Source organism: Sphingomonas sp. (assembly GCF_026460985.1).
GTDB lineage: Bacteria > Pseudomonadota > Alphaproteobacteria > Sphingomonadales > Sphingomonadaceae > Sphingomonas.
This window is the reverse complement of record NZ_JAPKNM010000082.1, coordinates 1-57671: the sequence shown is the minus strand read 5'-3', so window position 1 is coordinate 57671 and position 57671 is coordinate 1. Positions and strand designations below refer to the sequence as shown.

Genomic DNA, 57671 nt, shown 5'->3' with positions numbered 1-57671 from the left:
GTCGACGTGGTTTCCTTCTACGAACGCGAGGTCCGAAGTCCCAGCGCGAGGCTGAAGCTTCCTTCGGTCATCGCGCTCAAGCAATATGTGAAACCGTCCCAATTCCCTGCCTTCACGCGCTTCAACCTGTTCCTCCGCGACAAGTTCTCCTGCCAATATTGCGGGACCCAGCGCGACCTCACCTTCGACCATGTCATCCCCCGCGCCCAGGGCGGGCGCACCACCTGGGAGAATGTCGCGACCGCCTGCGCGCCGTGCAACCTGCGCAAGGGCGGGCGTACGCCGAAACAGGCGAGCATGCCGCTCCATATCGAGCCGATCCGCCCGACCAGCTGGCAGCTCCAGGAGCACGGCCGGCGCTTCCCGCCCAACTATCTCCACCAGACCTGGCGCGACTGGCTCTATTGGGACATCGAGCTGGAGGCTTGATTCACCGTTCTCCCCTCCCTGCAAGGGAGGGGTCGGGGGTGGGTGCCGACGCGCCAGCGTCGGCCCTCCACCGCAGCCGGAAGAGCTCGCTTCGCTCGCACCCACCCCCAGCCCCTCCCTGCAGGGAGGGGAGAAGAAGTGTTGCCCCGCGCACTGTATTATAATAACAATACACCGTGGTGTGGTACTTTTCCCAATGGCCTGAGGCCGATAAGAGGCCCTGATGGCCCGCGAACCCGGCTCCGGCGACGTCCGCTTTCCGCTACGGCGACCGGCTGAAACCGGCGACGACTCGTCTTCGCAGCCCGTGCGCGCATGGCGGCCCAGGCCGACCACCGCGCCGCCGCCGCTCGCGACGGTCGATGTCCCGATCCCCGCGGCGCCCAAACCCCAATTCGTCCAGGACCCGTTCTGGCGCGGCACCCCGCCGCCGCCTCCCCCGCCCCCACCGCCCGAAGGCGGGCCGCCGGCCGGCGAAGGCGATGCGGCGAACCTTCCCGCCATCCGCAAGCGCTTCCGCTTCCGGTGGCGCTGGGTGAGCTGGGGTCTCGCCGGATTCATCCTCCTGTTCGTGCTCGCGGTCGCCTGGCTCGCGCTGACCGCGCCGCTCTCGAAATCGCTCCAGCCGCCGGCGCCGCCGTCGATCACCCTGCTCTCGGCCGAGGGCAAGCCGATCGCGCGCCGTGGCGCCGACATCGCCGCGCCGGTCGACGTGGCGAAGCTGCCCAAGCATGTCGGCGAGGCGTTCATCGCGATCGAGGACCGGCGCTTCTTCGGGCATATGGGCGTCGATCCGCGCGGCATCCTGCGCGCCTTCCTCCACAATGCAACCAGCAGCGGCAGCTCGCAGGGCGGCAGCACGATCACCCAGCAGCTCGCCAAGAATGCCTTCCTCACCTCCGACCGGACGGTCACCCGGAAGCTCCGCGAAGTGATGATCGCCTTCTGGCTCGAGGCGTGGCTGTCGAAGGACGAGATCCTCTCGCGCTACCTCTCGAACGTCTATTTCGGCGACAATGTCTATGGCCTGCGCGCCGCCGCGCAGCATTATTTCAGCGTCGAGCCCGAGAAATTGACGCTGAGCCAGGCGACTTTGCTCGCCGGTCTCGTCAAGGCGCCGAGCCGGCTCGCGCCGACGGGCAACCTCAAGGGCGCGCGCGAGCGGCAGAAGCTCGTGATCGGCGCGATGGTGGCGAGCGGCGCGCTGACCGAGGCCGAGGCGGCGCGAGTGCGGCCTGCGGTGCTCCGGGTCAGCAAGGAAAAGGAGCTGCCCAACGGCACCTATTTCGCCGACTGGGTGCTGCCCGAGGCGCGCGACCGCGCCGGCGGCGTCGCGACCGAGCAGACGGTGAAGACCACGCTGGAGATGAACATCCAGCAGGCCGCCGAACGCGCGGTGCGCGGGGCGGGGCTCCGCAAGACGCAGATCGCGCTGGTGGCGATGCGTCCCGACGGACGCGTCGTCGCGATGGTCGGCGGCAAGAACTATCGGGAAAGCCCGTTCAACCGCGCCACCCAGGCGCGGCGCCAGCCGGGATCGACCTTCAAGCTGTTCGTCTATCTGGCCGCGCTCCGCTCGGGGATGACGCCCGACACCATGGTCGACGATTCGCCGGTGACGATCGGCGACTGGTCGCCGACCAACAGCGACGGACGCTATGCCGGCAAGATCACGCTGCGCCAGGCCTTCGCCAAGTCGAGCAACGTCGTCGCGGCGCGGCTGACCAACGAGATCGGCGTCGGCCGGGTGATCCGCGCGGCGCGCGACCTCGGCATCTCGACTCCGATCGCCAACGAAGCCTCGATCGCCTTGGGCACGTCGAACGTGTCGTTGCTCGAGCTGACCGCAGCCTATGCCGCGGTGGCGAACGGGAGCTACCCGGTGCGCCCGCGCGGGCTCGACGATGCCGAGAGCGCCGACGACTGGCTCGCCGCGCGGCTGGGCTCGGCGACGCGCTTCCGCGGCAGCGAGCTCGACGATCTGCGCTCGATGCTGGGCACGGTGGTGAGCGCGGGGACCGGGCGCAGCGCGGCGCTGTCGATCCCCGCCTTCGGCAAGACCGGGACGACGCAGGATGCGCGCGACGCCTGGTTCATCGGCTATGCCGGCGATCTGGTCGCCGCGGTGTGGATCGGCAACGACGACAATTCGCCGATCCCGGGCCTGTCGGGCGGCGGCATCCCCGCGCGCGTCTGGCGCGACTTCATGGTCCGGGCGCTGGGCGTCTCGCTGCCGCCCGCCCCGGTGGTGGAAGACGAATTCGACAACGAGATGACGCTCGAGGACGTGTTCAACAGCGTCGGCGAGTTCGTCGAGGGATCGGGGATCGAGACCGACGTGGTCGGCCCGCGCGACCGGCCGACGCCGCAGGACGAGGAACTCCCACCCGAGGACGAGCAAGGACCGCCCCCGCGCAACTCCGACGGGCGACGCGACGAGGAATAGGGGGAATTGACCTGCGGCGCGGGGGCCGCGATGGCAGGGCCATGCGCTTCTTCTCGGACAATGCCGCCCCGGTCTGCAGCCAAGTGCTCGATGCGCTCGCCCGCGCGAACACGATCGACACCGCTTATGACGGCGATCGCTGGTCGCGGCAGCTCGACGGCGCCTTCTCGGACCTGTTCGGGACCGAGGTGCGCGCGCTCTGGGTGCCTTCGGGGACCGCGGCCAACGCGCTGGCGCTGGCGGCATTGTGCCCGCCGCACGGCAGCGTGGTCTGCCACCGCGACGCGCATATCCAGAACGACGAATGCGGCGCGCCCGAATTCTACACGCACGGCGCCAAGCTGCTGCTGGCGGAAGGGCCGGGCGCCAAGCTGACTCCCGCGAGCGCCGCGGCGGTCATCGACCGCGTCCAGGACGGCGTGCACTGGGTCCAGCCGCACGCCATCTCGATCACCAACGCGACCGAATATGGGCTGGTCTATTCGCCGGACGAAGTCGCGGCGATCTCCGCGGTCGCCAAGACCCGCGGGCTGGGTCTGCATATGGACGGCGCGCGCTTTGCAAATGCCGTGGCACATCTCGGCTGCGACCCCGGCGAAGTGACTTGGCGCGCGGGCGTCGACGTGCTGAGCTTCGGCTTCGTCAAGAACGGGGGCATGAGCGCCGAGGCGCTGATCTTCTTCCGGACCGAGCTCGCCGACGCGACGCTCTATCGGCGGAAACGCGCGGGGCTGCTGCTGTCCAAGGGGCGCTATCTGGCGGCGCAACTGCTCGCGATGCTCGAGGACGATCTGTGGCTCGCTCATGCGCGCGCGGCCAATGCGGGCGCGCGGCTGCTCGCGCAGGCGGCGGGCGACCGGCTGGTCCATCCGGTGGAGGCGAACGAGGTGTTCCTCAAGGTCTCGCCCGAGGAGGCGGCGAAGCTGCGCGGGCTGGGCTTCGATTTCTACGACTGGGCCCCGGGCGAGGTGCGGCTGGTGACCTCGTGGGACCAGAGCGAGGAAGCGATCCGCCCGTTGGCGGAAGCGATCGCGGCGTTGTGAGGCGCTTCACTTCCTATAAGGCGCCCATCATCGAGCCCCCCGTCGAACCGGTTCCGCCGCGCTCGGCGCGGCTCGACGTGATCCTGGCCTTCCTCGTCGTCACGCTGATCTGGGGATCGACCTGGATCGTGATCCGCGACCAGCTCTCGGTGGTGCCGCCGAGCTGGTCGGTGACCTATCGCTTCACCCTGGCGGGGCTGCTGATCCTCGGCTGGGCGGCGCTGCGGCGCGATTCGCTTCGGCTCGATGCGCGCGGCTGGGCCTTTGCGGTGGCGCTCGGCTTCGCGCAGTTCACGCTCAACTTCAACTTCGTCTACCGCGCCGAGCAGCATATCACCTCGGGCGTGGTGGCGATCGTCTTCGCGCTGCTGCTGGTGCCCAATGCGATCCTCGCGCGCATCTTCCTCGGCCAGAGGATGGGGCGGCAGCTGCTGATCGGATCGGCGGTGGCGATGGCGGGCGTGGCGTTGCTCTTCGTCCACGAGGCGCGACTGAGCGATGCAGGCCCCGAGCAGGCGCTGATCGGCATCGGCATCGCCTTGCTCGGCGTGCTCTCGGCCTCGGTCGCCAATGTGATGCAGGCGACGAAGACGGCCAAGGCCTATCCGATGGCGACGATGCTCGGCTGGGCGATGCTGGCCGGCGCGGGGATCGACGCGGCCTTCGCCTGGGCGACGGTCGGCCCGCCGGTGATCGAGCCGCGGTGGAGCTATGTCGCGGGCACGCTCTATCTCGGCGTGTTCGGATCGGCGCTGGCCTTCACCATCTATTTCCAGCTGATCCGCGCGATCGGCCCGGCCAAGGCGGCCTATTCCAGCGTACTGATCCCGGTGATCGCGATGCTGCTCTCGACCCTGTTCGAAGGCTATCGCTGGTCGGTGCTCGCGGCGGCGGGCGCGGTGCTGGTGGTCGCGGGGCTGGTGCTCGCGCTCAAGGCGCGCAGGCCCAACCGATAGTCGGAGTATAGCAGCCGCCAGCCGAGCACGCGCTTCGCCTTGCCGTTCGCGACGCGGCGGTTCTCCGAATAGAAGGCGCGGGCCTGCGGGCTGAGGTGCGCCTCGGCGAGGGGGACCAGCGGCGGCGGCGCGATGCCGAGCAGCCGGCAGGCATAAGCGACGACGTCGCTCTGCGGCGCGGGAAGGTCGTCGGCGAGGTTGTACGCCCCCGGCGGCGCGGCGAAGGCGGCGACCACGCCAGCGACGATGTCGTCGAGATGGATGCGGCTGAACACCTGGCCCGGCACCTGGATCCGCGCCGCCTCCCCGCGCGCGGCACGGTCGAGCGGCGAGCGGCCGGGGCCGTAGATGCCGGGCAGGCGGAACACACGCGCGCCGAGCGCCAGCCACGCGGCATCCGACTCGGCACGCGCGGTGCGGCGACCAGTGCCGGTGGGCGCGGTCTCGTCGACCCAGGCGCCTCCGGTGTCGCCATAGACGCCGGTCGAGGAGAGATAGCCGAGCCACGCACCGGTCGCAGCGAGCTGCGGGCGGAAAGCCGTCAGGATCGGATCGGCCGCGTCCGGCGCGACGGTCGAGACGATGTGCGTGGCGTGGGCGATCTCGAAGGCGATGCGGTCGGTATCGGCGAAGGCGATGCTGTCGTCGCGCCCCTCACGCGTGACGGCGGCGATCCGCCAGCCGCCGGGCGCCAGGGCCTTCGCCAGCGCGCTGCCGGTATAGCCCAGGCCGAAGATCAGCAGGCGCATGGGCGCTCCTCAGCGCGCCCCATAGCCGCCGAACTGGACGCCGAAGAAGTCACCCTTGTTCCAGCTCGGTCGCGCATCGGCGTCGGCGACCGCGCGCGCTGCGGCATAGTTGACGCGGGTGAACTTCGCCGCCGCCGCCCAGTCGATCGGCAGCGACATGTCGTCCGAGGGCTTGTGGTAATGGTTGGCGAGGAAATCTTCCTGCGCCGCCGCGCCGGGGCCGCCCGGGCCGCTGTCGATCGAGACCGCGGGGATGCCCGCCTGGACGAAGCTGTAATGGTCCGAGCGGACGAAGAACATCTCCTCGGGCGCGGGATCGGGGACGACCTTGAGGCCCTCGGTCGCCGCCGCCGCGGCATAGACTGCGCCGAGGCTCGAGCGCTCGCCGCCGAGCACCACCAGGTCCTGCATCGCGAAGGTGAGGATCGGCATGTCGAGATTGATGTCCGCGACGAGGCCGGCCTTGGGCACGCCCGGATGCGCGGCGAAATAGCCCGAGCCGACCAGCCCCTTCTCCTCGGCGGTGAGCGCGACGAACAGGATCGAGCGGCGCGGCGCCTTGCCCGACGCCCGGAAGGCGCGCGCGACCTCGAGCATCGTCGCGACCCCGACTGCATTGTCCATCGCGCCGTTATAGATGCTGTCGCCCTTCTCGGGCTCGCCCACGCCGACATGGTCCAGATGCGCCGAGAGCACGACATATTGGTCGCGGAGCGCCGGATCCGAGCCCGGGATCAGCCCGACGACATTGCTGCTGTGCGCGGCGCGGACATTCGTCTTCGCGGCGACCTTCAATGTGCCGACCAATGGGCCCGTGGGCATGCGCGTGCCGCGGCGCTCGGCGGCGAGCACGTCGCGCCAGCGGATCCGCGAGCCGGCGAACAGTTTCTCGGCGCCCGCCTGCCCGACAGTGCCGACCACCGGCGCGTCCGGCGCGATCATGTGCGCCTTGCCGTCGGGCGCGATCCAGGTCGTGCGCTCGTAATCGTAATAAGGCGCCATCGCCTCGATCGGGAATTCGGCGCGGCGTTCGAGCGATTCGAGGATGATCACCGCCCTGGCGCCGCGCGCCTCGGCGAGCCGCGCCTTCTGGTCGTCGTCGCCCAGATGCGCGGCGACTTCGTCGGGCAGCCCGGCCGGGACGCCGGCATAGATCGCGACGATCTTTCCGCGCACGTCGAGCCCGCGATAATCGTCGCGCTTGCCCTCGGGATAGACGATCCCATAGCCTGCGAAGACCACCGGCCCCTCGGCGACGAAATCGGGCGCGGCGGGCACGCCCTGGTTGAGGAAGTCGATGCCGAACTGGAGCGGGATCGCCGCGCCGCCGCGCGTGAGCGTCCATTTCGCCTTCTCGGCCGGCCGGTAGGTCGCGAGCCCGACGGGCTGGAACCAGCTGCCGCCGGCGCCGGGCTTCAGCCCCGCGGCGAGCATCTGCGCGGCGACATATTCGGCGGCGATGTCGTAGTCGCGCGTTCCCGCCTCGCGACCGCGGAGCGCATCGGAAGCGAGGAAGCGCACGTCCGCCTCGAGCACCGCCTGTTCGGGAGGAAGTTGCTGTGCGTGGACGGGAACGGCGCTGAGAAACACGAGGAGCGCGGCTGCGCCGCGCACCCACCCCCGGCCCCTCCCTTGCAGGAAGGGGAGCAAGAAGAGGCGGGTAAACTTGCTCACTTCGCGCCCGGGCCGCCGTACAGCATTCCGAAGAAATCGCCCTTGTTCCACAAGGGACGCTGGTCGCCATCCGCCAGCGCGCGGGCAATGGCATAATTGAGCTTCACGAAGCGCACGCCCTGGGTGAAATCGACCAAGGCCACTTCGTCCGACGGCTGGTGATAATGCTTCTCGCCGAATTCCTCGACTGCCGCCTTGCCCGGACCGGCGGGGCCGGGTTCGAGCGACACGGCGGGAATGCCGGCGCGGACGAAGCTGTAATGGTCCGAACGCACGAAGCTCGCTTGCTCGGGCGCGGGATCGGGGGTGAGCGCCAGCCCTTCGGCCTTCGCCACCGCCGCCACCGTCGGGCCGATGCTGGTGCGATCGGCGCCGTACGCCACCAGATCCTCGAACTTGTAGGTGAGCACCGGCATGTCGAGATTGACGTCCGCGACGATGCTGCCCGTGGGCACAGTCGGGTTGGCGGCAAAATAGTCCGAGCCGACCAGCCCCTTCTCCTCCGCGGTGACCGCGACGAACAGGATCGAGCGGCGCGGGCGCTTGCCCGATGCGGTGAAGGCCTTCGCCACTTCGAGCATCGACGCAGTGCCAACGGCGTTGTCCATCGCGCCATTGTAGATCGTGTCGCCCCTCGCATCGGGCTTGCCGACACCGACATGATCGAGATGCGCCGAGATCACGACATATTGGCCCTTGAGCGCTGGATCCGAACCTTCGAGCAGGCCGACCACGTTGTTGGCGGAAAGCGTCTTGATCTCGGTGTTGGCCGTCCCTTGGGCGGTCACGCCCAGCGCGCCGGTGGGGAGCTTCTTGCCCGCCTTGTCGGCGGCGAGGACATCGGCCCATTTGATCTTCGAGCCGGCGAACAGTTTCTCGGCGCCGACCATCCCGACATAGGCAAAGGCAGGCGCGCTCGGCCCGTCGCTGTGCGCGCGGCCGTCGGAATCGGCCCAGGTCATGCCGGGGCTGTTCCAATACCCCACGCTCGCCTCGAACGGGAAGATCGCGTGGCGGGTATTGCCTTCGATCAGGATCACGCCGATCGCGCCATGCGCCGCGGCATTCTTCGCCTGCTCCTCGGGCTGGCTCAGATGCGCGCGGACCTCACTCGGCAGCGATTGGGGGGCATCGCGCAGGATCGCGACGATCTTCCCCTTCGCGTCGAGGCCCTTGTAATCGTCATAGCCGGTGGCGCGATCGGTCACGCCATAGCCGGCGAACACGACGTCCCCGGTCAGCGCGACCTTGGCCTCGCGCGCGTTCGAGCGGGCGACATAGTCCTTGCCCCATTCGAGCGGCGTCGCCGTCGTGCCGCGCGTGAGCGTCAGCGTCCCGTGATCTGCGCCCTTGAACGAGACGAGCGGCACCGGCTGGAGCCACGCGCCGTTCGGCCCGCCGGGCGTGAGCCCCGCCGCGAGCATCTGCGCCGCGACATATTGCTCGGCGATCGCCAGCTCGGGCGAACCCGTGTCGCGCCCGCGCATTGCATCCGAGGCGAGAAAGGCGACATGCGCCTTGAGCGCCGCCTCGGCGGGCGCGAGATCCTGGGCAATGACCGGCGTGGCGAAGAGCAGCGGGAGAAGGATCAGGGACTTGCGCATCGACTTGCCTTCATTCCCCTCCCTGCAAGGGAGGGGCCAGGGGTGGGTTGCGGTGAGCGGGCTCGATGCCCGGTCATCGCATTGAGGAGGCGGAGAAGCGCGGCTCACGCCGCGCACCCCCCGGCCCCTCCCTTGCGGGAGGGGAGTAAAGTTACTTCTGCATCGGTCCGCCAAAGGCCGTGCCGAAAAAGTCGCCCTTCTTCCACATCGGTTTCTGGTCGGCATCGGCGATCTCGCGGGCGATGCGATAATTGACGTCGACGAAGCGCACGCCCGATTCCCAATCGATCGCCGGCTGCTGGACGAGATCGTCGGAAGGCTGGTGATAATGGGTGCTCAGGAACGCATCGGTCGCCGCCTTGCCCGGGCCCTTCTCGCCCGGCCACAGGAACACCGAGGGAATGCCCTGCTGGACGAAGCGATAATGGTCCGAGCGGACGAAGAACGCCTCGTCCGGACGCGGATCGCCGCCCACGCCCACGCCGATCTGCGCGGCGGCGCGCGCCACCGTCTCGCCCAGGGTCGAATGCGCGGCGCCGAACGGCGTCACGTCCTCGAACTTGTAGTTGATGATCGGCATGTCGAGATTGACGTCGGCGACGATGTCCGCCTTGGGCACCGTCGGGTTGTGCGCGAAATAGTCGGAACCGACCAGCCCCTTCTCCTCGGCGGTCACCGCGAGGAACAGCACCGAACGCCGCGGCGGCTTGCCCGAGGCCTTGAAGCGGCGCGCCTCCTCGATCAGCGAGGCAATCCCCACGGCGTTATCCATCGCGCCGTTGTAGATCGTGTCGCCCTTCGCATTGGGCTTGCCGACGCCGACATGATCGAGGTGCGCCGAGAGCACCACCACTTCCTTGCCGAGCGCCGGATCGCTGCCCGGCAGGATGCCGGCGACATTGTAGCTGGTGATCGGCGTGGTCGCGGTCTTGAGCGTGACGCTGAGCCTGGCGGGAAGCGGCATCGCCTTGAAGGTGGCGCCTTCCTTCTTCGCGGCCTCGGCGATCGTCGCCCAGGGGGTCTTCGCGCCTTCGAACAGCTTGGCGGCGCCGGCCTGGCTGAGCATGCCGAGCCCGGGCGCGGACGGCGTCGGGATATGGCCGGTGCCGTCGGCATTGGCCCAGGTGACGCGGGCGCGATCGTAATTGGCGGCGATCATCTTGAACGGAAAGTTGCCGCGGCCGGCGAGCGGCGATTCGAGCGTGACATAGCCCACCGCGCCCTTCTTCATCGCGATCTCGGCCTTGGTCGAGGCGCTGGAGAAATGCGCGCGCTCCTCGGCCGGGAAGCTGGAGGGAGCGCCGCCGAAGAAGGCGACGATCTTGCCCTTGACGTCGACGCCCTTGTAGTCGTCGCGACCCAGCCCGACGATGCCCTGGCCGACGAACACCACCGGCGCGGTGACGCTGTATTCGAGCTTGTGGGGGTTGGCCGACGGCACATAGTCCTCGCCGAAGACCAGGCTCACCGGCTGGCCGCCCTTCGCCGCGATCGCCATGCTGCCCTTGTCCGCGGGCTTGTAGCTGAGCAGCGGCACCTTCTGGAGGTACGAGCCGTCGTCGCCCGCCGGGCGCAGGCCCTGCTCGTAGAATTGCGACGCGACGTACTGGGCGGCGATGTCGTACTCGGCGCTGCCCGCCTCGCGCCCGCGCATCTGGTCCGATGCGAGGAACATGATGTGGCTCTTGAGCGCGGCCTGGTCGGCGGGGAGCTCGGCATTGATCAGCGCGTTGTTCTGCGCGGCGGTCGCGGGCGCCGGAGCCGGAGCGGGGGCCGGCGCGTTCTGGGCAACTGCCGAAGTCGCGGCGAGCACGATCAGGCCGATCGGCATGGTCAGTCGAAGCATAGGGAAAGGAACCTCGGTGTCTCTGGAATGCCATATCGGTAGCATTGCACCGCCCATAGGCAAGCGGCAGTTTGTTGTGGCGGCGCGATGGGTTGATCCTATATCGCGGCGATGATGGCAGACGCTCAGACCGCAACCCAGGCGCCCAAGGTGACGCGCCGCGAGGATTATCGCGAACCCGACTGGCGGGTGCCCGAGATCGCGCTCGACTTCGATCTCGATCCCGCCACGACGCGGGTTCGCGCCACGCTCTCGGTCGAGCGGGCCGGCACGCACGATCGGCCGCTCCGGCTCGACGGCGACGGGCTGACCGCGCTGAGCGTCAAGGTCGACGGCGTGCCGGTCACCGACTGGACGATGGACGGGCCCGACCTGATCGTGCCGCTGACCGGCTCGGCGCACCAGGTCGAGACCGAAGTCGAGATCGCGCCCGAGCGCAACACCCAGCTCCAGGGGCTCTATGCATCGTCGGGGATGCTCTGCACCCAATGCGAGGCCGAGGGCTTCCGCCGCATCACCTTCTTCCCCGACCGGCCCGACGTGCTGAGCAAGTACAAGGTCCGGATGACCGCCGACAAGGCGCGCTTCCCGGTGCTGCTCGCGAACGGCGATCCGATCGCCCAGGGCGAGAGCGAGGGCGGGCGCCACTGGGCCGAGTGGCACGATCCCTTCCCCAAGCCGAGCTACCTGTTCGCGTTGGTCGCGGGCGACCTCGTCGCCAATCGCGGCACCTTCACGACGATGTCGGGGCGCGAGGTGCAGCTCGGCATCTGGGTCCGCGCGCCCGACCTGGCCAAGACCGACCATGCGCTCCATGCCCTCAAGCTCAGCATGGCGTGGGACGAGAAGGTCTATGGCCGCGAATATGATCTCGACGTGTTCAACATCGTCGCGGTCGACGATTTCAACTTCGGCGCGATGGAGAACAAAGGGCTGAACGTCTTCAACAGCCGCTACATCCTCGCCGACCCCGACACCGCGACCGACTATGACTATGACGCGATCGCCGCGGTGGTCGCGCACGAATATTTCCACAATTGGTCGGGCAACCGCGTCACGTGCCGCGACTGGTTCCAGCTCTCGCTGAAGGAAGGCTTCACCGTCTTCCGCGACCAGAGCTTCTCGGCCGACCAGGGCAGCGCCGCGGTCAAGCGGATCGAGGACGTGCGCGGGCTGCGCGCCAGCCAGTTCCCCGAGGACGCCGGCCCGCTCGCGCATCCGGTGCGCCCCGACGAATATATCGAGATCTCCAACTTCTACACCGCGACGATCTACAACAAGGGCGCCGAGGTCATCCGGATGATGGCCACGATCCTGGGCGCCCAGAAGTTCCGCGCGGCGACCGACCTCTATTTCGACCGCTTCGACGGCACCGCGGCGACCTGCGAGGATTTCGTCCAGTGCATGGAGCAGGGCGGCAATGTCGACCTCACCCAGTTCCGCCGCTGGTACAGCCAGGCGGGCACGCCGCGCGTCTCGGCGACGCTCGCGCAGGAGGGCGGCCGCGCGCGGCTAAGGCTGCGCCAGCTCGTCCCGCCGACGCCGGGCCAGCCGGACAAGGATCCGATGGTCATCCCGCTCAAGCTCCGGCTGTTCGGCGCGGTCAGCGGCCGGCCGCTCGGCGACGAGCAGCTCGTTCTCCTCAAGGACGAGAGCCACGAGATGGTGTTCGAGAACCTGCCCGAGCAGCCGGCGCTGTCGATCAACCGCGGCTTCTCGGCGCCGATCGTCGTCGAGACCAACCGCACCGCCAAGGACCTCGCCTTCCTCTCGGCGCACGACGACGATCCCTTCGCGCGCTACGAGGCGATGCAGCAATTGATGCTCGACACGCTGGTGGCGTCGGTCGCCAATGGCGGCGCCGATCACGCGCCGGTGATCGAGGCGGTCCGCAACACGCTCGCCGACGCGCGGCTCGACCGCGCCTTCATCGCCGAGGCGGTGCTGCTGCCGTCGGACAGCTTCATCGGCGACCAGATGGCGGTGGTCGAGCCCGAGGCGATCTTCCATGCGCGCGAGGCGCTGCGCCAGGATCTCGGCAAGGCGCTCGCCGCCGAATGGCGCGCGGCTTATGAGGGCAGCCTCGCCAACCGCTTCGAATATTCGCCCGCGGCCAAGGGCGCGCGGCGGCTCAAGACGGTGTCGCTCGGCTATATCGCGGCGAGCGGCGCGGCGGATGCCGACGGCCTGGCCTTCGAGCAATTCTCCGGCGCGGACAACATGACCGACCGGCAGGGCGCGCTGACCACCCTGGTCAACGGCGCGTCGCCGCTGCGCGAGGAGGCATTGGAGGCCTTCTACCGGCGCTACCAGGGCAATGGCCTGGTGCTCGACAAATGGTTCCAGACCCAGGCGCTGTCGACGCGCGGGGATACCGCGGAAGTGGTCGAGCGGCTGGTCGCGCATCCGGACTTCACGCTCTCGAACCCCAATCGCGCGCGTTCGCTGGTCGGCGCGTTCAGCGTCAACCAGCGCGCCTTCCACGACGCGTCGGGGCGCGGCTACCGCTTCGTCGCGGACCAGCTGATCGCGCTCGACAAGCTCAACCCGCAGACCGCGGCCAAGCTCGTGCCCCCGCTCGGCCGCTGGAAGCGCTTCGACGCGGCACGCGCGGCGAAGATGCGCGCCGAGCTGGAGCGGATCGTCGCGACGCCCGGGCTGAGCAAGGACATGTTCGAGCAGGCGAGCAAGTCGCTGGATTGAGCATTCTAAAGCCCCTCCCCTGAAGGGGAGGGGCTTTTGTCAGGTCACACCATCACATTCCGCCCGCGCTGGACCACCGCGGTGTGCCCCACACGCGCCGCCAGGTTCCGCGTCTGGATCGTGTCCACGAACACCCAGTCGTTCGACGCGCGCTCCGGGGTGAGCGTCAGCGCCATGTAGCCGCGGCGGCTGGTGTCGCACCATTTGAGCTCGGGATTGGCGGCGATCAGGCCAGCGGCGATCACATTGGGGTCGGTCGCCGTCGCGCTTTCATAACCAGGCGAAGTGACGCTGTGGCCCGCGAACTCGACGCCCGCGGGCTTGCCGTCCTGGCCGAGATCGAACGCCCAGGCATTGTGGCTGTCGCCACAGAGCACGAGCAGGTTGGCGCCCATGCCCTGCGCCGAGGCGAGGAAGCGCGCGCGGGCCGCCGGGAAGCCGCCCCAATTGTCTAGGTCCGAGGGCAGGCCCGCCTTGCTCGCCGTCACGCCGTTGCGCACCCAGGCCTTGGTCCGCTCGGACGCATCGGGCTTGAGCCAGTCGAGCGCCTGTTCGGGCAGGCGCTGGTTGCCGAGGATCGTGCCGAAGCCGACGACCTGCCATTTCTGGCCGCCGCGTACCGAGCGCGCCATCGCATGCGCCAGCCACGCCTCCTGCTCGGTGCCGAGCATCGTCCGCGCCGGATCCTGGAGCGGGCCGTCGCGGAAGGCGGCGAGCGCGGCGGAGGGGTTCGCCGCCTTGAACAGGTCGTCGATCTCGGGCTCGTCGCTGCGCGCGATCAGCCGGCTCTCGGTGCGGAACAGCGTCGCGAGGCCGCCGATATCGTAGCTGCCCCAGGGCGTCTCCGAGACCGGCATCCATTCCTTGAACACTTGCGCGGCGGCCGCCTTGCGGTCGCTCCACATCCCTTCGAACTCGGGCTGGTTGTTCTGCGCGCTCATCTCGCGGGCGTTGTTCGCCGATTCGTGATCGTCCATCTGGACGAGCATCGGCTTGGCAGCGTGGAGCGCCTGGAGATCGGGATCGCTGCGATAGCTGGCATAGCGCAGGCGATAGTCGGCGAGATGGATCGTCTCGGTCACCGGCTCGGGCCAGCGCCCGGCGACCGCGCCGCCCTCGGGCGCATAGCCGCCCTTTTGATATTCGTAGATATAGTCGCCGAGATGGATCCACAGGTCCACGTCGTCGCGCGCCGCGGCATGGCCATAGGCGTTGAACCAGCCGAAGGGCAGGTTCGAGCAGGAGAAGACCGCGATTCCGAAGCGGCGGACATTGCCTTCGGGCAAGGTCTGGGTGCGGCCGACCGGCGAGAAGCTGCCGTCGGGCGCGACGAAGCGGTAGAAGTAGCGCGTGCCCGGCTGGAGGCCCTGGACGGTGATCTTGGCGGTGTGATCGCGCCACGGCCCGGTGATCGTCTGGCCGCCGCTCACGATCCTCGCGAAATCGGCGGTGGCCGAGATTTCGGCGCGCAGCTTCGCCGCGCCGCCGCCCGGGGGCACGTAGCGGGTCCAGAGCAGCATCGTGTCCGGCCCCGGCTCGCCGCTGGCGACCGAATGGGTGAAACCGCTCGCCGGCTGGCCGAACGCGAAGCCGGGAATGGAGAAAGCGGCGAGCCCGAAGGTGCCGGTGAGCAGCAGGCGACGACGATCGATGTTCATGGCGTGGATACCCCTCTTCGTCGCAGGGCTTGCCCGGCAATCTTGGCGGGTTCGTGACAGTGCGGCATGCCTTCGCTAAGCAACAGCCAGGTCGGTCGCAAAACAGGCAGAAAATCGCATGGTCTCGTCCCGGGAGCTGGGCTCCGAGCGTGGTACCCTGAACTGATGGCGAGCAAGAGCGCCGTGGCGGCGCGCGCGCCGCGCCTGCCCTCGCTTGCCGCTGCCCTGGCCGTGCTGCCGAACTGGTCGATCCTGCTGCTCGCCGCGATCACGGTACGCGCGATCGCCTTCGGCAATCCGGTAGTCCATGTCGACGAGGAATTCTATTTCGTCACCGCCCAGCGCATGCTCGAGGGCGCGATCCCCTATGTCGACATATGGGACCGCAAGCCGATCGGGCTGTTCCTGATCTATCTGCCCGCCGCGGCGTTCGGCGTGCCGCTGGGGATCTGGGTCTATCAGCTGATGGCGCTGGCCAGCGTAACGCTGACCGCGATGCTGATCGAGCGGCTGGCCGGGCATGCCGGCTGGGGCAAGGGCGGGCTGGTCGCGGGGCTGCTCTATATCTTCATGCTCGGCTTCGGCGACGGCCAGAGCGGGCAGGCGCCGGTCTTCTATAACCTGCTGACCGCGTTCGCGATGCTGCTCGCCCTGCCCTGCACCGCCTCGGCCGATTCGGAGCGGCTGCGCAAGGGCAAGGCCGTGGCGGCGATGGCGCTGATCGGCGTCGCGCTGCAGATCAAATATTCGGTGCTGTTCGAAGGCATGTTCCTCGGCATGTGGCTGCTGTGGCGCGAGCACCGGCTCGGCCATTCGCCCGCCAGCACCGCGCGCTTCGGCGCGGCCTTGGTGGCGGTGGCGATGGTGCCGACCGTGCTGGCCTGGGCCGTCTATGCCGCGATGGGGCATGGCGATGCCTGGTTCTACGCCAATCTCGGCTCGATCCTCGGCCGCAAGAGCGATCCGGCGCTGGTGCTGCTCGGCGCCTTCCTCAAGGTCGCGCTGATCCTCGGTCCGCTGCTGATCGTGAGCGGGCTTTCGCGCCGCGTGGCGGTGGAGGACGAGAGCCAGCGTCCGGTGCGTGCGCTCTTCTTCGGCTGGCTGATCGCGTCGGTGTTCGGGCTGATCGTGTTCGGATCCTGGTTCAACCATTATGCGCTGCCGGTGATGCTGCCGGCCTGCCTGTGCTGCGCCGGCTTCCTCGGCAGCCACGCGATCGGGCGAAAGATCGTGGCGCCCGCATTGCTGCTCGTCGCGGGGGTGGGCGGCGAATATACCGTGTGGAGCGCCAAATGGCATCGCGGCGACGCGCAGCAGGTTGCGGCGCTGGTCGAGGCGATCGGCCACGGCCCGGGCTGCCTCTACGTCTATGGCGTCTCGACCAATAGCAGCCTCTATTCGCAGAGCGGTCGCTGCGCGCTGACTCCGTGGGTCTTCCCCAGCCATTTGTCGCGCGAGCGCGAGAATGGCGCGGTGGGCGTCGACCAGCTCGCCGAGATCGGGCGGATCTTCGCGAAGCGGCCCGAGATCGTGGTGATGCGGCCGGCGGCTTCGGGCGAACGCGCCGAATCGCGCGCGCTGGTCACCGCGAAGCTGCGCGAGGGCGGCTATGCGCTGCGCGGGCGCTACCCGCTCGGCGACCTGCTGCTCGACGTCTATGCCGCGCCGGCGAGCCCCGCGGCGGCACCACGCCTGGCGGCGAGCAAGCCCTCGTAATAGGCCATCAGCTCGACCGTGTGGTCGCGGTCGCTGCGCACCTTGCCGGCGGCGACGCGCGCGGCGGCGCGCAGGATCGCCGGCTCGCGCGCGAACATGCGGCGGATCGCATCGGCGGCCGACAGCGCATCGCGCGCGGCATAGGTCTCGGCGAACAGCGGGTCGGCGAGCTCGGCGAACCCGCCCTCGTCCGGCCCGATCAGCGGCAGGCCCGAGGCCAGGGCCTCCGACGCGACCAGCCCGAACGGCTCGGCGTCCGAGCCATGCACCAGCGCGTCGCAGCTCGCCATGATCCGCGACAGGCGGACACGGTCGTAGACCGGGCGGAAGATGCGGATGTGCGGGCTTCCGGCGATGCGCTCCTCGAGCTTGCGGCGCTCGGGGCCGTCGCCAATCAGGATCAGGCCAACCGGGATCTCGGTCGCCGCCGCCTCGACCGCGTCGATCACCAGCGGCCAGCGCTTCTCCTTGTGGTGGCGCCCCAGCCCGAGCAGCAGATGCCCCTCGGGCGGCAGGCCGCATTGCTCGAGCAGCGCGACGCGGAGCTTCTCGTCGCGCAGATCGGGCGAGAACCAGCTGCGCTCGATCCCCAGCGGCATCGACGCGTCGACCTGCATGCCGCGCCGGCGGAAGCGCTTGGCGAGCGCCGGACCGTTGGTGACGAACGCGTCGTAATGGCCGAGGAAGCGGTTCATGTAGCGCGTGTACCAGGCGAAGGCGTTCTCGACCTGGATCGGCGAGGCGACATTGTCGAGCCAGCGCTGCGGATAGGCACCGATCTGGTCGCCATGCGCGAAGAAGACCTTGAGCGCATCGCCCTTCCAGTTGGCGACGGTCCAGGCCGGAAGCCAGGGCGAGCTGCATTCGACGATGTCGGGCTGGAGCTCGTCGAGCACCGCCCAGACGGGCTCGTCCTTGACGAAGATGCAGTAATTGCGGTCGAGCACCAAGGCCGGCGACTTGACCCAGCGGATGCGGCCGCCGCCCGGACGGTCCTCGACGCCATCCTCCAGCGCGGGGGCGACCACGGTCAGCTCATGGCCCATATCGGCCATGATCCCGATCTTGCGATCGATATAGGTGCGCACCCCGCCGCCGGTGGGCGAGTAGAATTCGTTGACGTCGACGATGCGCATCGCGGTTCGTCTCCTCAGTCGAGCGGGCCGAAGCCGCCCAGCCCCTTCAGATATTGGGCGCGCACGGTGATCTGGCCGCCGGCGGCGGGAATGTTGACCAGCGCCTGGCGGACCTTGGGCCGGCTGCGGCCGAGCCGCTGATTGCTCGGAAAGCCCGCTCCGTCCTGCCAGAAGTTGAACTTGTTCTTGCCGTCGCGGTCATGCGTGAAGAGCAGAGCCCATTGGCCGGCGCTCGGCGCGCGGATGCACAGGACGATCGGGCCCGAAGCGGGAACCGATGCCCAGATGCGGCGCATCTGCTTGCCCTCGGCCTTGATCGTGCGATCGTCCTTGAGGAAATCGGCCTCGTTGCCGGGATAGAGCTCGAGCTTGAGCCGGCCGCCGCGATCCTTGAGGCCGGTCACGTTGACGTAGAGCCTCGGCCCCGCACCATGCGCGCACGAGCCGTCGAGCGGGTCCTGCGCGCGCGCCGCGCCGGGCAGCGCCAGCGCGGCAAGGGCGAGGGAAAGAACCACCGGGCGGATCATTGCTTGTTCCTCGTGAGCAGCGCGTGGGCGCTGAAGCCGCCGATCAGCGCCACGTGCGCGAGCAGCGTCAGCGCCGCGATCAGCGCCATCAGCTCCGACAGCGCCTGGCCTTGCCCGATCACCACGCCGGCGATCGTCGCGAAGGCGACTTCCTTGTTGGGGACGAGCGGCAGGCGCCAGACGAGCAGCCGGCCTGCCGCCATCAGCAGCCAGAAGCCGATCGAGACCTCGGGCAGCGCGAAATGCCAGGCGATGGCGATGAGGAACGACCCGGTGAGGATACGCGTGCAATGCACGCCGAAGATCCACCACAAGGTGCCGCGCGGCAGCGAGAAGACCCGCCGCGAGAAGATCATGAAGGGCAGCGAGGTGGCGACGATGATCGCGATCGAACCCCATACCCAATTCTGCTGGACATGGGTGAGCAGGCCCATGCCGAACGGCGCGGCGAGCAGGATCATCGCCAGCGTGACCGCATTGCCCGCGATCGCCGACAGGATCGTCACGTCCTTCACCGCGCCGAAGGGTGCCGCGACCATCTGCGTGCGCTGGCGTGCCCAGGCGTAGAAATAGGCTTCGCCCGAATAGCCGACCAGCACTTCGTTCGAGATGCGCTTCTTGTGAAGCGCGGCCATGCCCGCGATCGGGATGTTCCACAGCCGCTTGAAGATCACATAGTCGAAGGTCGGCGGACCGAGATAATAAAGCAGGAAGGCGATGTAGAAGACCGGATGCGTCGGCAGCCGGCGCGAGAGCCCGGCGAGCCCGGAATCGAACAGCTCGTGCGCCAGCGCGCCGATCATCAGCAGCGTGAGCGCGCCGCCGAGCAGCATCGGCCAGCGCCGCCTGATTTTTTCCACGGGCTCGAGCCCGGCAAGGTCCTGCACGCTCGCCATGGGAGCTCCGACAGCGCTGGTGTTCACCGAAGCCTCCACTGCTGGTTCGTTCACTGGGTCAGTTTCCGCTGCAGACACGTAAAACAAATTTCGTTCTGTTTCCGCGTCTTGCATCGCCCCCCGGTTACGCGCGCCCGTGCGGAGATGGCGGATTGGCAGCAGAATGCGGTTTATTCCGGGGGCGATTTGGGCGTAACAGAGGCAATCTACAAGGGCATATGTTGCACCGCACCTATTCCAAAACCGCCCAGCACATCCTCAGCTGCGCCCAGACGATGCGCGGCGGCGGGGTCGAGCGCGCGCTGCTGCGCATGGCCGAGGGCTGGCTGCGCGAAGGGCGGCGAGTGACGCTGGTGCTGGGCAGCGACGCGGGTCCGCTGGCGGCGGAGATCCCCCCGGGCATCGAGCTGATCATGCTCGGCGACGCGCGCTATTCGGCGCTCTTCAGGCTGGGCGAGCATGTCCGCGCGAGCGCGCCCGACCTCGTCTTCTGCCCCGGCAACCACTATAGCGCGGTCGCGGCGCTGACCCGCTTCTACCTCGGCCGCACATCCCCGCCGATCGTCGCCAAGGTATCGAACGCATTGGTCCGCCCCGAGCAGGGCCGCCTCGGCGCCTGGGCCTATCGGCGCTGGCTGCGGCTCCATCCGCGCTTCCTCGACCATGTCGTGGCGATGACCCCGGCGATGGCGGCGGAGGCCGTGGCCGAGATGCGGATGCCGCCCGAGCGCGTGAGCGTGATTGCCAATCCGCCCGCGGCCGCGCGGCCCGATGCCGCGCCGATGCCCTTGCCCGCGGGACGCTATATCGTCGGCGTCGGACGGCTCGAGCCGCAGAAGCGCTGGGACCGGCTGATCGCGGCGCTGCCGCGGATCGCGGACAGGCAGGTGCAGCTCCTGATCCTCGGCGAGGGCAGCGCGCGGGCGGCACTCGAGAAGCAGGTGGCGGCGCTCGGGCTGGCGGCGCGGGTGTCGATGCCCGGCCATGCCGGCGATCCGCTGCCCGCGCTCGCCGGTGCGACGGTGGTTGCGCTCACCTCGGATTTCGAAGGCGTGCCCGGGGTGCTGCGCGAGGCGCTGTCGGTGGGCACGCCGGTGGTCTCGACCGAATCGAGCGTCGCGGTGCGCGAGATCGTGACGGCGCCGGACCTGGGGACAATCGTCCCGCGCGAGGACCCGGCAGCCTTGGTCGCGGCGCTGGACGATTGGCTCACGCCCGGCCGCACGCGGCCCGCGCCCGTCGCGGCCGATGGGGATCCGATCGCGGAGTATCTCGCGCTGTTCGACCGGCTGGTAGCGGGGCAACAGCAGGGTTTCTAAGATCCTCCCCGGAACGGGGAGGAGTTGTCGCGCTACCGCAGCCGGTAACGCAGCCCCAGCCAGAGCGTCCGCGGCGTCGCGCGCTCGATCACGCCAGGGCCGCTGATCCCGGCCTCGACGCGGGCATCGGCGATATTCTCCGCCCGCGCCTCGGCGGTCAGGCTGCGCGTCAGCGGCAGCGCGGCGGCCGCGTCGAAGGTGAGCGCGTCGGCGAGTTCACGGCTGTTCTGGTCGTCCTCATATTGCGGCGAGGCATAGCGCGCAGTGATCGCCGCGCCGAGATCGCCGCGGCGCCAGGCCAAAGTCGCCGAGGCCTGGTGCTGCGCGGTCTGGGCGGGACGGAGACCGTCGAGCGCGGCGGCGATTCCCGAGGCATGGACGCGCGAATCGGCGAAGGCGTAGGATGCCGACAGGCTCACCGGGCCGCGCTCGAACCTACCGTCGAGCTCGACGCCCCTCGCCTCGACGGCATCGAGGTTCCGGCGCTGGCGATAGACCCCAGCGGCCGAGACGAAGCCGACGCCGGGAAAATTGCCGGGGCCGCTGGCGAGCGTGACGTTGGCGATCGCGTCGTCGAGGCGGTTCCAATAGCCGGTGGCGCGGAACGTCAGCGCGGGCGCGGGGCGCCAGTCGAGGCCGATCTCCGCGCCGGTCAGCCGCTCGGGATCGAGCGCGGCGTTGGCGGCGGTAGCGTCGGCGCCGACGCGGAACGGGCGGTAGAGTTCGTTGAGCGTGGGTAGCCGCCAGCCGCGATAGGCGGCGGCGCGCAGGGTGACCGCGCCCGCCGCATAGGCAGCGCCGATCCGGCCGGTCGCCTCGGTGCCGCTGCGGTCCGCGAAGGCGAGGTCGGTGAGCGCGGCGCCGCCGGCGAGCGGACGCTCGACCAGCGAGCCCTTGGCGATCGTCCAGCGATCGAGCCGTCCGCCCGCGCTGAGCGTGAGCGGACCAGCCTCGTAGCTCGCATCGAGGAAGCCGCCGATCGTGCTGCTCTCGCCACCCGCGACGCGGCGGCGCGTGGGGGCTCCCGCGACATAGGTATAGCGCTCCTGCGTGCGGCCCGAGACGTGGCGCACGTCGCTGCCGAGCCGCAGCGTGACCCCGCCGCCGATCGGGGGCTGGAGCTCGATCCGGCCGCCGATCCCGGTCGCGGGGACATTGTACTGGTCGAGCGTGGGCGCGGCGGCGCTGCGCGTGTCGTCGACGCTGGCGAAGCCGCTCGCGAACTGGCGCGTCTGCACATAAGCGAGCGCCGACCAGCCCCAGCCGCCGCGCTTGACCAGGCGGATGCTGGCGTCGGCGCCGTCGCTGGCGATCCGGGTGAAGTCCAGGCCGCGGTCGCGCCGGTCGGTGAAGCCCGAGACATTGGCCTGGAGCTCGGCACCGCCGCCCATGTCGACCACGCCGCGCAGCGCCAGGCTCGCTTGCTCATAGGGCGCTGCACGATCGGCGGGGCCGCGCTGGTCCTCGACGATCGGCACGAAGCCGTCGCCGCGGGAATATTGCCCGGCGATCGTGACGAAGCCCTGGCCGAGCGTCGCCGAACCGACCGCGCTCGCGTCCATGCTGTCGCGGCTGCCATAGGCCGCGCGGAGCTGGAGCGGGCCGAGATCGGCGGGCGTGCCGCTCGTCAGCTCGATCGTCCCGGCGAGCGCGCCGGGCCCGGCATAGCCGCTGCCCCCGCCGCGCGTGACGCGGATCGCGGCGAGCCGATCGGGGAGATAGGCCGGGAAGGCGACCCAGCCGCCGAACGGATCGGCCTGGGGCACGCCGTCGAGCAGCAGCAATGCGCGGCTCGAGGCATTGCCGCCGAGCCCGCGCAGCGTCACGCCTTGGCTCGTCGGATGCGCCGAGCGCGAGTCCGAGCGGCGGAACTGCGCCACGCCCGCGACGTCATGCAGCACGTCCTCGAGGCGATTGCTCGCCGTGCCGGCGAGCCGCTCGCGCTCCACGGTGACGACGTCATAGGCGGCGTCCCCCGGCGGCGCGTCGAGCCCGCGGCCGGTGACGACGATCTCGTCGGGGGCGGTCTGGGCAAGCGCCGGGGCGGCAAGCAGCAGCGTGCCGATGATCATTAAGCCCCTCCCCTTCAGGGGAGGGGTTGGGGTGGGGCCTGTCCGCGGGCGACAGAGCTTGAGGCACTGCCCCACCCCCAACCCAGGTGCAGGTAATCGATGCCCCGCATCGATTAGGTCATGCCGGGGGCATGACCGACCTGCACCTCCTGAAGGGGAGGGGCTTTGTTTTTGACTACGCATGTGGCGCCACGCGATCCGGATGCGCGGCGGCGAAGGCCTCGATCACCTGCGCGGCGGCATCGGCGCGGACGAGCTTCGGATAGGCCTCCAGCGGCGTGTCGAAGCGGCGCGCGTTGAACATCTGGGGGACCAGGAAGACGTCGGCGATATTGGGCGCCGCGCCGCCGAGAAAGGGCCCGTCCCCCTCCCCCGCCAGCGCCTCCAGCGCCGCGAAGCCCTCGGCGATCCAGTGGCGCGTCCATTCGTCGCGCTTGGCGTCCTCGGCGCCGAGCTCGTGCTTGAGCCAGCGCATCACCCGGAGGTTGTTGAGCGGATGGATATCGGCCGCGACCACCAGGGCCTGGGCGAGCGCGGCGGCGCGGGCGTCGGGATCGGCGGGGATCAGCCGCGGCTCGGGATAATGCGCGTCGAGCCAGTCGATGATCGCCAGGCTCTGGGTCAGCACCCTGCCCTCGACCTCAAGCGCGGGGACGAGGCCCTGCGGGTTCAGCGCGAGATGCTCGGGGCCGTATTGCTGGTTCTCGAGCAGCATCACGTCGCGCCGCTCATAGGCGACGCCCTTGAGGTTGAGCGCGATGCGGACGCGATAGGCGGCGGACGAGCGGAAATAGTCGTGGAGCAGCATAGGGTCTCCCCGGGATGGCTCAGGTAACGGGGGGCTGTGCCGGCGGTTCCGCGATCGTCGCCGCGCCGGCGACGGTGTCGCGGTGGCGGACACGCCAGTGGAAGCCGCGCGGCTCGGTGCGCTGGACCCGCGCCGCGCGCTCGGCCTCGCTCTCCAGCGCCACCTTGATCATCGCGACGATTGGATCGGCGAGCGCGAGTCCCATGAAGCCGAACAAGGTACTCGCCAGGATCTGCGCCGAGAGCGTGAGCGCGGGCGGCAGGTCGACGGTCTTCTTGGCGACGAGCGGGATCAGCACATAGCCGTCGAAGGTCTGCACTCCGAAATAGACCGCGATCGCCCACAGCCCCTGATCGTATCCCGCGCTGAACCCCACCGCGACCATCAGCACGCCGCTCACGAAGGCCCCGATATTGGGAATGAAGGCGAGGATGCCGGTGATGATCCCGAGCAGCATTGCCATCGGCACGCCGACGATGCTGAGCAGGATCCAGGTCAGGACGCCCTCGAACACCATGCCGAGCAGGCGGCCGCCGAGCAGCACGCGCAGCGTCCGCGCCATCCGCCCGATCGTCACCGAGAAATCGTCGCGCGCGTCGACCGGGACCATCCATTGCAGGCCGCGCTCGTAGATGCGCGGCTCGATCGCCACGAACAGGCCGATCGACAGCACCATCAGCAGGCTCGCCGCCGCGCCGATCACCGAACCCACCGCCGAGGTGAGCCGGCCGATCGAGCCGAGCGCCTGCTGCGCGATCCCGGTGAGGTCGGAGCGACCGGGCATCAGGCCGAGGCTCGAGATCCATTCGACGACGCGATTGCCCTGAATCTCCAGCGTGGTGCGGAGCTGCTCGGCCTGGAGCGCGATCTGGACGCCGGTCAGGTAGAAGACGCTGCCGAGGAAGGCGAGGACGAGCAGCACCACGATGATCAGCCGCAGCCCGCGCGGGATCGGCAGCACGCGCCCGAGCAGCCGCGCGCCGCCGTCGAGCATCGAGGCGACGACGAGCCCGCCGAAGATGATCAGCAAGGGCTGGATCAGCAGCACGACCAGCGCCACGCCGATCGCCAGCCCGAACCAGACCGAGGCGCGCTTCAGCTCGGCGCGGACGATCGGATCGCGCAGCTCGTTGGGGCCGGGCTCATGGACGACCTTGATGCCTTCGCTCTTGGGGGAATCGGCGGTCATCGGGGTTCCTGCGTCGGATGGAGCGAAGTGCCCGCGCGGCCCGAGCGGAACGAGCCGGGCCAGCTCAGGGGGTTCCAACTCGCGCTGCCGTCCAGCGAGAAGGTGATGAACTCGGCGCGGCCGCCGATATTCTCCCAGGGCACCGGGCCGCCCAGGCCGTTCTGCGCGATCGAGAAGCGGCTGTCGGCGCTGTTGTCGCGATTGTCGCCCATCAGGAAGACGCGGCCCTCGGGCACGCGGATCTCGGGATAATTGTCGCCCGGGCTCCAGCCCTTGTCGACCGTGTCGTACGAGCGGCCGCCCGGCAGCGTCTCGCGGAAGATCGGCAGGCGACATACCTGCCTGCCGCTGGCGGCGGTCACCCGCAGGCCGGGATAGTGATCGGCGTCGCAGCGCGTATTGGGATCGACCGGCACGTCGCGCGTGCCCGCGGCGCGGCGCGGGATCGGCTTGCCATTCAGCCAGACCACGCCCTCGCGCACCGCGATCCTGTCGCCGGGCAGGCCGATGACGCGCTTGATATAGTCGGTCTCGGTCCCCGGCGGGGTGACGATCACCACGTCGCCGCGCTCGGGCAGCCGGCCGAACAGCCGGCCCGGGATGAAGGGCAGCAAGTGGAAGGTCGGCGTGACGAAACTGTAGCCATAGGGATATTTGGTGACGACCAGCCGATCGCCGACCAGCAGCCCCGGCATCATCGATTCGGACGGGATGTAGAAGGGCTTGGCGACGAGGCTGTGGAAGCCGAGCACCGCCAGCACCAGCCACACGATGCCGCGCAGCTCGGCCCACCAGTCGGTGGCGCGCCGCGTCTCTGCCGCCTGCTCCTCGAAACCCTCTTCGTGCGTCAACGCCAACTCATCCGCGGCCAAGGTCATCAATCGTCCTTCCCGACCGCGATCGCTTCGATCATCACCATGGCGAAGGCCCAGGGATGATCGTCGGTCAGCGTGAGATGCACCTTCGCGACGTGGCCATCGGGGGTGATGGCGTCAAGCCTCGCCTTCGCGCCCCCGGTCAACGCCAGCGTCGGCGCACCCGAGGGCGCGTTGACGACACCGATGTCCTTGAGGAACACCCCCTGCTTGAACCCGGTTCCGACCGCCTTGGAATAAGCCTCCTTGGCGGCGAAGCGCTTGGCGAGCGTCGCGGCGCGCGTGTGCGGACGGCGATCGGCCTTCCTGATCTCGATCTCGGTGAAGGCACGCTGCTCGAAGCGCGTGCCGAACCGGTCGAGCGAGGACTGGATCCGCTCGATGTTGCACAGGTCGGAGCCGAGGCCGAGGATCATGCTGAAAATCCTCCCCGGCACGGGGAGGGGGACCATGCGTAGCATGGTGGAGGGGGCCCGCCATCCGCGAGCGTGAGGCAATGAGGAGAGCGGGCCCCCCTCCACCACGCCCTGCGGGCGCGGTCCCCCTCCCCGTTCCGGGGAGGATTTCGGAGGCCCCTCACCGCGCCGAATCCATCAGCGCGCGCATGCGCTGGACCACCGGCGCGAGGCCATCGAAGATCGCCTCGCCGATCAGGAAATGACCGATATTGAGCTCCATCACCTGCGGGATCGCGGCGATCGGGACGACATTGTCGAAGGTGAGCCCGTGGCCCGCATGCGGCTCGAGCCCGGCCTTGGCGGCGAGCGCGGCGGCGTCGGCGATGCGCCGCAGCTCCTCGGCGCGCGCGTCCTCCGCCAGCTCGCAATAGCGGCCGGTGTGTAGCTCGACGACGGGCGCGCGCAGGCGCAGCGCCGCGTCGACCTGGCGCTCGTCGGGCTCGATGAACAGCGACACGCGGCAGCCGGCGTCGAGCAGCCTGGCCACCATCGGCGCGAGATGGTTGTGCTGGCCCGCGGCGTCGAGCCCGCCCTCGGTGGTGCGCTCCTCGCGCTTCTCGGGGACGATGCACACCGCATGCGGGCGATGGCGGAGCGCGATCGCCAGCATCTCCTCGGTCGCCGCCATCTCGAGGTTGAGCGGGACGGTCAGCTCGGCGGAGAGCCGGGCGATGTCGTCGTCGGTGATGTGGCGCCGGTCCTCGCGCAGATGCGCGGTGATGCCGTCGGCCCCGGCTTCGGCCGCCAACAGCGCCGCACGCACCGGATCGGGATAGCCCGAACCGCGCGCGTTCCGCACGGTCGCGACATGGTCGATATTGACCCCCAGGCGAAGCCGCCTCTCGTCGGCGTGCCGGAGCTTGCCGGTCATGCTTCCGCCCGGCTCCCCGGCTTGACCGCCGGGATCGCCGCGAGCTCGGGAGGCAGCGCGTCGGGTTCGTAGGCCGGCACGTCGAGCCGCATCAGCGGGAAGAAGGGCACGTCGAACGCCGCATTGCCGCCCGAGCGATCGACCAGCGAGGCCATGGCGATCACTTGCCCGCCCGCTTCCTCGATCGCCCTGATCGCCTCGCGCGAGGAGAGGCCGGTGGTGACGACGTCCTCCATCATCAGCACCTTCTGCCCGGGCTCGAGCCGGAAGCCGCGGCGCAGCTCGAAAGTGCCGGTGGGGCGCTCGACGAACATCGCTTCGACGCCCAATGCGCGCGCCATCTCGTGCCCGGCGATCACGCCGCCCATCGCCGGTGACACCACCGCGCTGATCTGCGCGCGGAGATCCTCGGGAATTTGCGCCGCCAGCGCCTCCGCGAGGCGCGCGCCCCGCGCGGGATCCATCAACACCCGCGCGCACTGGAGATAGCGCGAGCTCCTGAGCCCCGAGGAGAGGATGAAATGACCCTCGAGCAGCGCATCCGCGGCGCGGAACTCCTCCAGAATCTCGTCACCGGTCAACGCGCGCACTCCCACGGGGTTTGGATGGCGGCGACTCTTAGGGTCTGCACCCATCGCCCGCAACGGCCCCATCAAAAAGGGTTGAGAATGGCCTTGAGCGTCGTATAGGCCGCGGACTCGGTAGCTTTTCCTTTTCTCGCCTACGGCGCAGCCACGCGAACAGGGTGAATATAAACGATGCGCATGCTTGGGTTGACTTCGATTGTCCTGGCAGCGGGGCTGGCGCTTGGGGCGCCCGGCCACGCCCAGGAGCCCGCCGCCGCACCCGCGGCAAATGCGACGGCGCCTGACGCCGCTGCGCCCACGGCCCCGCTCGCGGACCCGGCTTCGGCACCCGCCGCGGCAGCGGCTCCCGCGGTCGCCGATCCGACGCTCGACGCGTCGGGCAAGCCGCTGACCAAGGCGGCGCCCGGCATCGGCCAGCCGCAGGATCGGCTGTTCGGCCTGCAAACGCAGGTCACGCCCAATGGCCGTGAAGCGCACTGGTTCCACGATGTGATCCTGGTGCCGCTGATCACGATCATCTCGCTGTTCGTGCTGGCGCTGCTGATCTGGGTGATCATCCGCTATCGCCGCGCCGCCAATCCGGTGCCCTCGCGCACCAGCCACAACACCGCGATCGAGATCGTCTGGACGCTGCTCCCGGTGCTGATCCTGATCGCGATCGCCGTCCCCTCGATCAAGCTGCTCGCCGCGCAGTTCAAGCCCGCGCCGGACAATGCCGTGACGCTCAAGGCGATCGGCAACCAGTGGTTCTGGTCGTACGAATATCCCGACCATGGCGACATCAAGCTGACCGCGAACATGCTCAAGGAGCAGACCGAGGTTCCGGCCGGCCAGCGTTACCGCACCGACGCCGACGGTCCGCGCCTGCTCGCCACCGACACGCGCGTCGTGCTGCCGGTGGGCGTGCCGATCCGCCTCGTCACCACTGCGCAGGACGTGATCCACAGCTGGGCGGTCCCCGCCTTCTGGATCAAGCTCGACGCTGTTCCCGGCCGCCTCAACGAGACCAGCTTCATCATCGAGAAGCCCGGCCTCTATTTCGGCCAGTGCTCGGAGCTGTGCGGCGCGCGCCACGCGTATATGCCGATCGCGGTCGAGGCGGTTTCGCCCGAAGTGTTCGCGCAGTGGGTCGCCTCGAAGGGCGGCAAGATGCCCGGCGCGAAGGCCGAGCCGCAGTCGACCACCGCCGCAGGCAACGACGCCTCCGCAGAGACGGGCAACGCGGCCGAGGCCGGCCCGGTAACCAACGCCACCGCCGCACCGGCGGCCACCACGGGCCACTGAGACCATGACCGACACCGCTCTCCACGCGCATGACGCCCATGCGCACGCCCATCATGACGGGCATCACGACGCCGATCACAAGCCTGGATTCTTCCAGCGCTGGTTCATGTCCACCAACCACAAGGACATCGGCACGCTCTATCTGATCTTCGCGATCGTCGCCGGCATCATCGGCGGCGGCATCTCGGGTCTGATGCGCGTCGAGCTGATGCACCCGGGCATCCAGTATCTGCCGCAGTGGCTGACCTATCTCCACGGTTCGGCGACCTTCGACGAATCGCTCCACTTCTGGAACGTGCTGATCACCGCGCACGGCCTGATCATGGTGTTCTTCATGGTCATGCCGGCGATGATCGGCGGCTTCGGCAACTGGTTCGTGCCGATCATGATCGGGGCGCCGGACATGGCGTTCCCGCGCATGAACAACATCTCGTTCTGGCTGCTGATCCCGGCCTTCACGCTGCTCCTTGCCTCGCCCTTCGTCGGCAACGGCGCGGGCACCGGCTGGACGGTCTACGCCCCGCTCTCCACCTATGGCGAGCCCGGGCCGTCGGTGGACATGGCGATCCTGTCGCTCCACCTCGCGGGCGCCAGCTCGATCCTCGGCGCGATCAACTTCATCACCACCATCTTCAACATGCGCGCACCGGGCATGACGCTCCACAAGATGCCGCTGTTCGTGTGGTCGGTGCTGATCACCGCCTTCCTGCTGCTGCTGGCGCTGCCGGTGCTCGCCGCGGCGATCACCATGCTGCTGACCGACCGCAACTTCGGCACGGCCTTCTACGATCCCGCGTACGGCGGCGATCCGATCCTCTACCAGCACCTCTTCTGGTTCTTCGGCCACCCCGAAGTGTACATCATGATCCTGCCGGGCTTCGGCATCGTCAGCCAGATCGTCGCTACCTTCAGCCGCAAGCCGGTGTTCGGCTATCTCGGCATGGCCTATGCCATGGTCGCGATCGGCCTGGTCGGCTTCGTCGTCTGGGCGCACCACATGTTCACCACCGGCCTCTCGGTCACCGTGAAGATGTACTTCACCGCGGCGACGATGGTGATCGCGGTGCCCACTGGCGTGAAGATCTTCTCGTGGATCGCGACGATGTGGGGCGGGTCGCTGACCTTCAAGACCCCGATGGTCTGGTCGCTCGGCTTCATCTTCATGTTCACCGTCGGCGGCGTGACCGGCGTGGTGCTCGCGAACGGTGGCGTCGACGACTACATGCAGGACACCTATTACGTCGTCGCGCACTTCCACTACGTGCTGTCGCTCGGCGCGGTGTTCTCGCTCTTCGCCGGCTTCTATTACTGGTTCCCGAAGATCTCGGGCCGGATGTACAACGAGCTGCTCGGCCAGCTGCACTTCTGGGTGTTCTTCATCGGCGTGAACGTGCTGTTCTTCCCGATGCACTTCCTGGGCCTGCAGGGCATGCCGCGCCGCTATCCCGACTATCCGGACGCCTATGCGCACTGGAACGAAGTCGCGACCTGGGGCTACATGATCATGGTCGCGGGCGTTGCGATCTTCTTCGTCAACATCCTCTGGTCGCTGCTCGCGGGCCGGAAGGCGGAAGGCAATCCGTGGGGCGAAGGCGCGACGACGCTCGAATGGACGCTGTCGAGCCCGCCGCCCTTCCACCAGTTCGAGACGCTGCCGGTGATCGACAGCAGCTCGCACCACTGATCCCGGCCCAGCCGGAAACCGAAGCGCCCCGGAGGAAACTCCGGGGCGTTTTCGTTTTGGTGGCCGCGCGCGGTTCAGAGTTCGTAAACTGGGAACGAATAGCCTCTGCGGAGGAGGAGACGCGGCATGAAGGCTCTGATCCCTGTGGCGCTATGCGTCGCCGCCCTTACTCCCGCCGCGACGCTCGTCGCCATGGCGCCTCGATCGGAGGGCACCATGCAGTCGCAAGACGATCCCCGCGTCTACCCAGCCCCTCCACCGATCACTCCCGCCGAGCCGGGCGGCGGTCACCTATACGGCCTCTGCCTGCCGACACGCACCGTCGCGGGGGCAAAGATCATCGCACTCGGGGCGTATGAGGGCAGCCAATCGACAGACCTGGTGATCGGGGGCACGCCGCACGAAACCGGCGTCATCGCCGTGACCGGCAGCGCCAGCGGTCCTCCGGTGGTACTCATTCTCTCCGCCTATGAAGCGACCATCTGGGACCTCCGCCGCTTCCCGCACCGGCGTCTGCGCGCCATATTGGCGTACGGCTATTACGACCAGGCGGTGGCCGGAGTGCCCGGCGCGATACCCGTGCGCTTTCAGAGCCGGGGACAGACGGGAGCCTGCGGGCGAGCGACATACGCCTATAAAGGAGGTCGTGAGTTGGAGAGACTGGCGGCAGCCGTGATGGAGGCCACGGGGCGCCGCATCGATGATTTTCAGGGCGGCTACGGCCCGAGCAGCTTCGACATAGACAGGCGTGCGGCTGGCGCGCCGGTTACCGCGCTGGACTCGGGTGAACTCCGCTCCGCCGTGGCGATCCGTCGCGACCGCGTGCGCCCAGGAGCCGCAGGCATCGCCCAATTGATCGCGGAAGGCACGATCCGTCCAGCAGCTAAGACGGACCTCGAACGGCTATCGGCAGCGCTGACTCGCACGAGCCCCACGGGCTATCTGGCTCCGGTCCATCCAGAACATCTCGGCCCCCGCACTTATGTGGTGCTTCGCCCGACACTGATCCCTCGCGGCATGTACGGCGGTCGTTCCGCCACCTTCCTCCTGTCGCCAGGCATCGCGTGGCCGACCGACCCGGGCAGCCACAACACCTACTATTCGCTCGCCGACGGCAAGTGTCGCGGCCCGGGCTGCGAACGCTAGAGAGACGCCCCTTTCCCCTTGCGCGACCGGGGCTTATAGCGCCTCGCGAGTCATGACCACCACCGCCGCCTCCGTCACCCTTCCCGCCGACTGGCGCGACTTCCTTGCGCTCACCAAGCCGCGGGTGATGACGCTCGTCGTGTTCACCGGGCTGTGCGGGATGCTCGCGGCGCCCCCCGTGAACGGACATTCGATCCATCCGATCCTCGGCTTCACTGCGATCCTGTGCATCGCTTTGGGCGCGGGCGCGGCGGGGGCGCTCAACCAATGGTACGAGGCCGATCTCGATTCGAAGATGCGCCGCACCCAGGGCCGGCCGCTGCCCGCGGGGCGGATGGACCGGCAGTCGGCGCTGCATTTCGGCGTCGGGCTCGCCGGTTTCAGCCTCGCGCTGATGTATTTCGCGATCAATCTCGCCGCGACCCTGATCCTCGCCGTCTCGATCCTGTTCTACGTCTTCGTCTACACCATCTGGCTCAAGCGCCGCACCCCGCAGAATATCGTCATCGGCGGCGCGGCGGGCGCCTTTCCGCCGCTGATCGGCTGGGCGGCGGCGACCGGCGACGTCGCGCTGCTGCCGGTGCTGCTCTTCGCCCTGATCTTCCTGTGGACGCCGCCGCATTTCTGGGCGCTCGCGCTGTTCGTGAAGACCGACTACGCCAATGCCGGCGTGCCGATGCTGCCCGTGGTCGCGGGCGAGCGCACCACCCGCACCCAGATCGGGCTCTACACGCTGCCGATGATCGTCGCGGCGATCGCGCCCTGGCCGCTCGGGCTGACCGGCGCGATCTACGGCTGGTCGGCGGTGGCGCTGAGTGCGCTCTTCCTCGCCCTTGCCGCGCATGTCGCATTGCGCAACTCGGCCGCGGACGACGCGATGGTGCCCGAGAAGCGGCTGTTCAAATATTCGATCCTCTATCTGTTCCTGATGTTCGGCGCGCTGGTCGCCGATAGGTGGCTTGCATGACCGACAAAGATTCGACCGACCTGATCCGCGCCCGCCAGCGTTCGCGGGCGCGGATCATGGCGCTGCTGCTCGGCGCCTTCGTCATCCTCGTCTTCGCGATCTCGATCGTGAAGATGCAGATCGGCCACGCGGGATGAACCGCAACCTGCGCACCGCCCTGTTCGCCGCGCTGGGCGTCTGCACGATGACCGGGGTCGGCTTCGCGAGCGTGCCGCTCTACCGGATGTTCTGCGAGGTGACCGGGCTCAACGGCACCACCCAGCGCGGCCTGCGTGCGCCGGGCACCACCGGGCAGAAGATCACCGTCGCCTTCGACGGCAACGTCAGCGCGAAGCTGCCCTGGAACTTCGTGCCCGAGCGCCGCGCCGACACGATCGACATCGGCGGGCGCGACATGGCGTTCTTCAAGGCGAAGAACCTCTCCGACAAGCCCGTAACCGGCACCGCGACGTTCAACGTCACCCCCGCCGCGGCGGGCAAATACTTCACCAAGATCCAGTGCTTCTGCTTCACCCAGCAGACGCTTCAGCCGGGCGAGGAGGTCCGCATGCCGGTGATCTTCTACGTCGATCCGGCGATCCAGAAGGATCCCGACGCGAAGGACATTCAGGAGATCACGCTCTCCTATACATTTTACCCGGTGGATTCCGGGAAAACTGCAAGCTAGAGACGCCCCAAACCAAGGAACAGGGACGAGCCGATGGCCGGTGCCAAGAACCATCAATACCATATCCTTCCGCCGAGCATCTGGCCGTTGTTCGGCGCGATGGCGGCGCTCGTGCTCGCATCGGGCGGCATCATGTGGATGCACAGCATGTCGAGCGCGAACCTCGTGTTCTTCGCCGGCGTCGCGGGCATCCTGATCACCTTCTTCGGCTGGTGGTCGGACGTGATCAAGGAAGCGCATCAGGGCGATCACACCCCGATCGTCCAGCTTCACCTGCGCTACGGCATGATCCTGTTCATCGCCTCCGAAGTGATGTTCTTCGTCGGCTGGTTCTGGGCCTGGTTCGATTTCGCGCTCTTCCCCTCGACGGTCGAGGCGGTCGGCGGCCAGTGGCCCCCCAAGGGCATGCACGTCATCAACGCCTGGCAGTTCCCGCTGCTCAACACGCTGATCCTGCTGCTTTCGGGCTGCACCGTCACCTGGGCGCACCACGGGCTGATCCACAATCAGCGCGGCGGCGAGATGAAGGGCCTGTGGGGCCTGCTCGGCGTCGGCGAGAATGACAGCGTCAAGAAGGGCCTGTGGCTCACGGTCCTGCTCGGCCTGCTCTTCAGCAGCATCCAGGCCTATGAATATGCCGAATCGCCCTTCCCCTTCAAGGCGGCGAGCGAGCATGGCAGCAGCTATGGCGGCGCCTTCTTCATGGCGACCGGCTTCCACGGCTTCCACGTGCTGGTCGGCACGATCTTCCTGATCGTGAACCTCGTGCGCGTCTACAAGGGTCACTTCACCCCGCGGCAGCATTTCGGCTTCGAGGCGGCCGCCTGGTATTGGCACTTCGTCGACGTGGTGTGGCTGTTCCTCTTCGCCTCAGTCTATGTCTGGGGCGGCTGGGGCGCGCCGGTGCACTGAGGTGCCCGAGCAATCCAACCAATCGGGGGCCAACCAATCGGGGGGAGGCAGCACCACGCTGCCTCCCCCTGTGCATTCGGGGCTCCACGGCGCCTGCCCGCGCTGCGGCGCGCGGACGCTGTTCCGTAACTTCGTCGCCTTCGCCGACAGCTGCCCGGGCTGCGGGCTCGACTATCGCGCGTTCAACGTCGGCGACGGGCCGGTCGTCTTCCTGACGCTCGGCATCGGCGCGCTCGTCACTGCGCTCGCGCTCTGGGTGGAGTTCACCTTCGAGCCCGGGCTGCTCGTCCATGTGCTGCTCTGGGTGCCGTTCACGCTGGCGCTCACATTGCTCTCGCTGCGCGTCGGCAAGGGCCTGCTGCTCGCGCTGGAGTTCCGCAACCGCGCGGGCGAGGGCCGGATCGCCCAGGACCCATGACGCGCCGCATTCCCCTGATCCCCACCGCGATCGTCGCGCTCGCCGTCGCCGCGATGATCGGGCTGGGGCTGTGGCAACTGATGGTCCGCCTGCCGCAGAAGCAGGCCCAGCTCGCCCAGCTCGCCCAGCTCGCCGCCAATCCTGCCAAGCCCGAGATCGCCTTTCCGCGGCTCCCCGACGACCGGCTGCTGTTCCGCAAAGCGAGCGGCTATTGCGTCGCGCCGGTGACGGGCAAGCTCACCGGCGCGGGCAGCGCCGGCTTCCGCTACATCGTCGAGTGCCGCACCGGCGGGGCCGAGGGGCCGGGGATGCTCGTCCAGCTCGGCACCACGCGCGATCCGATGGCGAAGCCTGAATGGCCGGGCGGCGCCGTCAGCGGCTATGTCAGCCACGCCCCCGACGGCCGCTCGATGCTCGCCTCGCTGTTCGATCGCACGCCGAAGCGGCTGATGCTGGTGGCGGACACCCCCGCCCCGGGGCTCGCGCCCAATGCCGCGCCGGACCTCTCATCGGTGCCCAACAACCACCTCGCCTACGGCGTGCAATGGTTCCTGTTCGCTGCCGTCGCGACGGTGATCTATGTGCTCGCGCTGCGCTGGCGGGGGCGGAAATCATCCTCTCCCCTCCCTGCAAGGGAGGGGCCGGGGGTGGGTGGCGAGCGCAGCGAGCCTCCGACGGCGGCAAAATAAGCGACACACGGGGCATCGAGCCCCGCGTGTCGCTGACCCACCCCCTACCCCTCCCTTTCAGGGAGGGGAGTTTTGCTTGGCTTGCTCCCCTTGACCCGCCCCGCTAACCCGCCGCCATGCGCTACCAAAGCACCCGAGGCGCCGCGCCCCTGCTCGGCTTTCGCGACGTCACGCTCGCCGGACTGGCGAGCGACGGCGGGCTCTACGTCCCCGAAGCCTGGCCGAGCTTCACCCGCGAGGAGATCGCGGGGCTGGCCGGCCTTTCCTATGTCGAGACCGCCGTCCGGGTGATGCTGCCCTTTGTCGGGCCGGACCTCAGCGAGGACGAGCTCCGCGCGCTCTGCACCCAGGCCTATGGCCGCTTCGCGCATGCCGCGGTGACCCCGCTCGTCCAGCTCGACGAACGCAACTGGCTGCTCGAACTGTTCCACGGCCCCACGCTCGCGTTCAAGGACGTCGCGCTCCAATTGCTCGGGCTGCTGTTCGAGAAGTTCCTGTCCGGCACCGACAATCATCTGACCATCGTCGGCGCGACCTCTGGCGATACCGGCAGCGCCGCGATCGACGCGGTCGCCGGCCGCTCGGGCGTCGACATCTTCATGCTCCACCCCAAGGGCCGCGTCTCCGAGGTCCAGCGCCGCCAGATGACCACGGTGCGCGCGCCCAACGTCCACAACATCGCGATCGAAGGCAGCTTCGACGATGCCCAGGCGCTGGTGAAGGCGATGTTCAACCACGCGGACTTCGCCGGCCGTTTCCAGGTGACCGCGGTCAACTCGATCAACTGGGCGCGGCTGATGGCGCAGGTGGTCTATTATTTCTACGCCGCCGTCCGGCTGGGCGCCCCCGACCGCCCGGTCGCCTTCTCGGTCCCCACCGGCAATTTCGGCGACGTGTTCGCCGGCTATGTCGCGGCCAAGATGGGGCTGCCGATCGCGAAGCTGATCGTCGCGACCAATGTCAACGACATCCTCCACCGCGCGCTGTCCGCTGGCGACTATTCGACGGGCACGGTGACGCCCACCGCGGCGCCTTCGATGGACATCCAGGTCAGCTCGAACTTCGAGCGGCTGCTGTTCGACCTCGCCGGTGGCCCGATCGGCGAGCAGATGCGCGGCTTCGAGGCTGCACGCGCGATGCGGCTGACCAATGCGCAGCGCGAAGGCGCGGCGGCCCTGTTCGCGAGCGACCGCATCGACGCCGACGCGATGAACGAAGCGATGCGCTGGGGCCATGCCGAGGCGGGGCAGGTGATCGACCCGCACAGCGCGATCGGCCTCGCCGCCGCGCGCCGCGCCGGGCTGCCGGCCGACGTGCCGGTGGTGACGCTCGCCACTGCGCATCCCGCCAAGTTCGCCGACGCGGTCGAGCGCGCCACCGGCCTGCGCCCCTCGGTGCCGGCGCGGGTGGGCGACCTGCACGAGCGGCAGGAGCGCTACGACATACTCCCCGCGACCTTCGAGGCCGTGAGCGGCTATATCGCCGAGCGCGCGACGCCGCGCACGTAAATCCTCCCCCGGAGGGGGAGGTGGCAGCCGCAGGCTGACGGAGGGGTAGTCTCCCCAAGCGAATCGCTTGCGGCCAATACCCCTCCACCAGCTTCGCTGGTCCCCCTCCCCCTCCGGGGGAGGATTTGAGAAACGCGTGCGTCCTTCTATGGACGGCCGATGGACCTCATCACTCTCACCGGCGAGCCTTGGGCCGATTACGGGCTGATCGACTCCGGCCATGGCCGCAAGCTCGAGCGCTACGGCAAATACCGCTTCATCCGCCCCGAACCGCAGGCGATGTGGGCGCCGGCCTCGGCCGACTGGGACGCGCATGGCGAGTTCCTCCCCGGATCGGACGAGGAGGGCGGCGGCCGCTGGGTGTTCCACAAGCCCACCCCGCGCGAGGGCTGGCCGCTCGCCTGGGAGGAAGTCCGCTTCACCGCGCAGACCACGCCGTTCCGCCATCTCGGCTTCTTCCCGGACATGGCGCCGGTCTGGCACTGGATGCGCGCGCAAATAGCCGACAAACCCGAAGCCGAGTGCATGAACCTGTTCGGCTATACCGGTGTCGGCACGCTGGCGCTGGCCGCCAAGGGCGCGCGGTTGACGCATGTCGACGCATCGAAGAAGTCGGTCGCCGAGGGCAAGGCCAATGCTACGCTCTCGGGGATGGAGGACTTGCCCATCCGCTGGATGATCGACGATGCCGGCAAGTTCGTCGCACGCGAGGTACGGCGCGGGCGGCGCTATGACGGGATCATCCTCGATCCGCCCAAATGGGGACGCGGGCCGAACGGCGAGGTGTGGAAGCTCGAGGAAGGGCTGCCCGGGCTGATCGCCGACACCCGCAAGCTGCTCGACGCCGAATCGCGCTTCCTGTTCCTGACCGTCTATGCGGTGCGCATGTCCGCGCTCGCGATCGGCGAACTGGTCCGCCAGCATTTCGCCGACCTGGGCGGCGTGGTGGAAGCGGGCGAGTTGACGGTCCGCGAGGAAGCGCGCGGGCTCGAGCTGCCGACCGCCATCTTCGCCCGCTGGCGCCGCTGACCACGCGAAGCGCTTTCCTACCTTCTTCTTCGTGTCTTCGTGCCTTTGTGTGAGAAAAAATGACTCACACGAAGGCACGAAGACACGAAGAGATTTGAGCCGCTGCGCAGCTAACTCCGCCCCATCCGGATCGCCGCGCCGGCGACGAAGGGGCAGCCGGCGACCAGCAACAGGCTCACCGCGGCGAGCAGCTTGAACGCGCCCGGCTGGTCGCCGGTCGCGCCCGCGCCGAAGATCAGCAGCGGCACCGCGAAGGGCAGCATCACCAGCCCCGCCAGCGCCCCCGCGCCGCGCAGCCCCGCGACCAGCGCCGCGGTGGCGATGCCGAGCGCGGCCAGCCCCGGCGTGCCGATGGCAAGCCCCGCAAGGATCGGCAGCAAAGCGGCGCTGGGCAAATGCAGCAGCGCCGCCGCGATCACCGTCGCCGCGAGCAATGCCGGCGCGAAGCCGAGCCAGTGGCCGACCATCTTGGCCGCCGCCACCCCCGCATCGGGGATGCCGCGCGCGGCCAGCTGGTCGAGCACGCCGCTCTCGGCATCGGGCGTCACCAGCCGCTCGACCGGAAGCAATGCGGCCAGCAGCGCCGCCGCCCAGATCACCCCGCCGCCGACGCGCGCGAGCAGCTTGCCGTCGGGGCCGATCGCGAAGGGGAAGAGGATCGCGACGAGCAGGAAGAAGGCGATCGGCATCAGCATTCCGCCGGTGCTCCATGCACGCCTGAGCTCGCGCCAGACCAGGGCGGCGAAGGCGCTCACAACCCGATCTCCCGCGCGTCCGGCAGCGCGATCGGCAGGTGCGTCGCCACCAAGGCGATCCCGCCGCCCGTCCGATGCTCGGCGACCAGCCCCTCCAGGACCCGCACCGAAGCCGCATCCAGCCCGTTGGCGGGTTCGTCGAGCAGCCAGACCGGCGCGCCGCTCGCCACCACGCGCGCAAGTGCCGCGCGGCGGCGCTGGCCCGTCGACAGCAATCGCACCGGTACCCGCGCCAGATCGGCGAGCCCCACCGCCGCCAGCGCGCCGTCGACCGCCGCACCGCGCCCGTCGATCCGCGCCCAGAAGCGCAGCGCCGCGGCGACGCTCAGCTCGGGATCGAGCGCGGCCGTCTCGGCGAGCAAAGCGCGGGCGCCCTCGCCTTCCACCCGCCCGGCAGCGGGTGCGAGCAGTCCCGCCGCGATCCGGATCAGGCTCGACTTGCCGGCGCCGTTGGGTCCGGTGATCAGCGCCGCCTCGCCGGGCCCCAGCGCGAAGCCGAGCCCTTCGAACAGCAGCCGGCCCCCGCGGACGCACGCCACGTCGGCGAAGGCGAGGCCGGCACTCACCCGGCGGCGTCCTCCAGCGCGTGCATGTCGTCGTCGGACAGGCCGAAATGATGCCCCACCTCGTGCACGACGATGTGCGTGACGAGCGCCTGGAGCGAGACGCCGGTATCGCACCATTCGTCGAGGATCGCGCGGCGATAGAGGTGGATGCGATCGGGCAGGCCGCCCGAATCGAACGCCGATTTCTCGCCGACCGGGCGGCCGTGATAGAGTCCGGTCAGCTCGAACGGATCCTCGATCCCCATCGCGTCCAGCGTCTCGTCGTCGGCGAATTCCTCGACGAGCAGCACCACGTCGCCGAGATGCGTCGCGAAGGGCTCGGGGATACGCGCGAGCGCGTCGCGGGCGAGCGCCTCGATGACTGCCGCGTCCGGCGCGTGGGAAGGCGCTTGCCCGCTCATGCCCGAACCCATAGGCGGAGGGACGAAGGCTGGGCAAGGAGGCGATCATGGTGACGCGGTTGACCGAGGGGCACAGGCGCGAGTCGCTCGCCGCGATTCCCGACTGGAGCTATGACGAGGGCCGCGACGCGATCACCCGCCGCTTCACCTTCGCCGATTTCAACCAGGCGTTCGGTTTCATGACCCGCGTCGCCCTGCTCGCCGAGAAGGCCGACCATCATCCCGAATGGTCGAACGTGTGGAACCGCGTGGACGTGCTGCTCACCACGCACGACGCCGGCGGCCTTTCGCAGCGCGACATCCATATGGCGCAGGCGATCGACGCGCTGCTGGGTTAGGCGATCGCGCCGCGGCGCATCTCCTTGCGCAGCGCCTTCGGCATCCAGCGCGCGGCGAAGGCGAGGCGGCGCGCGGTCTTCCCGATGATGACGTGCACCTTGTCGCGCGCGATGCCGGACCAGATCTCCTCGGCCACCTGCTCGAGCGGCGTGAACTCGAGCCCCGCCGCCTGCACCGATTCGCGCGCGGTGCGGTTGGTGCCCGACACGGTCGAATCGAGCAAAGGCGTGTCGATGAAGCTCGGCATCACCACGCGGACCTTGATCCCGTCGAGCGCCCATTCGGCGTCGAGCGCCTCGGAGAAGCCACGCACGCCGAACTTGACCGCCGCATAGAGCGCGAGCCCGCTCGATCCGTAGATCGCCGCGGCGGAGGCGGTGTTGACCAGCGCCGAGCCCGGCGTCGCCTTGAGCAGGGGATAGGCCGCGCGCGCGCCGTTGATCACGCCGACCAGGTTGATACCGACGATCCGGTCGATCTCGTCGTCGCTCGCCTGGGCGAAGGGTCCACCCACCGCGATGCCGGCGTTGTTGAACAGGACATCCAGCCGGCCGCCGCTGGCTTCGGCGAAGGCGGCGAGCGCGCCCTGCCATTGGTCGCGATTGCGCACGTCCATGACGTGAGTCGTCGCCATGTCGGCGGGCAGCATCGCCCTGGTCGCCTCGAGCCTGGCGGCGTTGACGTCGGCGAGCCCGACGCGCCAGCCGCGGCTCGCGAACAGCTTCGCGACCGCCTGCCCGATCCCCGACGCCCCGCCGGTGATGAAGATCGCCTTCTCGCCCGCCATCCGCCCCTCTCCCGTTTTGACCTTTTGCGCTTCATCCCGCACAAAAGCCGGCGATGCCAGAGCAATCGCGCAGCCTTACCTTCAAAAATGTCAGTAAGGTCTATGCGGGCGGCGCGAAGGCCGTGGACGGCGTGTCGCTGGAGATCGCCGCCGGCAGCTTCGTCGCATTGGTCGGCGCCTCCGGATCGGGCAAGTCGACCCTGCTCAAGACGATCAACCGGCTGATCGCGCCGAGCGCAGGCGAAGTGCGGATCGGCGGCATGCCCGTAGACGCCGAGCCCCCGCACCTGCTGCGTCGGCGGATCGGCTATGTCTTCCAGAATATCGGGCTGTTCCCGCATATGAGCGTGGCGCAGAACGTCGCGATCGGACTTCGGCTGGCGGGCGAGCGCGACACCGCGGCGCGCGTGGCCGAGCTGCTCGACCTGGTCGAGCTCGCCCCCGAGCTGGGGACACGCATGCCCGACGCGCTTTCGGGCGGCCAGCGCCAGCGCGTCGGCGTGGCGCGCGCGCTCGCGTGCCGGCCCGGACTGCTGCTGATGGACGAGCCGTTCGGCGCGCTCGACCCGGTCACTCGCGACGGGCTCGGCAAGGCGATCCGCGCGCTGCACGACCGCATGGCGCTGACCACGATCCTGGTCACCCACGACATGGCCGAGGCATTGCTGCTCGCCGACCGCGTGCTGGTGATGGCGGCGGGCCGGATCGTCGCCGACGCGGGCCCACGCGAACTGCTGTCGGGCAAGGCCGGTGCGGTCGCCGACGCGCTGGTCGCGGTCCCGCGCGAACAGGCGCACCGGCTGGCGGAGCTGGAGAAGTGAGGGGTGCGCTCCAAGTCCTCCCCGAGCTCGTCTCGGGGAGGGGGACCAGCCGCAGGCTGGTGGAGGGGCGGCGGACGAAGTCCGCCGGCTACGCCGGCGGCCCCTCCACCATCGCTGCGCGATGGTCCCCCTCCCCCAGCAAGCTGGGGGAGGATCTGTGATCCCCGCCTTCGCTCGCGTCCCCGAGCTGCTCGCGCAGCATCTGCTGCTCGCTTTCTCCGCGCTGCTGCTCGGCCTCGTCGTCAGCCTCCCCCTCGCGGTGCTCGCGTCGCGCAACCGCAGCGTCGGTCGCATCGCATTGGGCTTCGCCAGCCTCGTCCAGACCATCCCCAGCCTCGCTCTGCTCGCGCTCTTCTATCCGATCCTGTTGTGGCTCTCGGCACTGGTCGGCGGCGGCATCCCGGCATTGGGCTTCCTGCCCTCGCTGCTCGCGCTGTCGCTCTATGCGCTGCTGCCGATCCTGCGGAACGGCGTGACCGGGCTCGCCAATCTCGACCCCGCGGTGCTCGAGGCCGCCGATGCGATGGGGATGACGCGCGGCCAGCGGCTGTGGCTGGTCGAGGCGCCCCTGGTCGCGCCGATGCTGATGGCCGGCATCCGCACCGCCGCGGTGTGGACGATCGGCGCGGCGACGCTCTCGACCACGGTGGGCCAGCCGAGCCTGGGCGACCTGATCTTCGCCGGGCTGCAGACGCAGAACTGGACCCTGGTGCTCGCCGGCTGCGTCGCCGCTGCGGGGCTGGCGCTGGCGGTCGACGCGCTGCTGGGGCTCGCCGAGCACGGCATCGCCCGGCGCAGGCGCGGGCTGGTCTGGGCGAGCCTCGCCGCATTGCTCGTCGCCGCGGCGGTCGCGCTGGCGCCGGCCTGGCCCGCGGCGCGCGGGACCGTCACCATCGGCGCCAAGGGCTTCTCCGAACAATATATCCTCGCCCGGTTGATCGGGCATCGGCTCGAGGCCGCGGGATACAAAGTGCGCTACCGCGAGGGGCTAGGCTCGGCGGTGGCGTTCGGGGCGCTCGCGGCGGGCGACGTGGACGTCTATGTCGATTATTCGGGGACGATCTGGACCAACCAGATGCACCGCACCGACGTGCCGCCGCGCGCCGCGATCGTCGACGGCGTCGCCAGATGGGCCAAGGCGACGCACGGGGTGACCCTGCTCGGATCGCTGGGATTCGAGAATGCCTATGCCTTCGCGATGCGCGGCGACGATGCCCGGCGGCGCGGCATCGCCAGCCTGAGCGACCTTGCGCCCCAGGCGGGCGAGCTCGACTTCGCCACCGATGTCGAGTTCCTCGAGCGACCCGAATGGGCCGCGGTGCGCCGTGCCTATGGCCTCGCCTTCAAGTCGGCGCGACCCTATCAGCCGACCTTCATGTACCGCGCGCTGGCGAGCGGCGAGGCCGATGTGATCCCGGCCTTCTCCTCCGACGGACGCATCGCCGCCGACAGGCTCGCTATCCTCACCGATCCCAAAGGCGCGATCCCCGGATATGACGCGATCCTGCTGCTCGCTCCGCCCCGCGCGGGCGACGCACGCTTCCAGGCGGCGTTGCGCCCGCTGATCGGCGCGATTCCGGTGGAGAAGATGCGCGAGGCCAATTATCGGGTCGACCGCGACGCCGACAAGCAAAGCCCCGATCAGGCGGCGCTCTGGCTGGCAGATGGACTCGGGCGATGAATTTGCGTTATCGCTAACACGAAGAACAATACGGAGGAGATGAGATGCGGCCTGGAACGAAGCTGTTGCTTGCCACCACGATTTTCTGGTCCGCGCCGGTTTTGGCGCAGCAAGCGCCGACAGCGCTGTCGGAAGGCCCCACCGTCGCCGATCCCGCCAAGTGGCCGAGCGCCGCGAGCCAGGGCTTGGTCGACGCCGCGACCGAGAAGCGCGTTTCCGAGCTGATGGCGAAGATGACGCTCGAGCAGAAGGTCGGGCAGATGATCCAGGCCGACATCGCCAGCATCAAGCCCGAGGATCTGCGCAAATATCCGCTCGGTTCGATCCTGGCGGGCGGCAATTCGCCGCCGCTCTCGGGCAATGACCGCTCGCCCCAGGCCGATTGGGTGGAAACCACCCGCGCCTTCCGCGCCGTCGCGATGGAGCCGCGCCCCGGCCAGGTCGCGATCCCGCTGATCTTCGGGGTCGACGCGGTCCACGGCAACAACAACGTCATCGGCGCGACGATCTTCCCGCACAATATCGGCCTCGGCGCCGCCAACGATCCCGCGATGATCCGCCGCATCGGCGCGGCCACCGCCGCCGAGACCGCGGCCGCCGGCCCCGACTGGGCGTTCGGCCCGACGCTCGCGGTGCCGCAGGACGATCGCTGGGGCCGCAGCTACGAAGGCTATTCGGAGGATCCGGCGATCGTCCGCTCCTATGCCGGCGAGATGATCCGCGGGCTCCAGGGCGAGCCCACCACCGCCGACCGCATCCAGAAGGGCCATGTCGCCGCATCGGCGAAGCACTTCCTCGGCGACGGCGGCACCTTCAACGGCATCGACCAGGGCGATACGCGCGTCAGCGAGGAAGAGCTGATCGCGATCCACGGCGCGGGCTATCCGAACGCGGTCAATGCCGGCACGCTCACCGTGATGGCGTCGTACAACAGCTGGAACGGCCAGAAGATGCACGGCAACAAGTCGCTGCTCACCGGCGTGCTCAAGGGCAAGATGGGCTTCCAGGGCTTCATCGTCGGCGACTGGAACGGCCATGGCCAGATCCCCGGCTGCACCAACACCGATTGCGCCGCGACCTTCAACGCCGGGCTCGACATGGCGATGGCGCCGGACAGCTGGAAGGGCCTGTTCGAATCGACGGTGAAGCACGTCAAGGACGGCACCATCCCGATGAGCCGAGTCGACGACGCGGTGCGCCGCATCCTGCGCGTCAAGGCGAAGCTCGGGCTGTTCGATCCGGCGCGCCCGATCGAGGGCAAGGCCGGCGTGCTCGGCAGCCCCGAGCATCGCGCGCTCGCCCGCGAGGCGGCCGCCAAGTCGCTCGTCCTGCTCAAGAACAATGGCGTGCTGCCGGTCAAGGCGACCGCGAAGGTGCTCGTCACGGGCCCCGGCGCCGATTCGATGGGGATGCAGACCGGCGGCTGGACGCTCAGCTGGCAGGGCGACGGCAACGGCAACGAGCTGTTCCCCAATGGCGAGACGATCTTCGCGGGCGTGAAGAAGGCGGTCGAGGCCGCAGGCGGCACCGCGACGCTCTCGGCGGACGGCAATTTCACGACCAAGCCCGACGTGGCGATCGTCGTGTTCGGCGAGCAGCCTTATGCCGAGATGCGCGGCGACATCCGCACGCTGGAGTTCCAGCCCGGCGACAAGCAGGCGCTGGGGCTGCTCAAGAAGCTCAAGGCCGCCGGCGTGCCGGTGGTGTCGGTGTTCCTCTCGGGCCGTCCGCTCTGGGTGAACCCCGAGCTCAACGCCTCGGACGCCTTCGTCGCGGCATGGCTGCCGGGCAGCGAGGGCGGGGCGGTGGCCGATGTGCTGGTCGGCGACGCGGCCGGCAAACCGCGCAGCGACTTCAAGGGCCGCCTGTCGTTCAGCTGGCCCAAAACCGCGGGGCAATTCGCGAACAACAAGGGCAAGCCGGGCTACGACCCGCTCTTCGCGCTCGGCTACGGCCTGACCTATGCCAAGGGCGGCACGGTGCCGGCGCTCAGCGAGGAGGCGGGCCTCGATCCGTCGCTCGGCAACACCAGCACCTATTTCGCCAAGGGCGTGACGCCCGCGCCCTTCTCCTTCGCGACCGACAGCCGGATCACGCGGCGGACGGTCGACGGCCCGCAGACGCAGGAAGGCGCGCAGCAGCTGACCTGGCCGAACGGCCCGGCGACGCTGCGGATCGGCGGCGGCGATCTCGACCTCACGCGCGAGGCGAACGGCGATCTCTCGCTCCAGATCAGCTACCGGGTCGACCGCGCCCCGGCGGGCAAGGTCAGCCTGTCGATGGAAGGCGGCGCCAACAAGGGGGCGATCGACGCGACCAGCCTGTTCACCGGCCAGACCGGCATTTGGAAGACCGCCAAGGTCTTCCTCAAATGCTATCAGCAGAACGGGGTCGACCTCGCCAAGGTCTCTGCGCCGCTGGTGATCGAGGCATCGGGGCCGTTCGAGCTCAGCATAGCCGACGTGCGCATCGTCTCCGATCCCAACGCCTCGGTCTGCCCCAAGCCGTGACGACGGGCGGCCCGATCGAGAGGATCGAGATCGCCCGCGGCGGCTATCGCGCCGAGCTGCTCACGCTCGGCGCGACGCTGCGGCGGCTCGAGGTGCCGGGACGCGACGGCAAGGCCGCCAATGTCGTGCTCGGCTATCGCGACCTCGCCGACTATCGCGCGCACCCGCGCTATTACGGCGCGGTCGCCGGGCGCTATGCCAACCGGATCGGCGGCGCGCGCTTCAGCCTGGACGGCACCGAATATCGCCTGACCGCCAATGAAGGCGCGAACAGCCTGCACTCGGGGCCGAAGGGCTTCGACTTGCAGGACTGGACGGTCGAGGCGCGCGACGCCCATTCGGTGACCTTCGCGCTCGTCAGTCCCCACCTCGATCACGGCTTTCCGGGCAATCTCCATGTCCGCGTGCGCTATGCGCTGGAGGCGGACGGGCTGGCGATCAACTTCCGCGCGACCACCGATCGTGCGACGGTGATCAACCTCACCCACCACGCCTATTTCAACTTGGCGGGCGAAGGCAGCGGCACGACGATCCTCGATCATGTGCTGCAGATCCCGGCGAGCCGGATCACGCCCGTCGATACCGAGCTGATCCCCATCGGGGCGCTGCGCGCGGTCGAGGCCACGCCGTTCGACTTCCGCACGCCCAAGCCGATCGGCCGCGACATCGAGATCGCCGACACCCAGCTCAAGCTCGGCCGCGGCTATGATCACAATTTCGTGCTCGACGGCGCGTCCGGGAAGATCCGCCGCATCGCGACCCTGTTCGAGTCCGTTTCGGGCCGCGTGATGGAAGTGCATTCGACCGAGCCGGGCGTGCAGTTCTACACGGGCAATTACCTGGCCGACGGCGCCCCGGGCACCGGCGGCGGCATCTATCCCGCGCGCGGCGGGCTGTGCCTCGAGCCGCAGAAATTCCCCGACAGCCCCAACAAGCCGGACTTCCCCTCGGCGCGGCTCGACCCGGGCCAGGAATATCGCCACGACATGGCGTTCCGGTTCCGGACGGCGGGGGACGTGAAGGAGGCGTTTGGGTAGGGAGGGCAGCGGACGCCACCGACCCAATCCTCCCCCGCCAGGGGGAGGTGTCGCCAAAGGCGACGGAGGGGGAGGTAAGCGACCGCTGGCCGAAGTGATTCCTCCCCCTCCGTCAGGCTGCGCCTGCCACCTCCCCCTGGCGGGGGAGGATTAAGTGCGCCCGCGCCCTACGGCGCCTTCCGCTCCACGTTGAAGATCTTGTTGACGATCCGCCACTCGCCATCGGCCTTCACCAGCGAGAGATAGTCGGTGAAGCGCACGCTCGGATAATCGAGCACCACCTTGGCCATGGCGGCGTTGCCGGTGACGTCGAGGCTCTCGATCGAGCGGCGGCGCTGGGCCTCGTCGGCGGCGGGCTTGCCGGGGGCGGCGGCGATATAGTCGGCGATGGTCCGCTCGGCGAAGGCGCCGTCGCGGTTCCAGTAGAGCATCGTCTTGGGGTGGAAGGCGGCGGTGAATTCCGCCGCGCTGCCGGTGGCGTGGCCGGCGAGATAATGGTTCACCGCGGCGCGGGCGCCCGCCTCGTCCCTCTCCTGCGCAAGGGCAGGCGTGGCGATGGTCAGTGCGGCAAGCAGCAGCATACGCATAGGCTGGACTCCTCGGAGTTGAAGAGCCCAGCCTAATGGCTTCGAAAGCCGGCGCAACGTTCGGCGGGCCGAACGTCGCGCCGGCGGGACGAGCGCCACGCCCTCCCTGTTGGGAGGGCGAATGTCGAAGCTTACAGCGTCGGCTTGCCGTCGACGCGGCGGGGGATGCCCGCCTCGCCGTCGCGCAGATCGGCCGGGAGCAGCACGGCGGGCAGATCCTGATAGGCGACCGGGCGCAGGAAGCGGTCGATCGCCAGCGTGCCGACCGAGGTGCTGCGGCCGTCCGCGGTCGACGGGAAGGGCCCGCCATGGACCTGCGCGTCGGTCACTTCGACGCCGGTCGGCCAACCATTGGCGAGGATGCGCCCGGCGAGCCGCTCGAGCACCGGCAGCAATTGCTGCGCCAGCCCGGTATCCGATTCCTCGAGGTGCAGCGTCGCGGTGAGCTGGCCCTCGAGCAGGCCGATCACCTTGGTGAGCTCCTCGATATCGGCACAGCGCACGAGCAGCGAGGCGGCGCCGAACACTTCCTCGGCATGGCTCGGATCGGCGATGAAGTCGGCGCCGGTCATCGTGAACAGCGCGCCGCGGCCCGAGGTCGGTCCGGCCGGCTCCTGCCCTTCGGCCACCAGCTTGAGCGCGGGCGCCGAGGCCCAGCGCGCGACGCCGCTCTCATAGGCGCGGTGGATGCCGGGGGTCAGCATCACCTGCGACGGCGCGCCGCACAGTGCGTCCGAAGCCGAGGTCACGAACCGGTCGAGATCGGGTCCCTCGAGTGCGAGCACGAGGCCGGGATTGGTGCAGAACTGGCCCGCGCCCATCGTCAGCGAGGCGATGAAGCCCTTGCCCAGCGCTTCCGCGCGCGCGGCGAGCGCGCCGGGGAGCAGGAACACCGGGTTGATGCTGCTCATCTCGGCATAGACCGGGATCGGCACCGGACGGTTGGCGGCGAGCTTCATCAGCGCGGTGCCGCCGCCGCGCGAGCCGGTGAAGCCGACCGCCTTGATCCGCGGATCGGTGACGAGCGCCGAGCCGACCGTGTTGCCCGCGCCGTTGATCAGCGAGAACACGCCGGCGGGCATGCCGGTCTTCTCGGCGGCGCGCGTGATCGCGCCGGCGACCAGCTCCGAAGTGCCCGGGTGCGCCGAGTGACCCTTGACGATCACCGGGCAGCCCGCCGCCAGCGCCGAGGCAGTGTCGCCGCCCGCCACCGAGAAAGCGAGCGGGAAGTTCGACGCGCCGAACACGGTGACCGGGCCGACCGGCACCATGCGCAGCCGCAGGTCGGGCTTGGGCGCGGGCTGGCGATCGGGGATGGCGTGATCGATGCGCGCGCGCAGATACTCGCCGAGCCGCAGCTCCTTGGCGAACAGCCGGAGCTGGCCCGCGGTGCGGCCGCGCTCGCCGGTCAGCCGCGCCTGGGGCAGGCCGCTCTCCTGCATCGCGCGCTCGACCAAAGTGTCGCCCAGCGCCTCGATCTCCTCGGCGATCGCCTCGAGGAACTTGGCGCGCTCCTCGCGCGGCAGGTTCGAATAGATCGGGAAGGCTGCCTCGGCGGCAGCCGTGGCGGCCTCGACATCCTCGGTCGTGGCGACGGTGAAGCTCGGCTCGATCTCGGCACCGGTCGCCGCGGCGACTGCCTTGAAGCCCGGACCATCCCGCGACACGCGCTTCGAAGCGACGAACAATTCCCCAGTCAGCGCCATGCGAACTCTCCCGATCCCAAAATGAAGTTAGCGGTAACAGATTGTCGGGCGCGACTTAGGCACGCCCGGGCCGCGGTTCAATCCCGCATGTCAGCAGCACGCCGCGATCGGCCCGCCGCCGCCGCCCTCGCGCGCTTCCATCGTGTCGGCCAGGCCGCGATCGACCAGCCGCGCCATCGCGTCGTGCGCGCCCTGCGCGTCCTGCGCCTCGATCGCCTCGTACACCGCGAGGTGGACCGGCAGCGCGTCGTGCGGCGCGGGCAGGCGGTGCTGCTTGAACGCGGTGGTGATCGCGATCGCCGCGGCGACGCCGCTGGTCAGCGAGACGACGAAGTCGTTCGCCGAAGCCTCGAGCAGCGCCGAATGGAATTCCTCGTCGCAGCGCCGGCCGATCTCGGTGGCGAAGCCGTGCCGCGCGACGCCGTCGAGCCCCGCCTTCATCCGCGCGAGCTGCTCGGGCGTGCGGCGGGTCGCCGCCAGCCGCGCGGCATCGGGCTCGACGATGCGGCGCAGCTCGAACAGATTGACGATCAGGTCGGTGTCAGGCTCGCCGACGAAGATCCAGCCGAGCACGTCGGGATCGAGCAGGTGCCATTCCTTGCGCGGCGAGACCTGCGTGCCGATCTTCGGCCGCGAATTGACCAGTCCCTTGGCCGCGAGGATGCGGATCGCCTCGCGATAGGCAGTGCGCGAGACGTTGAACTGCACGCTCGCGGCGATCTCGCCCTCGAGGATCTCGCCCGGCTTGAGTACGCCCGAGACGATGCGGATGCCGAGCTCGCGCGCCACCGTGCCGTGCAGCCGCAGCGAACGCGGCCGCGGCGGGCGCCGCCGCACGCGCTTGGGCTTGGGCGTGGCATCCGGCTTGGGCTTGGGCTGGGCGGTGGCCATCGGCTCCCTGGTGACCTGCGGCGGCCGGGCGACGATCGTGCCCGGACGAGAAAGAATTCCGGCACAGCCGCGCGGAAGCGCGACGAGCCAGACCGGGTCTTAGCCATATTTGGCCGATGTCGAAAGAGCATCTGGAAGCGGAGGCGCGCTCCGGCCGCGGGATGGCCGGGCTATCGCGCCGGTCCCGCCCGGAAGTCCAGTATCTCGCCCTCGCCGCGGACCTTGCAGCGGAAGCTCCACGGGCCGCGGCCCCGCCGGCGCTGCTCGTCCCGGTTCGGCGCGATGGTTCCGGTGATCAGGAACATCCGGTGCCCGGCGAGGCGCAATTCCTTGTACGTCGCCTCGCCATGGCGCGCCGCGCGGGCCCGGCAGGCCGCGATCGCCAGGCTTTCCCGGCTCACCCGGCCTTGCCGGCCGACAGGCTTGGCCGACTCGGTCGCGACCTGCGGCGTTCCCCGCCGGAACCCGGCGGCCTGCCCCTCCGCCGACGGGGCCGGAAACGACGACAGGATCAGGGCGGTGAAGAAGGCCTCAAACACGATCGATTACCCTTGTTCTGCGCGGGCAACGTGCAAATCGCGGCGATATTGCCCGAGACATGCTGAACCTAGCCGGACTCGATCCTCAAATCCTCCCCCGCCAGGGGGAGGTGGCGCCGAAGGCGTCGGAGGGGGAGGTAAACGGCGCACCCTCCAACGAAACACAGTGGTTCCGCCCCCTCCGTCACGCTGCGCGTGCCACCTCCCCCTGGCGGGGGAGGATTGAAAGCCTTCGCTCGCCTGAATGTCGATCCAACCTAGAACAGGATATCGCCCTGGGAGAGCTGGACATTGCCCAGCGAGACGACGAAGTCGGCGACCCTGTCGCCATCGACGTCCCCGGCGACGAAATAGTCGCCATGCTCGCGGTAGCTCCGCAATTCGCCGGCGGTGCCGCCGAACCCCTTCGAGCCGATCCACTTGAACGCGTCATCCGCAGCGGTGCCGGCGATCGCATCGATTCCGCTGAGGTCGAGCTTGTCCTGGCCGCGGCGGAAGTCGCCGACGCTGTCCCTGCCGCCGAGATCGGTGAAGGCGAAGACGTCCCTGCCCGATCCCCCCAGCAAGGTGTCGTTGCCGGCCCCGCCGTTGAGCCGGTCCGCACCGTCGCCGCCATTCAGCGTGTCGCTCCCGTCGTCGCCGTTCAGCGTGTCGTTGCCGTTATCCCCATAAAGGAAGTCGCTGCCGCCGCCGCCGTTCAGCACATTGGCGATATTGTTGCCGAACAGCGTGTCGCCATGCGCCGAGCCGGTGACGTTCTCGAAGTTGAGCAGCCGGTCGCCGGTCGCGAAGCCGCCGATGCCGTCGGCGAGATAGTCCTCGATCGCGCCGCCGAGATTCTGCCAGAACGAGCCCGACCCGCCGCGGACATTGTCGAGACGGACGAGCGCGCTGGCATCGGATGCCTCATAGCTCACCGTGTCGATCCCCGCGCCGCCGTCGAGCAGGTTCCGCTCGTCATTGGCGATGATCAGATTGTCGAGCGCGTTGCCCGTCCCGTTCTTCGCGCCGCCGACGAGCTCGAGGATTTCGAGATTGTCGCCCAGCACATAGTCGATCGAGGCGATCACCCGGTCGCTGCCGCCTTCGCCGGCCAGCTCCGCGATCGCCTCGCCGGCCTCGTCGACGACATAGCTGTCGTCGCCGGCGCCGCCCTTCAGCACGTCGGCCGAACCGTCCGAGCCGCCTTCGAAGCGATCGTTGCCGGTGCCGCCGTCCAGCGTGTCCAGCCCCGCGCCGCCGCGCAGAATGTCGTCGCCGTCGCGGCCGAGCAATATGTCGTCGCCGTCATTGCCGGTGAGCGTGTTGGCAGCGGCATTGCCGATCAGCACGTCGGCGGCGCTGCCGCCGGTGGCGTTCTCGAGCACCGTCCCCCGGGCGATGGTGTAACCGCCATAGACGCCCTCGGCATGCGAGATCACGCCGGCGCCCGTGGCCGAGAAGTCGATCGTCGCCGCGGTCAGGTCGATCCGCGCCGATTGGGTGCCGTTGTGCTGGATGGTGTCGGTGCCGCCGGTGTCCCAGATCGTCTGGAAATAGCCATCGCCGGCATTGACCGCCGGGAGGACATAGACATTGTCACCGGCCGCAGCCGTGGCGTTCGCGCCGTACTTGATCTGCAGCAGCGCGATGTCGAGCGCCGAGAGCGAGCCGTTATAGGCCTCGTCGATCTCCAGATAGGGCGTACCCGCGTCGATGTACCAGGGCACGCCATAGGGGTCGTTGGCCGGATCGAGCGGCCAGCCCGGATTGTACGACATCACGGTGTAGACGCCCTGGTTCAGGTCGAACGCGCCATAGGAATCGAACGCGCCGAACACGCCCGGCAGGATCGTCGATCCGCCGCCGGTATCGTGCGGATGGGCGAGGCCCATGGCGTGGCCGAACTCGTGGACCAGGGTGTAGAAGGCGTAGCCGCCCTGCTCGAGCCCGCCATTCTCGCGATTGGCGGTATCGGCGTCCGGACCGTCCTCGTCCCAGCCGAAGCCGTCGCGCCAGAAGACGCCGACGCCGGCATTGGTCTCGCCCGGCGGGTTGAAATAGCCGAGCACGCCCGCCGTATCGCCCGCGGTGGTATTCTTCACCACCAGCTTGAAATCGGCTTCGGCGGCGTTGGTCGTCACGGTGTAGTGGACGGGCAGCACCTTCTCATATTGCTGCAGGGCCAGCATCGCCTGCTGCTGCTCGTACGCGTTCCAGCCGATCGACGTCTCGCCGTCGAAGGTCTCGCCGGCCTGGGCGAAATAGACCTTGATCTCGCCGTCCGCGGCGCCGGGCACGACATTGTCGTTGCCGCCCCAGTTGATCGCGTCGAGCGGGTTCATCCCGCTCAAGTCGAAGGTCTTGACGCTGAGCTCGTATCCGGCGTTCGACGCGGCGCCGGCGGCGCGCGCCGAGGCGACGTCGTGGCTGACGCGCAGATAATAGGTGCCGCTCTCCGCCGGCACGAACGAGACGGCGGCATTCTGGTCGCTGCTCGAGATGTCGCCGCTGAAGCCGGCGATCGTCGTGCCGTCGGGCGCCATCACGTGGAGCCGCAGGTCGCCCTCGGGGCCGACATAATAGTCCCAGCCACCCGAGGCCTGGAACTCGTAATATTGGCCGGCGACCAGATCGACCTTGTAATAGTCGACGTCGCTGAAGTCGGTGGCGCTCGTCGCATCCATGAAGCCGAGCGTGGAGGACCCCACCGCGACGGCCTGCGCGCCCGCGACCGTATTGGAGACGTCGGCGCCGCGCTCAGCGACCGCGAGGGTGTAGTCGCCCGGGATGCCGGGATTGGCCGCATCGGACCAGGCGCCCGCCTCGACATAGACCACGCCGGTATAGGTCGCGGTGTAGGTCAGCAGCGCATTCGAGCCGGTGCCGCCCTCGTCGTCCGCCGCGATCGCCGATCCGCCACTATTGTAGAGGAAGATCTGCGGATCGGGCATCGCGCCCGGCCCGGTGCCGTTCAGCGAGATGACGTAGGTCTGACCCGCCACTACGTTCAGCGTGTAATAGTCGTAATCGTCGCTCGGGCTGATCTGGCCGCTCTTCGGCGTGCCCGGCGTGATCGGCTGGAAGTCCGGTTCGTCCTCGAGGGCGCCTTCGGCGGTCAACGCCAGCACGGCATCGCTAATCTCGCGCTCGGTCTCGCTGATCAAATTAATGGCCATCGCTTGATCCCCTGAAAGAAGGAAGCGCATCGCCCGGCGGCGACGACGCTAATGTGCTGCGACCCCGGGTTTTGCCCGGTATTGAGCGACAGGAAGGATGGAGATGATGGTCAGTCTAGGTTCGCCCCGAAATCCTAACCGTCGATTCTGACTACACTTTCACACGCCAAGACTATCTCCGCAACACCCGCGACGACAGGCGCCGCAAAGAAAGTCGATCTTTGGCGCCGGGAAAAGCCGACCGCTCTGGCGAAGCGCAAAGGGCCTGTGCGCGGGCCGACCGGCCCGATTCGCCTTAAGCCGTCCGCGCCCGGTTCCGGTAGAAATCGATGCCGAGCGACAGGCTCTCGGCGATCCGCGACGCCTTGTCCTGCATCGCCGCGGCATGCTCGGGACGGAGGAGCGCGTCGGTGGTCTCGCGCCAGAGCGCCAGCCAGCGCGCGAACGCCGCGGGGGTGATCGCCGCTTCGTGGCGCACATGGGCGGGGATGGGCTGGCCCTTGTAGCGGCCGCTGGTCAGCATGACCGAGGACCAGAAGGCCTGAAGCCGCTCGAGATGCTCCGGCCAGTCATGGATCGCGCCGTTGAAGATCGGCCCCAGCATGTCGTCCTGGCGGACGCGCGCATAGAATGCGTCGACCAGGCGTTTCAGATCGGCTTCGGTGAGTTCGGACATGCGCGCGAAATCGTCCGGCATCCGCTCGAATTCAAGGGCATAGGTCCGCCATGCCTCTGCCGCAAATGCGCGGTTAGCTGCGCCCCGCCGCGGGAGACCTGCCCATGATGTTGCTCGCATTGCCGCTCGCCTACGCCGCGGCGCAGGATCTCCCCCTGGTCCCGGGCGGCGAGGACGACGGCACGCGGACGATCGTCGCCGAGCCCCGCTGCGATTCGTCGGGCGACGAGATCGTCATCTGCCGGAAGGACGATCAAAGCCAGTTCCGCCTCAAGAAGACCGAGCCGCGCTATCAGGGGGCACCGGTGCGCGCGACGCGCCAATTGGGCCCGGGCGTGCTCTCGGTCGAAGGCGAGCAGCGCGCCCTCCCGGGCGGCGGCGGCGGACCGGCGGCGATGGTCCGGTTCAGGATCCCGCTGGGGCGCAAGGACAAGAAATAATAGCTGTCGTGCGGCCCGCCTCCTGTGCCACAGCAGCGGTCATGACGAGCATCGGAATCTTCGGGAGCATGGGCCGGATGGGGCAGGCGATCGCCGCGATCGCCCCCGGCCTGGGAGCGACGATCGCGGGCGGCAGCGACGTCGGCGACAATCCCGCCGATCTCGCGCGCAAGGCCGACGTGCTGGTCGACTTCTCGGCCCCCGCCGCGCTCGAGGCGCATCTTGCCGCCGCGCGCGCCGCCCGGACGCCGATCGTCATCGGCACCACGGGCCTCAGCGAACGCCACCACGCGCTGATCGACGCCACCGCCGACGAGATCCCGGTACTCCAGACCGGCAACACTTCCCTGGGTGTAGGCCTGCTCGCCTGGCTGGTGCGCGAGGCCGCGGCGCGGCTCGGGCCCGACTGGGACATCGAGATCGTCGAGACGCACCACCGCAACAAGGCCGATGCGCCCTCGGGCACCGCCTTGATGCTGGGCAAGGCGGCCGCGCAGGGCATCGGCACGACGCTCACCGAAGCGGGGGTCACCGATCGCGCCGGGCTCACCGGCCCGCGCGCCGAGGGCACGATCGGCATGGCGTCGCTGCGCGGCGGATCGGTGGTCGGCGATCACAGCGTGGTCTTCGCGACCGCCGGCGAGCGCCTCGAGCTCACTCACCGCGCCGACGATCGCGCGATCTTCGCGCGCGGCGCGGTCCAGGCGGCTTTGTGGCTCCGGGAGCAGCCGCCGGGCCGCTATACGATGGACCAGGTGCTCGGGATTTGAAGAAGCCGGACATCGTCGCGTTCTTCGAACGGCTCGCGGCCGACAATCCGCATCCCGAGACCGAGCTCGAATATTCCAACGCCTATACCTTGCTCGTCGCGGTCGTGCTTTCCGCGCAGATGACCGATTCCGGAGTCAACAAGGCGACGCGCACCCTGTTCGCCGAGGCCGATACGCCCGAGAAGATGCTCGCGCTCGGCGAGGAGACGCTCCGGGAGCGGCTGCGCACGATCAACTTCTACAACACCAAGGCGAAGAACGTCCTGGCGCTCAGCCGCGCGCTGATCGAGGAACATGAAGGCGAGGTCCCGGCCGACCGCGAGGCGCTGGAGAAGCTGCCGGGGGTCGGGCGCAAGACCGCCAATGTCGTGCTCAACACCGCCTTCGGGCGCGAGACCTTCGCGGTCGACACGCACATCTTCCGCGTCTGCAACCGTACCGGGCTGGCGCGCGGCAAGACCCCGCTCGACGTGGAGCTGAAGCTCGACAAAAGCGTGCCCCAGCCCTTCCGCATCCACGCGCATCACTGGCTGATCCTGCACGGCCGCTACACGTGCAAGGCGCGGACCCCGGAATGCTGGTGCTGCACCGTCGCCGATCTCTGCGCGTTCAAGCCCAAGACTCCGCCGCCCGCACGCAAGCCGGCGAAACGCGCCGCTGCGTCCTGACGCGGAAACGGCTGGCGCGCTTCGTCCGGCTTTGCTAGGCGCGGCTTCCAGGCACCCGTAGCTCAGCTGGATAGAGCGCTGCCCTCCGAAGGCTCACGTCCAACGCGAGAGTAAAGGAATCATACAATATTTTCGGCTACTTAGGAAGGCCGGCGAAAGGACGAAGAAAAAAACTCACCAGAAACTCACCGTGATCGGACAGCCATTTTTGATCGCGGATTGACCTTCTTCGTCACAACAAATACGGCTTCAAGCCATCCGCACCCGTAGCTCAGCTGGATAGAGCGCCGCCCTCCGAAGGCGGAGGCCACAGGTTCGAATCCTGTCGGGTGCGCCAAAATATTCTATAAAATCAGTTAGTTGTAATGGATGCGACGATCCCATCTGCGGTGTCGCTGATTCCCAAACTCACCAACCTCGGCAGCGATACCCGCAAGTCCCCTGGATTTCGGCCGGAAAATGCCGGGTGCAAACTCACCAGAGACAACGAAATGAAGGCGGGGCGATCGAATACCACGTCGCGAGCAGTCGCGACTGGAAGTCTTCGCCTTGGGTTTCGGAACATCTGTCATGCGACACACTGCTGTCCTGGTTCGAGCAGGAAAAGAAATAGCTGGGGGAAGTCTCCCCCTGAGCGGGAGCCCTTGGGTCTCCCGCTACCCCCTCTGCGGGGACACCCCGCAACGCCCCGAGAGTGAGAGTCCGCCCGGTCGGCCGTGACGGGCTCACGAGGCAGAGGGAGTGACCCCTGCCGGCCCGTCGCGGAGACTTGCGATGGCGCTTTCCACCGCCGCGACCCGCGTCGGCTATGATCCGGCGAGCCTCATCATTCTTGGCCAGACCCCAGACCGCGACGCGATCCGATTGCGCGTGCTTAGCCTGGGCGCTGGCGTCCAATCGACCACGCTGGCGCTGATGGCCGCCCACGGCGAGATCGGGCCGATGCCCGATTGCGCCATCTTCGCCGACACCGGCTGGGAGCCGCGCGCCGTGCGCGAGCATCTCACCTGGCTCATGTCCGCGAAAGTGCTGCCCTTCCCGGTGCATATCGTCTCGGCCGGCGACATTCGCGCCGACCTGTTGCGCGCTGGCAGCGGCGCGCGCTGGGCTTCGATCCCCGCTTTCACGCGCACCGTGAAACGCGGCCGCATCGAGGTCGGCATGATCCGGCGCCAATGCACCAAGGACTACAAGATCGTCCCCATTCGCCGGAAGGTGCGCGAGCTGGTCGGCCTGACCCGCCGCCGCTCGCCGGACCATGCGATCGTTGAGCAATGGATCGGCATCTCGCTCGACGAGCTAATGCGGATGAAGCCGTCGTTCGAGGCATGGCAGGTCAACCGTTGGCCGCTCGTCGAGCAGCGCATGGCGCGCCACGACTGCCTGCGCTGGCTGGAACGGCACGATTATCCGATCCCGCCCAAGAGCGCCTGCGTCGGCTGCCCCTTCCATTCCGACATGCGCTGGCGCGAG

Annotated in this window: 52 protein-coding genes and 1 tRNA gene (1 of these 53 running past the window's edge); 28 read left to right on the top strand and 25 right to left on the bottom strand. The window is 68.9% G+C overall.

From position 1 onward, the window contains the following. From MT490_RS13795 to MT490_RS13780, 4 genes are all read left to right on the top strand, one after another. Positions 1–429, top strand: the 3' portion of a protein-coding gene (locus tag MT490_RS13795; protein ID WP_297388721.1) for an HNH endonuclease. 138 nt of this gene lie to the left of the window's left edge; 429 of the gene's 567 nt are visible here — the last part of the coding sequence; the start codon falls outside the window, past its left edge; it ends in the stop codon at positions 427–429. A 223-nt stretch (positions 430–652) separates the two neighbouring features. After that, positions 653–2875, top strand: coding sequence for a PBP1A family penicillin-binding protein (locus MT490_RS13790; protein ID WP_297388717.1), 2223 nt, complete (start codon positions 653–655; stop codon positions 2873–2875). A 41-nt stretch (positions 2876–2916) separates the two neighbouring features. After that, complete coding sequence (locus MT490_RS13785) at positions 2917–3918, top strand: beta-eliminating lyase-related protein (protein ID WP_297388714.1); 1002 nt, start codon at positions 2917–2919, stop codon at positions 3916–3918. Next, complete coding sequence (locus MT490_RS13780) at positions 3915–4874, top strand: EamA family transporter (RefSeq protein WP_297388711.1); 960 nt, start codon at positions 3915–3917, stop codon at positions 4872–4874. Before MT490_RS13785 ends, MT490_RS13780 begins: the two co-directional genes overlap by 4 nt. Here the strand turns inward: MT490_RS13780 and MT490_RS13775 are convergent. From MT490_RS13775 to MT490_RS13760, 4 genes are all read right to left on the bottom strand, one after another. After that, on the bottom strand, positions 4784–5623 hold the full coding sequence (locus tag MT490_RS13775) for an NAD(P)-dependent oxidoreductase (protein ID WP_297388709.1): 840 nt from the start codon (positions 5621–5623) through the stop codon (positions 4784–4786). The two genes, MT490_RS13780 and MT490_RS13775, sit on opposite strands and share 91 nt — an antisense overlap. 9 nt (positions 5624–5632) lie before the next feature. Continuing rightward, positions 5633–7237, bottom strand: coding sequence for a M20/M25/M40 family metallo-hydrolase (locus tag MT490_RS13770; RefSeq protein WP_297388707.1), 1605 nt, complete (start codon positions 7235–7237; stop codon positions 5633–5635). A gap of 56 nt (positions 7238–7293) precedes the next feature. After that, positions 7294–8901 (bottom strand): M28 family metallopeptidase, encoded by a 1608-nt coding sequence (locus MT490_RS13765; RefSeq protein ID WP_297388703.1) that lies wholly within the window; start codon positions 8899–8901, stop codon positions 7294–7296. Positions 8902–9052: 151 nt separating this feature from the next. Beyond that, complete coding sequence (locus MT490_RS13760; protein WP_297388700.1) at positions 9053–10747, bottom strand: M28 family metallopeptidase; 1695 nt, start codon at positions 10745–10747, stop codon at positions 9053–9055. 114 nt (positions 10748–10861) lie between these two features. On the opposite strand from MT490_RS13760, the gene pepN reads away from it, so the two are divergent. Beyond that, on the top strand, positions 10862–13450 hold the full coding sequence (gene pepN, locus MT490_RS13755) for an aminopeptidase N (protein ID WP_297388747.1): 2589 nt from the start codon (positions 10862–10864) through the stop codon (positions 13448–13450). Between the two features lie 44 nt (positions 13451–13494). On the opposite strand, the gene MT490_RS13750 is transcribed toward pepN, so the two are convergent. Beyond that, on the bottom strand, positions 13495–15108 hold the full coding sequence (locus MT490_RS13750) for an alkaline phosphatase D family protein (protein ID WP_297388697.1): 1614 nt from the start codon (positions 15106–15108) through the stop codon (positions 13495–13497). 165 nt (positions 15109–15273) lie between these two features. Here MT490_RS13750 and MT490_RS13745 point away from each other — a divergent pair, with 165 nt between their 5' ends. Continuing rightward, on the top strand, positions 15274–16824 hold the full coding sequence (locus tag MT490_RS13745) for a hypothetical protein (protein WP_297388694.1): 1551 nt from the start codon (positions 15274–15276) through the stop codon (positions 16822–16824). Here the strand turns inward: MT490_RS13745 and MT490_RS13740 are convergent. The 3 genes from MT490_RS13740 to MT490_RS13730 are packed head-to-tail and all read right to left on the bottom strand — an operon-like array spanning position 16764 to position 19383. Beyond that, positions 16764–17960, bottom strand: a complete 1197-nt coding sequence (locus MT490_RS13740) for a glycosyltransferase (RefSeq protein ID WP_297388691.1) — start codon at positions 17958–17960, stop codon at positions 16764–16766. The two genes, MT490_RS13745 and MT490_RS13740, sit on opposite strands and share 61 nt — an antisense overlap. 14 nt (positions 17961–17974) lie before the next feature. Beyond that, positions 17975–18487 (bottom strand): DUF2141 domain-containing protein, encoded by a 513-nt coding sequence (locus MT490_RS13735; RefSeq protein WP_297388689.1) that lies wholly within the window; start codon positions 18485–18487, stop codon positions 17975–17977. After that, a complete protein-coding gene (locus MT490_RS13730; RefSeq protein WP_297388686.1) occupies positions 18484–19383 on the bottom strand; it encodes a hypothetical protein in 900 nt (299 codons plus the stop codon). Before MT490_RS13730 ends, MT490_RS13735 begins: the two co-directional genes overlap by 4 nt. Before the next feature lie 221 nt (positions 19384–19604). Between MT490_RS13730 and MT490_RS13725 the strand changes: the two genes are divergently transcribed. After that, a complete protein-coding gene (locus MT490_RS13725) occupies positions 19605–20702 on the top strand; it encodes a glycosyltransferase (RefSeq protein WP_297388682.1) in 1098 nt (365 codons plus the stop codon). A 32-nt stretch (positions 20703–20734) separates the two neighbouring features. On the opposite strand, the gene MT490_RS13720 is transcribed toward MT490_RS13725, so the two are convergent. The 7 genes from MT490_RS13720 to pyrE all read right to left on the bottom strand — a co-directional run bounded on the left by MT490_RS13720 (position 20735) and on the right by pyrE (position 27556). Continuing rightward, positions 20735–22774, bottom strand: coding sequence for a TonB-dependent receptor (locus tag MT490_RS13720; RefSeq protein ID WP_297388679.1), 2040 nt, complete (start codon positions 22772–22774; stop codon positions 20735–20737). Positions 22775–22949: 175 nt separating this feature from the next. Beyond that, positions 22950–23582, bottom strand: a complete 633-nt coding sequence (gene maiA, locus MT490_RS13715) for a maleylacetoacetate isomerase (RefSeq protein ID WP_297388677.1) — start codon at positions 23580–23582, stop codon at positions 22950–22952. 19 nt (positions 23583–23601) lie between these two features. Beyond that, positions 23602–24771 (bottom strand): AI-2E family transporter, encoded by a 1170-nt coding sequence (locus MT490_RS13710; RefSeq protein ID WP_297388675.1) that lies wholly within the window; start codon positions 24769–24771, stop codon positions 23602–23604. Continuing rightward, a complete protein-coding gene (lepB, locus tag MT490_RS13705) occupies positions 24768–25643 on the bottom strand; it encodes a signal peptidase I (RefSeq protein ID WP_297388744.1) in 876 nt (291 codons plus the stop codon). Before lepB ends, MT490_RS13710 begins: the two co-directional genes overlap by 4 nt. Positions 25644–25648: 5 nt before the next feature. Next, the gene (acpS, locus tag MT490_RS13700) at positions 25649–26062 is read right to left on the bottom strand and encodes a holo-ACP synthase (protein ID WP_297388672.1); all 414 of its coding nucleotides are present in this window, start codon (positions 26060–26062) and stop codon (positions 25649–25651) included. A gap of 160 nt (positions 26063–26222) precedes the next feature. Beyond that, positions 26223–26975 (bottom strand): pyridoxine 5'-phosphate synthase, encoded by a 753-nt coding sequence (locus MT490_RS13695; RefSeq protein ID WP_297388668.1) that lies wholly within the window; start codon positions 26973–26975, stop codon positions 26223–26225. After that, positions 26972–27556, bottom strand: coding sequence for an orotate phosphoribosyltransferase (gene pyrE / locus MT490_RS13690; protein ID WP_297388666.1), 585 nt, complete (start codon positions 27554–27556; stop codon positions 26972–26974). Before pyrE ends, MT490_RS13695 begins: the two co-directional genes overlap by 4 nt. 183 nt (positions 27557–27739) lie before the next feature. On the opposite strand from pyrE, the gene coxB reads away from it, so the two are divergent. From coxB to MT490_RS13635, 11 genes are all read left to right on the top strand, one after another. Further along, positions 27740–28846: a cytochrome c oxidase subunit II gene (gene coxB, locus MT490_RS13685; RefSeq protein WP_297388663.1), complete on the top strand. Its 1107-nt coding sequence runs from the start codon at positions 27740–27742 to the stop codon at positions 28844–28846. Between the two features lie 4 nt (positions 28847–28850). Next, positions 28851–30530 carry a cytochrome c oxidase subunit I gene (gene ctaD / locus MT490_RS13680; protein WP_297388660.1) on the top strand — a complete coding sequence of 560 codons (1680 nt, stop codon included), beginning with the start codon at positions 28851–28853 and terminating at the stop codon, positions 30528–30530. 126 nt (positions 30531–30656) lie between these two features. After that, entirely contained in the window at positions 30657–31676 is a 1020-nt protein-coding gene (locus MT490_RS13675) for a hypothetical protein (protein WP_297388658.1), read from the top strand. A 52-nt stretch (positions 31677–31728) separates the two neighbouring features. Further along, positions 31729–32643, top strand: a complete 915-nt coding sequence (locus MT490_RS13670; RefSeq protein ID WP_297388655.1) for a heme o synthase — start codon at positions 31729–31731, stop codon at positions 32641–32643. Beyond that, positions 32640–32780 (top strand): hypothetical protein, encoded by a 141-nt coding sequence (locus MT490_RS13665; RefSeq protein ID WP_297388652.1) that lies wholly within the window; start codon positions 32640–32642, stop codon positions 32778–32780. The genes MT490_RS13670 and MT490_RS13665 overlap by 4 nt, the downstream gene beginning before the upstream one ends. Beyond that, positions 32777–33310: a cytochrome c oxidase assembly protein gene (locus MT490_RS13660; protein WP_297388650.1), complete on the top strand. Its 534-nt coding sequence runs from the start codon at positions 32777–32779 to the stop codon at positions 33308–33310. The genes MT490_RS13665 and MT490_RS13660 overlap by 4 nt, the downstream gene beginning before the upstream one ends. A 33-nt stretch (positions 33311–33343) precedes the next feature. After that, complete coding sequence (locus MT490_RS13655; protein WP_297388648.1) at positions 33344–34222, top strand: cytochrome c oxidase subunit 3; 879 nt, start codon at positions 33344–33346, stop codon at positions 34220–34222. Positions 34223–34292: 70 nt separating this feature from the next. After that, positions 34293–34640, top strand: coding sequence for a DUF983 domain-containing protein (locus MT490_RS13650; protein ID WP_297388646.1), 348 nt, complete (start codon positions 34293–34295; stop codon positions 34638–34640). Then, the gene (locus MT490_RS13645; RefSeq protein ID WP_297388643.1) at positions 34637–35329 is read left to right on the top strand and encodes an SURF1 family cytochrome oxidase biogenesis protein; all 693 of its coding nucleotides are present in this window, start codon (positions 34637–34639) and stop codon (positions 35327–35329) included. Before MT490_RS13650 ends, MT490_RS13645 begins: the two co-directional genes overlap by 4 nt. 116 nt (positions 35330–35445) lie before the next feature. After that, positions 35446–36837, top strand: a complete 1392-nt coding sequence (gene thrC / locus MT490_RS13640; protein ID WP_297388641.1) for a threonine synthase — start codon at positions 35446–35448, stop codon at positions 36835–36837. A gap of 159 nt (positions 36838–36996) precedes the next feature. Continuing rightward, positions 36997–37866: a class I SAM-dependent methyltransferase gene (locus tag MT490_RS13635; protein WP_297388639.1), complete on the top strand. Its 870-nt coding sequence runs from the start codon at positions 36997–36999 to the stop codon at positions 37864–37866. 110 nt (positions 37867–37976) lie between these two features. On the opposite strand, the gene MT490_RS13630 is transcribed toward MT490_RS13635, so the two are convergent. From MT490_RS13630 to MT490_RS13620, 3 genes are read right to left on the bottom strand one after another with little or no spacing between them, the layout of a single operon-like run. Continuing rightward, positions 37977–38621: a heme exporter protein CcmB gene (locus tag MT490_RS13630; protein ID WP_297388637.1), complete on the bottom strand. Its 645-nt coding sequence runs from the start codon at positions 38619–38621 to the stop codon at positions 37977–37979. Beyond that, positions 38618–39187, bottom strand: coding sequence for a heme ABC exporter ATP-binding protein CcmA (ccmA, locus tag MT490_RS13625; protein WP_297388634.1), 570 nt, complete (start codon positions 39185–39187; stop codon positions 38618–38620). The genes MT490_RS13630 and ccmA overlap by 4 nt, the downstream gene beginning before the upstream one ends. Next, entirely contained in the window at positions 39184–39588 is a 405-nt protein-coding gene (locus MT490_RS13620; protein ID WP_297388631.1) for a metallopeptidase family protein, read from the bottom strand. The genes ccmA and MT490_RS13620 overlap by 4 nt, the downstream gene beginning before the upstream one ends. A 29-nt stretch (positions 39589–39617) precedes the next feature. Here MT490_RS13620 and MT490_RS13615 point away from each other — a divergent pair, with 29 nt between their 5' ends. Beyond that, entirely contained in the window at positions 39618–39926 is a 309-nt protein-coding gene (locus MT490_RS13615; protein WP_297388741.1) for a 4a-hydroxytetrahydrobiopterin dehydratase, read from the top strand. Here MT490_RS13615 and MT490_RS13610 read toward each other — a convergent pair. Then, the gene (locus MT490_RS13610) at positions 39923–40714 is read right to left on the bottom strand and encodes an SDR family oxidoreductase (RefSeq protein ID WP_297388629.1); all 792 of its coding nucleotides are present in this window, start codon (positions 40712–40714) and stop codon (positions 39923–39925) included. The two genes, MT490_RS13615 and MT490_RS13610, sit on opposite strands and share 4 nt — an antisense overlap. Positions 40715–40767: 53 nt before the next feature. On the opposite strand from MT490_RS13610, the gene MT490_RS13605 reads away from it, so the two are divergent. From MT490_RS13605 to MT490_RS13590, 4 genes are all read left to right on the top strand, one after another. Beyond that, positions 40768–41535 carry an ATP-binding cassette domain-containing protein gene (locus MT490_RS13605; RefSeq protein ID WP_297388626.1) on the top strand — a complete coding sequence of 256 codons (768 nt, stop codon included), beginning with the start codon at positions 40768–40770 and terminating at the stop codon, positions 41533–41535. Between the two features lie 121 nt (positions 41536–41656). Then, on the top strand, positions 41657–43216 hold the full coding sequence (locus tag MT490_RS13600) for an ABC transporter permease/substrate-binding protein (protein ID WP_297388623.1): 1560 nt from the start codon (positions 41657–41659) through the stop codon (positions 43214–43216). Positions 43217–43260: 44 nt separating this feature from the next. Further along, positions 43261–45726 carry a glycoside hydrolase family 3 protein gene (locus MT490_RS13595; RefSeq protein ID WP_297388620.1) on the top strand — a complete coding sequence of 822 codons (2466 nt, stop codon included), beginning with the start codon at positions 43261–43263 and terminating at the stop codon, positions 45724–45726. Continuing rightward, positions 45723–46763, top strand: coding sequence for an aldose epimerase family protein (locus tag MT490_RS13590; RefSeq protein ID WP_297388617.1), 1041 nt, complete (start codon positions 45723–45725; stop codon positions 46761–46763). The genes MT490_RS13595 and MT490_RS13590 overlap by 4 nt, the downstream gene beginning before the upstream one ends. A 167-nt stretch (positions 46764–46930) precedes the next feature. Here MT490_RS13590 and MT490_RS13585 read toward each other — a convergent pair whose 3' ends face one another. The 6 genes from MT490_RS13585 to MT490_RS13560 form a co-directional block, all read right to left on the bottom strand. Then, entirely contained in the window at positions 46931–47350 is a 420-nt protein-coding gene (locus MT490_RS13585; RefSeq protein WP_297388615.1) for a nuclear transport factor 2 family protein, read from the bottom strand. Between the two features lie 131 nt (positions 47351–47481). Next, the gene (locus MT490_RS13580) at positions 47482–49056 is read right to left on the bottom strand and encodes an aldehyde dehydrogenase (NADP(+)) (protein ID WP_297388612.1); all 1575 of its coding nucleotides are present in this window, start codon (positions 49054–49056) and stop codon (positions 47482–47484) included. Positions 49057–49146: 90 nt separating this feature from the next. Then, complete coding sequence (locus MT490_RS13575; RefSeq protein ID WP_297388609.1) at positions 49147–49947, bottom strand: FadR/GntR family transcriptional regulator; 801 nt, start codon at positions 49945–49947, stop codon at positions 49147–49149. 170 nt (positions 49948–50117) lie between these two features. Beyond that, a complete protein-coding gene (locus MT490_RS13570; protein WP_297388605.1) occupies positions 50118–50486 on the bottom strand; it encodes a hypothetical protein in 369 nt (122 codons plus the stop codon). Positions 50487–50743: 257 nt separating this feature from the next. Continuing rightward, entirely contained in the window at positions 50744–53644 is a 2901-nt protein-coding gene (locus MT490_RS13565; protein WP_297388602.1) for a pre-peptidase C-terminal domain-containing protein, read from the bottom strand. A gap of 295 nt (positions 53645–53939) precedes the next feature. Next, complete coding sequence (locus MT490_RS13560) at positions 53940–54320, bottom strand: group III truncated hemoglobin (RefSeq protein ID WP_297388597.1); 381 nt, start codon at positions 54318–54320, stop codon at positions 53940–53942. Positions 54321–54424: 104 nt separating this feature from the next. Here MT490_RS13560 and MT490_RS13555 point away from each other — a divergent pair, with 104 nt between their 5' ends. The 5 genes from MT490_RS13555 to MT490_RS13535 form a co-directional block, all read left to right on the top strand. Further along, entirely contained in the window at positions 54425–54760 is a 336-nt protein-coding gene (locus MT490_RS13555; protein ID WP_297388594.1) for a hypothetical protein, read from the top strand. Between the two features lie 41 nt (positions 54761–54801). Next, positions 54802–55530, top strand: coding sequence for a 4-hydroxy-tetrahydrodipicolinate reductase (dapB, locus tag MT490_RS13550; protein WP_297388592.1), 729 nt, complete (start codon positions 54802–54804; stop codon positions 55528–55530). Further along, a complete protein-coding gene (gene nth, locus MT490_RS13545; protein WP_297388589.1) occupies positions 55527–56198 on the top strand; it encodes an endonuclease III in 672 nt (223 codons plus the stop codon). The genes dapB and nth overlap by 4 nt, the downstream gene beginning before the upstream one ends. A gap of 260 nt (positions 56199–56458) precedes the next feature. Then, positions 56459–56535, top strand: a tRNA-Arg gene (locus MT490_RS13540). Positions 56536–56972: 437 nt separating this feature from the next. After that, positions 56973–57671, top strand: a 699-nt coding sequence (locus tag MT490_RS13535; RefSeq protein WP_297388586.1) for a hypothetical protein, incomplete at its 3' end; no start/stop codon positions are given.

Excerpts from the sequence above, each read along its gene's own strand:
- MT490_RS13790 (WP_297388717.1), top strand. The coding sequence starts at position 653 with ATGGCCCGCGAACCCGGCTCCGGCGACGTCCGCTTTCCGCTACGGCGA.
- MT490_RS13785 (WP_297388714.1), top strand. The coding sequence starts at position 2,917 with ATGCGCTTCTTCTCGGACAATGCCGCCCCGGTCTGCAGCCAAGTGCTC.
- MT490_RS13775 (WP_297388709.1), bottom strand. The coding sequence starts at position 5,623 with ATGCGCCTGCTGATCTTCGGCCTGGGCTATACCGGCAGCGCGCTGGCG.
- MT490_RS13765 (WP_297388703.1), bottom strand. The coding sequence starts at position 8,901 with ATGCGCAAGTCCCTGATCCTTCTCCCGCTGCTCTTCGCCACGCCGGTC.
- MT490_RS13760 (WP_297388700.1), bottom strand. The coding sequence starts at position 10,747 with ATGCTTCGACTGACCATGCCGATCGGCCTGATCGTGCTCGCCGCGACT.
- pepN (WP_297388747.1), top strand. The coding sequence starts at position 10,862 with ATGGCAGACGCTCAGACCGCAACCCAGGCGCCCAAGGTGACGCGCCGC.
- MT490_RS13750 (WP_297388697.1), bottom strand. The coding sequence starts at position 15,108 with ATGAACATCGATCGTCGTCGCCTGCTGCTCACCGGCACCTTCGGGCTC.
- MT490_RS13745 (WP_297388694.1), top strand. The coding sequence starts at position 15,274 with ATGGCGAGCAAGAGCGCCGTGGCGGCGCGCGCGCCGCGCCTGCCCTCG.
- MT490_RS13740 (WP_297388691.1), bottom strand. The coding sequence starts at position 17,960 with ATGCGCATCGTCGACGTCAACGAATTCTACTCGCCCACCGGCGGCGGG.
- MT490_RS13735 (WP_297388689.1), bottom strand. The coding sequence starts at position 18,487 with ATGATCCGCCCGGTGGTTCTTTCCCTCGCCCTTGCCGCGCTGGCGCTG.
- MT490_RS13730 (WP_297388686.1), bottom strand. The coding sequence starts at position 19,383 with ATGGCGAGCGTGCAGGACCTTGCCGGGCTCGAGCCCGTGGAAAAAATC.
- MT490_RS13720 (WP_297388679.1), bottom strand. The coding sequence starts at position 22,774 with ATGATCATCGGCACGCTGCTGCTTGCCGCCCCGGCGCTTGCCCAGACC.
- maiA (WP_297388677.1), bottom strand. The coding sequence starts at position 23,582 with ATGCTGCTCCACGACTATTTCCGCTCGTCCGCCGCCTATCGCGTCCGC.
- MT490_RS13710 (WP_297388675.1), bottom strand. The coding sequence starts at position 24,771 with ATGACCGCCGATTCCCCCAAGAGCGAAGGCATCAAGGTCGTCCATGAG.
- acpS (WP_297388672.1), bottom strand. The coding sequence starts at position 26,062 with ATGATCCTCGGCCTCGGCTCCGACCTGTGCAACATCGAGCGGATCCAG.
- MT490_RS13695 (WP_297388668.1), bottom strand. The coding sequence starts at position 26,975 with ATGACCGGCAAGCTCCGGCACGCCGACGAGAGGCGGCTTCGCCTGGGG.
- coxB (WP_297388663.1), top strand. The coding sequence starts at position 27,740 with ATGCTTGGGTTGACTTCGATTGTCCTGGCAGCGGGGCTGGCGCTTGGG.
- ctaD (WP_297388660.1), top strand. The coding sequence starts at position 28,851 with ATGACCGACACCGCTCTCCACGCGCATGACGCCCATGCGCACGCCCAT.
- MT490_RS13675 (WP_297388658.1), top strand. The coding sequence starts at position 30,657 with ATGAAGGCTCTGATCCCTGTGGCGCTATGCGTCGCCGCCCTTACTCCC.
- MT490_RS13670 (WP_297388655.1), top strand. The coding sequence starts at position 31,729 with ATGACCACCACCGCCGCCTCCGTCACCCTTCCCGCCGACTGGCGCGAC.
- MT490_RS13665 (WP_297388652.1), top strand. The coding sequence starts at position 32,640 with ATGACCGACAAAGATTCGACCGACCTGATCCGCGCCCGCCAGCGTTCG.
- MT490_RS13660 (WP_297388650.1), top strand. The coding sequence starts at position 32,777 with ATGAACCGCAACCTGCGCACCGCCCTGTTCGCCGCGCTGGGCGTCTGC.
- MT490_RS13655 (WP_297388648.1), top strand. The coding sequence starts at position 33,344 with ATGGCCGGTGCCAAGAACCATCAATACCATATCCTTCCGCCGAGCATC.
- MT490_RS13645 (WP_297388643.1), top strand. The coding sequence starts at position 34,637 with ATGACGCGCCGCATTCCCCTGATCCCCACCGCGATCGTCGCGCTCGCC.
- thrC (WP_297388641.1), top strand. The coding sequence starts at position 35,446 with ATGCGCTACCAAAGCACCCGAGGCGCCGCGCCCCTGCTCGGCTTTCGC.
- MT490_RS13635 (WP_297388639.1), top strand. The coding sequence starts at position 36,997 with ATGGACCTCATCACTCTCACCGGCGAGCCTTGGGCCGATTACGGGCTG.
- MT490_RS13620 (WP_297388631.1), bottom strand. The coding sequence starts at position 39,588 with ATGAGCGGGCAAGCGCCTTCCCACGCGCCGGACGCGGCAGTCATCGAG.
- MT490_RS13610 (WP_297388629.1), bottom strand. The coding sequence starts at position 40,714 with ATGGCGGGCGAGAAGGCGATCTTCATCACCGGCGGGGCGTCGGGGATC.
- MT490_RS13605 (WP_297388626.1), top strand. The coding sequence starts at position 40,768 with ATGCCAGAGCAATCGCGCAGCCTTACCTTCAAAAATGTCAGTAAGGTC.
- MT490_RS13600 (WP_297388623.1), top strand. The coding sequence starts at position 41,657 with ATGGTCCCCCTCCCCCAGCAAGCTGGGGGAGGATCTGTGATCCCCGCC.
- MT490_RS13595 (WP_297388620.1), top strand. The coding sequence starts at position 43,261 with ATGCGGCCTGGAACGAAGCTGTTGCTTGCCACCACGATTTTCTGGTCC.
- MT490_RS13585 (WP_297388615.1), bottom strand. The coding sequence starts at position 47,350 with ATGCGTATGCTGCTGCTTGCCGCACTGACCATCGCCACGCCTGCCCTT.
- MT490_RS13580 (WP_297388612.1), bottom strand. The coding sequence starts at position 49,056 with ATGGCGCTGACTGGGGAATTGTTCGTCGCTTCGAAGCGCGTGTCGCGG.
- MT490_RS13575 (WP_297388609.1), bottom strand. The coding sequence starts at position 49,947 with ATGGCCACCGCCCAGCCCAAGCCCAAGCCGGATGCCACGCCCAAGCCC.
- MT490_RS13565 (WP_297388602.1), bottom strand. The coding sequence starts at position 53,644 with ATGGCCATTAATTTGATCAGCGAGACCGAGCGCGAGATTAGCGATGCC.
- MT490_RS13560 (WP_297388597.1), bottom strand. The coding sequence starts at position 54,320 with ATGTCCGAACTCACCGAAGCCGATCTGAAACGCCTGGTCGACGCATTC.
- MT490_RS13555 (WP_297388594.1), top strand. The coding sequence starts at position 54,425 with ATGATGTTGCTCGCATTGCCGCTCGCCTACGCCGCGGCGCAGGATCTC.
- dapB (WP_297388592.1), top strand. The coding sequence starts at position 54,802 with ATGACGAGCATCGGAATCTTCGGGAGCATGGGCCGGATGGGGCAGGCG.